The sequence below is a fragment of the Ralstonia sp. VS2407 genome (genome assembly GCF_052950655.1).
Genome location: NZ_JBRFVG010000017.1, coordinates 1 through 56,861 on the forward strand (window position 1 = coordinate 1; position 56,861 = coordinate 56,861).

50 protein-coding genes (1 of these 50 running past the window's edge) are annotated in these 56,861 nt (G+C 63.7%); 24 read left to right on the forward strand and 26 right to left on the reverse strand.

The annotated features are described in order from the left end of the window. The 6 genes from ACU8YE_RS21460 to ACU8YE_RS21485 all read right to left on the reverse strand — a co-directional run. Positions 1-160: succinate dehydrogenase, cytochrome b556 subunit (locus ACU8YE_RS21460; protein ID WP_446929600.1), on the reverse strand; the 160-nt coding region annotated here is incomplete at its 3' end. An 87-nt stretch (positions 161-247) separates the two neighbouring features. Continuing rightward, positions 248-703 (reverse strand): DUF3429 domain-containing protein, encoded by a 456-nt coding sequence (locus ACU8YE_RS21465; protein WP_446929559.1) that lies wholly within the window; start codon positions 701-703, stop codon positions 248-250. Further along, positions 700-1,452 (reverse strand): SDR family NAD(P)-dependent oxidoreductase, encoded by a 753-nt coding sequence (locus ACU8YE_RS21470; RefSeq protein ID WP_316871965.1) that lies wholly within the window; start codon positions 1,450-1,452, stop codon positions 700-702. The genes ACU8YE_RS21465 and ACU8YE_RS21470 overlap by 4 nt, the downstream gene beginning before the upstream one ends. Positions 1,453-1,565: 113 nt before the next feature. Continuing rightward, on the reverse strand, positions 1,566-2,531 hold the full coding sequence (locus ACU8YE_RS21475) for a MerR family transcriptional regulator (RefSeq protein ID WP_316871964.1): 966 nt from the start codon (positions 2,529-2,531) through the stop codon (positions 1,566-1,568). Positions 2,532-2,829: 298 nt separating this feature from the next. Continuing rightward, positions 2,830-5,280, reverse strand: a complete 2,451-nt coding sequence (locus ACU8YE_RS21480) for a YbcC family protein (protein ID WP_446929601.1) — start codon at positions 5,278-5,280, stop codon at positions 2,830-2,832. A gap of 132 nt (positions 5,281-5,412) precedes the next feature. Continuing rightward, positions 5,413-7,005 (reverse strand): NADH-quinone oxidoreductase subunit L, encoded by a 1,593-nt coding sequence (locus ACU8YE_RS21485; protein ID WP_446929560.1) that lies wholly within the window; start codon positions 7,003-7,005, stop codon positions 5,413-5,415. A 99-nt stretch (positions 7,006-7,104) separates the two neighbouring features. On the opposite strand from ACU8YE_RS21485, the gene ACU8YE_RS21490 reads away from it, so the two are divergent. Beyond that, positions 7,105-7,989, forward strand: coding sequence for a LysR family transcriptional regulator (locus ACU8YE_RS21490; protein WP_232040248.1), 885 nt, complete (start codon positions 7,105-7,107; stop codon positions 7,987-7,989). Positions 7,990-8,233: 244 nt separating this feature from the next. Further along, the gene (locus ACU8YE_RS21495) at positions 8,234-8,917 is read left to right on the forward strand and encodes a YitT family protein (protein WP_446929561.1); all 684 of its coding nucleotides are present in this window, start codon (positions 8,234-8,236) and stop codon (positions 8,915-8,917) included. Between the two features lie 589 nt (positions 8,918-9,506). On the opposite strand, the gene ACU8YE_RS21500 is transcribed toward ACU8YE_RS21495, so the two are convergent. From ACU8YE_RS21500 to ACU8YE_RS21510, 3 genes are all read right to left on the reverse strand, one after another. Continuing rightward, a complete protein-coding gene (locus ACU8YE_RS21500; protein WP_446929562.1) occupies positions 9,507-10,610 on the reverse strand; it encodes a porin in 1,104 nt (367 codons plus the stop codon). Positions 10,611-10,765: 155 nt separating this feature from the next. Further along, entirely contained in the window at positions 10,766-12,208 is a 1,443-nt protein-coding gene (locus ACU8YE_RS21505; RefSeq protein ID WP_425343164.1) for an MFS transporter, read from the reverse strand. Positions 12,209-12,403: 195 nt separating this feature from the next. Then, on the reverse strand, positions 12,404-13,360 hold the full coding sequence (locus ACU8YE_RS21510) for a dihydrodipicolinate synthase family protein (RefSeq protein WP_232039264.1): 957 nt from the start codon (positions 13,358-13,360) through the stop codon (positions 12,404-12,406). A gap of 204 nt (positions 13,361-13,564) precedes the next feature. Here ACU8YE_RS21510 and ACU8YE_RS21515 point away from each other — a divergent pair, with 204 nt between their 5' ends. The 6 genes from ACU8YE_RS21515 to ACU8YE_RS21540 all read left to right on the forward strand — a co-directional run bounded on the left by ACU8YE_RS21515 (position 13,565) and on the right by ACU8YE_RS21540 (position 19,003). Continuing rightward, entirely contained in the window at positions 13,565-14,479 is a 915-nt protein-coding gene (locus ACU8YE_RS21515; RefSeq protein ID WP_433868190.1) for a LysR substrate-binding domain-containing protein, read from the forward strand. 186 nt (positions 14,480-14,665) lie between these two features. Beyond that, the gene (locus ACU8YE_RS21520) at positions 14,666-16,258 is read left to right on the forward strand and encodes an MFS transporter (protein WP_446929563.1); all 1,593 of its coding nucleotides are present in this window, start codon (positions 14,666-14,668) and stop codon (positions 16,256-16,258) included. 58 nt (positions 16,259-16,316) lie between these two features. Further along, a complete protein-coding gene (locus ACU8YE_RS21525) occupies positions 16,317-16,814 on the forward strand; it encodes a MarR family winged helix-turn-helix transcriptional regulator (RefSeq protein ID WP_232039267.1) in 498 nt (165 codons plus the stop codon). Between the two features lie 29 nt (positions 16,815-16,843). Next, a complete protein-coding gene (locus tag ACU8YE_RS21530) occupies positions 16,844-17,815 on the forward strand; it encodes a magnesium and cobalt transport protein CorA (protein WP_232039268.1) in 972 nt (323 codons plus the stop codon). 10 nt (positions 17,816-17,825) lie between these two features. Continuing rightward, on the forward strand, positions 17,826-18,383 hold the full coding sequence (locus tag ACU8YE_RS21535) for a DNA-3-methyladenine glycosylase I (protein WP_322018949.1): 558 nt from the start codon (positions 17,826-17,828) through the stop codon (positions 18,381-18,383). Between the two features lie 74 nt (positions 18,384-18,457). Continuing rightward, positions 18,458-19,003, forward strand: coding sequence for an NADPH-dependent FMN reductase (locus ACU8YE_RS21540; protein WP_232039270.1), 546 nt, complete (start codon positions 18,458-18,460; stop codon positions 19,001-19,003). Positions 19,004-19,025: 22 nt separating this feature from the next. Here the strand turns inward: ACU8YE_RS21540 and ACU8YE_RS21545 are convergent, their stop codons facing one another. Further along, positions 19,026-20,252, reverse strand: a complete 1,227-nt coding sequence (locus tag ACU8YE_RS21545) for an MFS transporter (protein ID WP_440078027.1) — start codon at positions 20,250-20,252, stop codon at positions 19,026-19,028. Positions 20,253-20,343: 91 nt separating this feature from the next. Continuing rightward, positions 20,344-21,225 carry a DUF2520 domain-containing protein gene (locus tag ACU8YE_RS21550; protein ID WP_440078028.1) on the reverse strand — a complete coding sequence of 294 codons (882 nt, stop codon included), beginning with the start codon at positions 21,223-21,225 and terminating at the stop codon, positions 20,344-20,346. A gap of 179 nt (positions 21,226-21,404) precedes the next feature. Here ACU8YE_RS21550 and yddG point away from each other — a divergent pair, with 179 nt between their 5' ends. The 5 genes from yddG to ACU8YE_RS21575 all read left to right on the forward strand — a co-directional run bounded on the left by yddG (position 21,405) and on the right by ACU8YE_RS21575 (position 28,597). Continuing rightward, complete coding sequence (gene yddG / locus ACU8YE_RS21555) at positions 21,405-22,325, forward strand: aromatic amino acid DMT transporter YddG (protein ID WP_446929564.1); 921 nt, start codon at positions 21,405-21,407, stop codon at positions 22,323-22,325. Between the two features lie 174 nt (positions 22,326-22,499). After that, positions 22,500-22,655, forward strand: coding sequence for a DUF3309 family protein (locus ACU8YE_RS21560; RefSeq protein ID WP_004634893.1), 156 nt, complete (start codon positions 22,500-22,502; stop codon positions 22,653-22,655). Positions 22,656-22,800: 145 nt separating this feature from the next. Next, the gene (locus ACU8YE_RS21565) at positions 22,801-24,360 is read left to right on the forward strand and encodes an efflux transporter outer membrane subunit (RefSeq protein WP_322018952.1); all 1,560 of its coding nucleotides are present in this window, start codon (positions 22,801-22,803) and stop codon (positions 24,358-24,360) included. Continuing rightward, positions 24,357-25,505 carry an efflux RND transporter periplasmic adaptor subunit gene (locus tag ACU8YE_RS21570; protein ID WP_446929565.1) on the forward strand — a complete coding sequence of 383 codons (1,149 nt, stop codon included), beginning with the start codon at positions 24,357-24,359 and terminating at the stop codon, positions 25,503-25,505. The genes ACU8YE_RS21565 and ACU8YE_RS21570 overlap by 4 nt, the downstream gene beginning before the upstream one ends. Beyond that, on the forward strand, positions 25,502-28,597 hold the full coding sequence (locus ACU8YE_RS21575) for an efflux RND transporter permease subunit (RefSeq protein ID WP_446929566.1): 3,096 nt from the start codon (positions 25,502-25,504) through the stop codon (positions 28,595-28,597). The genes ACU8YE_RS21570 and ACU8YE_RS21575 overlap by 4 nt, the downstream gene beginning before the upstream one ends. 54 nt (positions 28,598-28,651) lie before the next feature. Here the strand turns inward: ACU8YE_RS21575 and ACU8YE_RS21580 are convergent, their stop codons facing one another. From ACU8YE_RS21580 to metE, 3 genes are all read right to left on the reverse strand, one after another. Next, positions 28,652-28,996, reverse strand: coding sequence for a hypothetical protein (locus ACU8YE_RS21580; RefSeq protein ID WP_446929567.1), 345 nt, complete (start codon positions 28,994-28,996; stop codon positions 28,652-28,654). Next, entirely contained in the window at positions 28,996-30,528 is a 1,533-nt protein-coding gene (locus ACU8YE_RS21585) for an ankyrin repeat domain-containing protein (RefSeq protein WP_446929568.1), read from the reverse strand. The genes ACU8YE_RS21580 and ACU8YE_RS21585 overlap by 1 nt, the downstream gene beginning before the upstream one ends. Positions 30,529-31,142: 614 nt before the next feature. Next, positions 31,143-33,464 carry a 5-methyltetrahydropteroyltriglutamate--homocysteine S-methyltransferase gene (gene metE, locus ACU8YE_RS21590; protein ID WP_446929569.1) on the reverse strand — a complete coding sequence of 774 codons (2,322 nt, stop codon included), beginning with the start codon at positions 33,462-33,464 and terminating at the stop codon, positions 31,143-31,145. Positions 33,465-33,588: 124 nt separating this feature from the next. On the opposite strand from metE, the gene ACU8YE_RS21595 reads away from it, so the two are divergent. After that, a complete protein-coding gene (locus tag ACU8YE_RS21595; RefSeq protein ID WP_232039279.1) occupies positions 33,589-34,506 on the forward strand; it encodes a LysR family transcriptional regulator in 918 nt (305 codons plus the stop codon). On the opposite strand, the gene ACU8YE_RS21600 is transcribed toward ACU8YE_RS21595, so the two are convergent. Then, positions 34,507-35,427: a LysR family transcriptional regulator gene (locus ACU8YE_RS21600; protein WP_446929570.1), complete on the reverse strand. Its 921-nt coding sequence runs from the start codon at positions 35,425-35,427 to the stop codon at positions 34,507-34,509. A 113-nt stretch (positions 35,428-35,540) separates the two neighbouring features. Between ACU8YE_RS21600 and ACU8YE_RS21605 the strand changes: the two genes are divergently transcribed. After that, positions 35,541-36,698, forward strand: a complete 1,158-nt coding sequence (locus tag ACU8YE_RS21605) for an acyl-CoA dehydrogenase family protein (RefSeq protein ID WP_446929571.1) — start codon at positions 35,541-35,543, stop codon at positions 36,696-36,698. A gap of 104 nt (positions 36,699-36,802) precedes the next feature. After that, positions 36,803-37,441 (forward strand): FMN-binding negative transcriptional regulator, encoded by a 639-nt coding sequence (locus ACU8YE_RS21610; protein WP_446929572.1) that lies wholly within the window; start codon positions 36,803-36,805, stop codon positions 37,439-37,441. Positions 37,442-37,483: 42 nt separating this feature from the next. Here the strand turns inward: ACU8YE_RS21610 and fahA are convergent, their stop codons facing one another. After that, positions 37,484-38,755, reverse strand: a complete 1,272-nt coding sequence (gene fahA / locus ACU8YE_RS21615; protein ID WP_446929573.1) for a fumarylacetoacetase — start codon at positions 38,753-38,755, stop codon at positions 37,484-37,486. 316 nt (positions 38,756-39,071) lie between these two features. Then, positions 39,072-40,418 (reverse strand): homogentisate 1,2-dioxygenase, encoded by a 1,347-nt coding sequence (hmgA, locus tag ACU8YE_RS21620; RefSeq protein WP_446929574.1) that lies wholly within the window; start codon positions 40,416-40,418, stop codon positions 39,072-39,074. A 277-nt stretch (positions 40,419-40,695) separates the two neighbouring features. Between hmgA and ACU8YE_RS21625 the strand changes: the two genes are divergently transcribed. Next, on the forward strand, positions 40,696-41,613 hold the full coding sequence (locus ACU8YE_RS21625; protein WP_260804184.1) for a LysR family transcriptional regulator: 918 nt from the start codon (positions 40,696-40,698) through the stop codon (positions 41,611-41,613). Positions 41,614-41,616: 3 nt separating this feature from the next. On the opposite strand, the gene ACU8YE_RS21630 is transcribed toward ACU8YE_RS21625, so the two are convergent. From ACU8YE_RS21630 to kdgT, 4 genes are read right to left on the reverse strand one after another with little or no spacing between them, the layout of a single operon-like run. Continuing rightward, positions 41,617-42,465 carry an ureidoglycolate lyase gene (locus tag ACU8YE_RS21630; protein ID WP_446929575.1) on the reverse strand — a complete coding sequence of 283 codons (849 nt, stop codon included), beginning with the start codon at positions 42,463-42,465 and terminating at the stop codon, positions 41,617-41,619. A 38-nt stretch (positions 42,466-42,503) separates the two neighbouring features. Further along, positions 42,504-43,262, reverse strand: a complete 759-nt coding sequence (locus ACU8YE_RS21635; RefSeq protein WP_446929576.1) for an SDR family oxidoreductase — start codon at positions 43,260-43,262, stop codon at positions 42,504-42,506. Beyond that, positions 43,259-43,717 carry a nuclear transport factor 2 family protein gene (locus ACU8YE_RS21640; RefSeq protein ID WP_446929577.1) on the reverse strand — a complete coding sequence of 153 codons (459 nt, stop codon included), beginning with the start codon at positions 43,715-43,717 and terminating at the stop codon, positions 43,259-43,261. Before ACU8YE_RS21640 ends, ACU8YE_RS21635 begins: the two co-directional genes overlap by 4 nt. A 46-nt stretch (positions 43,718-43,763) precedes the next feature. After that, a complete protein-coding gene (gene kdgT, locus ACU8YE_RS21645) occupies positions 43,764-44,780 on the reverse strand; it encodes a 2-keto-3-deoxygluconate transporter (protein WP_446929578.1) in 1,017 nt (338 codons plus the stop codon). A gap of 280 nt (positions 44,781-45,060) precedes the next feature. Here kdgT and kduI point away from each other — a divergent pair, with 280 nt between their 5' ends. The 4 genes from kduI to ACU8YE_RS21665 all read left to right on the forward strand — a co-directional run bounded on the left by kduI (position 45,061) and on the right by ACU8YE_RS21665 (position 48,765). Next, positions 45,061-45,897, forward strand: coding sequence for a 5-dehydro-4-deoxy-D-glucuronate isomerase (kduI, locus tag ACU8YE_RS21650; RefSeq protein WP_446929579.1), 837 nt, complete (start codon positions 45,061-45,063; stop codon positions 45,895-45,897). A gap of 4 nt (positions 45,898-45,901) precedes the next feature. Next, positions 45,902-46,687, forward strand: coding sequence for a 2-dehydro-3-deoxy-D-gluconate 5-dehydrogenase KduD (gene kduD, locus ACU8YE_RS21655; RefSeq protein ID WP_446929580.1), 786 nt, complete (start codon positions 45,902-45,904; stop codon positions 46,685-46,687). Positions 46,688-46,770: 83 nt separating this feature from the next. Then, positions 46,771-47,610: a DNA-binding transcriptional regulator KdgR gene (gene kdgR / locus ACU8YE_RS21660; RefSeq protein WP_446929581.1), complete on the forward strand. Its 840-nt coding sequence runs from the start codon at positions 46,771-46,773 to the stop codon at positions 47,608-47,610. Between the two features lie 102 nt (positions 47,611-47,712). Further along, positions 47,713-48,765: an aldo/keto reductase gene (locus ACU8YE_RS21665; RefSeq protein WP_414562443.1), complete on the forward strand. Its 1,053-nt coding sequence runs from the start codon at positions 47,713-47,715 to the stop codon at positions 48,763-48,765. Here ACU8YE_RS21665 and prfH read toward each other — a convergent pair. From prfH to ACU8YE_RS21690, 5 genes are all read right to left on the reverse strand, one after another. After that, positions 48,762-49,379 (reverse strand): peptide chain release factor H, encoded by a 618-nt coding sequence (gene prfH, locus ACU8YE_RS21670; RefSeq protein WP_446929582.1) that lies wholly within the window; start codon positions 49,377-49,379, stop codon positions 48,762-48,764. The two genes, ACU8YE_RS21665 and prfH, sit on opposite strands and share 4 nt — an antisense overlap. After that, positions 49,379-50,506, reverse strand: coding sequence for an RNA ligase RtcB family protein (locus ACU8YE_RS21675; protein WP_446929583.1), 1,128 nt, complete (start codon positions 50,504-50,506; stop codon positions 49,379-49,381). Before ACU8YE_RS21675 ends, prfH begins: the two co-directional genes overlap by 1 nt. Positions 50,507-50,767: 261 nt before the next feature. Further along, entirely contained in the window at positions 50,768-50,977 is a 210-nt protein-coding gene (locus tag ACU8YE_RS21680; protein ID WP_322018989.1) for a DUF2783 domain-containing protein, read from the reverse strand. 17 nt (positions 50,978-50,994) lie between these two features. Then, on the reverse strand, positions 50,995-52,674 hold the full coding sequence (locus ACU8YE_RS21685) for an FAD-dependent oxidoreductase (protein ID WP_446929584.1): 1,680 nt from the start codon (positions 52,672-52,674) through the stop codon (positions 50,995-50,997). 2 nt (positions 52,675-52,676) lie between these two features. Continuing rightward, positions 52,677-53,636: an MBL fold metallo-hydrolase gene (locus tag ACU8YE_RS21690; RefSeq protein WP_433868088.1), complete on the reverse strand. Its 960-nt coding sequence runs from the start codon at positions 53,634-53,636 to the stop codon at positions 52,677-52,679. Positions 53,637-53,912: 276 nt separating this feature from the next. Here ACU8YE_RS21690 and ACU8YE_RS21695 point away from each other — a divergent pair, with 276 nt between their 5' ends. The 3 genes from ACU8YE_RS21695 to ACU8YE_RS21705 all read left to right on the forward strand — a co-directional run. After that, positions 53,913-54,797 (forward strand): IclR family transcriptional regulator, encoded by an 885-nt coding sequence (locus tag ACU8YE_RS21695; RefSeq protein WP_322018970.1) that lies wholly within the window; start codon positions 53,913-53,915, stop codon positions 54,795-54,797. 114 nt (positions 54,798-54,911) lie between these two features. After that, positions 54,912-55,964 carry a branched-chain amino acid ABC transporter permease gene (locus tag ACU8YE_RS21700; protein WP_232039300.1) on the forward strand — a complete coding sequence of 351 codons (1,053 nt, stop codon included), beginning with the start codon at positions 54,912-54,914 and terminating at the stop codon, positions 55,962-55,964. A gap of 4 nt (positions 55,965-55,968) precedes the next feature. Then, positions 55,969-56,861: the 5' end (the start) of a branched-chain amino acid ABC transporter ATP-binding protein/permease gene (locus ACU8YE_RS21705; RefSeq protein ID WP_446929585.1), read on the forward strand. 934 nt of this gene lie beyond the right edge of the window; 893 of the gene's 1,827 nt are visible here — the first part of the coding sequence; the start codon lies at positions 55,969-55,971; its stop codon lies beyond the right edge, outside the window.

Sequence of the window (56,861 nt, forward strand, 5' to 3'; positions counted from 1 at the left end):
CGAACAAGTACAGCACGAACGGAAGAAGAAGGAACATCAACGCACCGCTGGCACGGTGCAAGATGGACACCTTACCGGCCCAGGGCAACCGGTAACGGGCGATGTCGCCCAAACCGATGTTCCTGTAGATGGCGGTGCCATTTTCTGAATTGATTGCCACGTGGCCCTCCGAACAGAACTCCAGACACAGATGAAGTTGATGAACTTGACGCAAAGCTCGTCTTTGTGGGGTAACGATCTTCGGTGCTCACCCCGGGCTTGCAAGACCGGTAAGCATGAGCGACGCCACCGCTACGAAGGTCAATAGACTGCGCAACCGGAAATACCAGGCTGGTAGTGCCCCCCAACGTAGAAAAACGGCATCCGTCAGCCAGCAGGCTGCCAGCACCATCGCCATCCTGATGAGCGCAGTACGCGGCTCGCCACCCATGGTTGCGCCCCACGCTGCGAGCGATGGCACAACGCTCCAGGCAAGCTGCAAGACATGCCTGCGCGTGGTGTTTGCCTCGTTGAGTACGCGCCCCCAGTGCACCGCACCTACAAAGGATGTAATGGACGCCGCGTACACCACCAGCGAATGCTGGTATTCGCTGCTCCCCGAGGTGTCCCGAAGGCAAAGCCACGCCAACGCGATAAATGGGATGAGACCGCCGATGCCGAGCAGGACAGCCAGGCCGCGCAAGTCTTTCGGCTGCGTACTCATGACTTGGGGGGTACGAGTAATCGCCCTTGGCCTCCATCCACGCCGATCTGCTGGCCGGTGATCCAGGAGGCTGCAGGACTGAGCAGGAATTCCGCAAGTGCCGCGGTGTCCTCTCCTTGTCCGAGCCGGCCCATGGGGTTCGTCTTTGCGAGTCGCTCCGCAACTGCTGGAGCACTTGTCAGGCGAGAAGACATTGCTGACGTGGTCAGCCCCGGATGAATGCAATTGACGCGGATATTGCGATCCGCATACGTTGCGGCCGCCGACTGTGCAAGCGCTCCGACGGCAGCTTTCGCGCTGGCAATTGCTTCATGGTTCGGGAAGCCGGCAGTGGCGGCAACCGAGCCGATCAAGACCGCGCTTGCGTGCACTCTGTGGCGAACAGCCTGCTGTACAAACAGACGCAACACATTCCACGCCGAGAAAAAATTGGCGTCGAATGCCTGCTTGAGTTCGTCCTCCGAAGTCAGGTGCAGTGGCTTGATGATGATCGAGCCGACGCAGTGCGCGAGGCCTTCCGGCGCGCCAAACTGAGCGACACCGGCCTCGACTGCAAGCTGAGCGCTATTCCGATCCGTAACATCGGCTGGACATATCAGTATCGGGCCCGACTTGAGCGAGCCAGCAAGCTCTTCGAGCTTGCTCCCGTCTCGTGCACTCAGCACAAGCGGAATGTCTGCCCTGTTCAATCGTCGAGCGAGGGCAGCGCCTACAGCGCCGCTAGCTCCAGTAATCCAAACAAATCCCATGATGACTTCCTGACGTGTGCCCAACTGAACAGCAAAGGCGCAGGGGCAGGGGTCTTCGGAAATATCGCTTGAAGCTGCTCATGGCAACCGTCGCGTGGCGCGCCAGGGGTGGTTTAGAGCTTAGCCCCGTTGAGCAAGTCTTCTTGACGGACGATTTCGGCAAGCGCGGTCTCAAGCAGTTGTACCGCCCGGTTTGCGACGTTCCCGAGCCGGCGGTGCAACAGGGCGTCTTGCGCCGAGCGGTATATGCACTCATCGCTGTAGCGTTGGAACGCGCTGAGCTGGATCACGAGTTCAGCCAAATGCCGCGGGCATTCGCACTGAATCGCTGAGGCGTGACCGGCTAGAGAGGCGAGTGCCTTGTCGTCGAAGCGGCGGGCCGAGCGCCTGCGAGTGTCGGCATTCAAGACGTCTGCCTGGCGGAGCGCCGTAGCCCAATCGACAAGCTCAGCGACGAGCGGTTCAGGTTTGGCTTCAGCGTCGGCTTGTCGGATTACGCGTATACCGCCCAGGCCCGCGCGCTCCGTCGCGTGCGCTGACGCCTCAGAGCAGATCACGCTCACCGCTTTCGCGTGTAACGCTTCGGCCAGTGCCGCAATGCGTGAGATCGTTTCTTCCTGAAGCGAAGGGACAAAGGCCAGCAGCGCATCCGCCCTCGTACCCGTGCGTGCACTTCGAATTGCTTCTTCAAGCGATCTAGGGCGTCCGCAGACACGCATGTGGGCGCAAGCGCAATGAGCGATGTCAAATGACACGGGGCCTACGATCAGAAGCGAAATGGGCTCAACATTGGCGGTCTGAACAAAGCCAGTCGATTCCACCAGCGCCTTCAGAGATTCCGCATTCAAGCTCGCCACTGCACTGATGGGGTGCCCACGGTCAACAAGGCCTCTGATCAGGCGCAGGCGTTCTATGTCGTCCTCTGTATAGAGGCGTTGGCCCGAAGCGCTCTTCGGCGGCGAGACTACAGCGTATCTGCGCTCCCAAATGCGCAGCGTGGATGCCGGCATCCGAGCCAGTTTTGCTGCTTCGCCGCTTCGGTAATGCCTGGGGGCTAATGACTTGTAGAGCCTTTTCACGAGTCCTCCTCATCACCCTTGTAGGGTAATGCCCCGTTACAACGGAGAACAGCGCATTTCTCTACGGCAAACCACAATGCCCGTTGATGAGTCGGAAATGCATCAATTATCCATGCTCCCGTCGTCGCGCTCTGAGAAGAACTACTCGAACATTCAACCTGCTGATTGCGATTGCGCTTCCTCTTTCATGAATCAGGATACTGATTCAGGCGCTCATGCGATGTGGCTGCACTGTGTAGAGACGACCTTGGCCAGACCAACCAGAAGGAAGTCCCTTTGGCGGTCTGGCTTTGTGGTGTCACGCCGCACTCAGCCCGGTCGGCAGCCACTCGCCATCGGTGTAGCGCTGAAGCTCGTTGTGTCCGAACCGCCAGAGGTGAAGCCAACCGTTTCTGACAAGTTGCCGGACGACGATCTGGTTTTCAATCACTCGGTCAATGGCCTCCTGTGGCGCATCCACCAGGACGGTCAGCCGAAGCGGCTCGTGGACCCATCGCTCTCCGTCATGAAGCGACTGCCGGGATAGGCCGATTCGCAAATCGCCTCCATTGCCTTCAAATACCCCGATTGAGCCGCCGACGACGTTATGCAGGAGTTTGTTGCCGCTCCCCAGATGTTTTGGATCACATGTTGACGCATGGTATTGCCAGTTGATCCAGTGGGTCACGAGCATGGGTGCCGTCAGCAATTGATCGAGCAGGCTACCGTCGGGATCGGTGCGGTGGTCGTAATCATGTAAGAACACGCGTCCGTCGAGCACCGCACCCTGGGTCCGATAACGCGGAGCGATCACGAATGCTGCATTGCCGGCCAGCCCCCATTCCGGTCGCGTCTGTGCGCCGTCGTTGGCGCGCCGCAGGAGCTTGGTCAAGAGTTGATCATGCGGCAAACGTGCATCGATACCGAGCTTGGGCGCACGCTCGCGTCTGACCTGATCGCAAGCGTGTTTCATTGCGTCTTCGAAGCGTGCCCAGCGCTCAAGCGCGGATTCGGGCAACAGATCAAGGTCGAAGCCTTCGATCTCGTCGGTTGTCGTGTTATGCAGCGCCGCCACAAATTGCACCCGTGCGGGAACGTCGACGCCCAAGTTGATTAGCTCGGCGCGCACCTTCGGGTCATTGAGGAGCAGGGCCAAGGTGCGGGCATTGACCTCACCGCTTTGGCCACAGCATGCGCCGCAATCCAACGATGCCGAATGCGCATTGTTGTTCGACTGGCTGCCATGACCGACGAGCACCACAAGCGGGGCCAGATTGTGAGCGAGCCCCATGGCGCGGAGCACGCGCGCCGCCAGGTCAGCTTTTTCACGTGGAGACTGCGATAGCAGTGCAGGCCTGCATACCTTCTTGTACCGGGAGGGCAATCCTGCCAAGTCTGCACGCACGCGCCGTTGCGTCGACGGACGGACCCACCGCCACAGCGCGCCGGCGTAGCCAACACCTGCAACCTCGACAAACGAGAATGCACCGCTGGGCCAGCGACTGGATTGATTCAACTGTGCGGCAACCCCGAGACGGGTGCGCCGTGCGCGTGTGACCGTACCGTCAGCAGAGGGTCCGTCTTGGCCTGTATTGAGGTGGACACTGTCTGTCACCTCCATCGAGGGCGACAGTAAGCCGGGTAGTTGCGGGCGCCGTGCCCCTGTTCCGAGCGGCGTATAGGCAACGGGTATGCCGAAGAATCCCGCAAAGCCCACCGTCTGGATGGCCGGCCAGACCGCCTCCAAGGAACGGCGCAAGGGTTCGCTGCGGACGTCAATGCAAAACGCTGCTTGTACTTCAATATCGGAGGGCTCAGGCGCCACGCAGGACGCCCCTACACGCTGCGCCAGTTGGTGCTGGTAACCGGCTTCCAGGGCGTACTGCCAGACCTCGTCGATCAGCAAAGCGTCCTCGGCCTCTGCAAACGTTGAAGATGCGCGGCGCCAGGCGTTGCGAAGGGTGGAGATGGCGGTCTTCGTGCTGTAGTCGTCGTGGCACTTCTGCAGAACGGCGCCCCAGGCAAGCCGAATGGCAAGCAACTCACGCAGGTTGGGGTCTTCCTTCCCGTCCTGACGAGCTTGCCACCCAAGGTAGGCGCACCAAGATGCCCAGCCATTCACCGTGAGCAATACGGCTTCCAGATAGTCTGGCCAGACATCGCTGGACAGATCCAGTTGCTCCAGCGCCCAGTGTTCCGCGTCCCGGAACGTGGGTGGCAACTCCGCCAGATGCTGATCAAGATTCGGAATGCCCATCAGCAAGCCAATGCCGCGATCGTGCCGTAACGTGTCGCGCCAGAAGGCATACAGCCCATCGTTTTTCTGGATCGCCCAGTCCGACTGATTCTCGTCGAAATAGGCGGCGCAGCTTTGGCTGACCTGGTGCGTGATTGCCTCGCGCCAGGAAAGCCTTGTATGGCGCAATGGATCGGTATCAAGTATGTCGATCAGCAACGGCAAACGTGGCGCTGACCAATCGGTGTTGATGGCATTCAGGCATTGGGAAACCGTCAGACCGGAGACTTTGGCGACGGGCAAGGCAGCAAGCGCATATTCGACGTCGTCTTTGGTAATGCGGCCGGATTGCCATGCCTGGCGCAGGCTTGGACGACTCGGAAACACCTGGATGCCGCCAAGCACTGCCATCCGAGCTGCCACTTGGCGAACAGGCCTGCTCACCCGGCCCCAATGAGGATTGACTGCAATTGCCCGATCTAACGGCCATGCCGGTGCGATCGCTGCGCATGCTTGGTTGCAGGCGGCTTCCATCTGCGCCAGCCGCGCAGCGTCCGTGTACTTTTCCGCCTCAAGGTTGACGCACGCTGCGTTATGTTCCGACGTCGCGCTGGGATCGGTGGAGGAGGCAATACCGTTGTTCATGTGAACCTCTTTGAGCAGCATTTACTGGTGTGCATTCGCCTTGGCGGCCCGGGCTACTGCGAGGGGGAAGACATCCGAGCGACTCGGCGTCCAGTTGGTGGGCCACGAGCGCAAAGCCAAGCGGGTATAGAACTCATCCAAGTAAAGGCCCGCATAACAGGCACGGCGCACAGAAGCCAAAGCATGGGGAGATGTCTGCAACGCCACCAGGACGCAATGCATGGCAGCCATACCGAGCAACGCTGCAATGCCGCCACCTGTGTCGGCGTGGTCCGCTATGCCGGTTGGCAAGAGGTGCAGGACGATTGCTGCGCCCATGAGGCCCGCAATACTGATCAGGCTTGCGGCAAGTCGGGCCAGCAGCATTGCAGAGGTCGAGCCTTCCTTGACGGATGGCAGCCAGAGCAGTGGTGCCCAGGCAAGCGCGAGAATGCCGCTCCACCACCAAGGCCAGGGAACCTGATTTACCAGCGCATGCAGAAGGACGGCGATGCCGATTGCGATGACGGGGGCTGCGTACAAGCTCAAGCGAGACCGCTTTTCATGGCCAAGGAGCTGTTCCACGCGAAGCCGATCGACCACCGAGGACGCGGAGAGAAATGCGTGCGCCTTGTAAAGCGAATGGCCGAGGAGGTGAAGCGCCGCCAGTGTGTACAGGCCCAATCCACACTCCATCACCATGAACCCCATCTGCGCCACCGTGGACCAGGCCAGCCGGACCTTAATGCTGATGCGGGTGAGCATGATCAACCCACCCATGACTGCCGTGGCGAGCCCGACCGTGATCAGCAGCCAGCGAGCCGGGGCGCTCTGGCTGAGCAGAGGGGCAAATCGGATCAGCACATAGCCGCCCAGGTTCACCACACCCGCATGCAGCAACGCCGATACCGGCGTCGGAGCCTCCATGACCTGGATGAGCCATCCGTGCACGGGCAGCAAAGCTGTTCTCAAGATCACACTGACGGCGACGCAGACCGCGCTGACCTGAAGGCTGGCGGATACCCCCTCGCGCGCACTGTGAAGCCATAACTGCGACAGCGAACCGCTGCCTACCTCGTGCCAGGCAAACGCGGCTGCCGTAACCAGGAAGACATCTGCCAACCGGTCTGCCAAGCGCTTTTTGTGCGCGGCAAGCATTGCGAATGGTCGGTCGGGATAAAAGCACAGCAAACGCTGCAACGCGACGCCGATCGTCGCCCAGGCCGCGATCAACACCACCCAATGGTCTGCAAGCAGGAGCACGTGCACAGATGCCAAGACCCCGGCAAGCGCGCCGAGATAGCTGCGTTGCCCAGGCTCGCCTTGCAGGTACCGCGCAGAGAACGCGCCGATGCAGGTGCCCAGCAGTTGGACAAGCACGGCCATCCAACCGCCAATCAGGGACAGGTGCAGCCAAGGCGAGAGGACGGAGGTGCCAAGAGGCTCGCCGGAACTCCACGTCGCCCAGGCCAAAGAGAATATGGCAGCACACAAGGCGATTGCCGACAGTGCGATAAAGCCGTGCCAAAGTGTCGGCGTACTTGCGCGGACTGACCGGGGAAGGAGGGCGGCCGCCCCCATCAAACCTGCCGGCAGGAGTGTCGAAACAGCCGTAAGAACGTGAACGATGTCCATGGGAAGCGCTGGCGAAAATTCATGTGCCCGCATCTTCTCCTTTGGAAATCATTCTGTAAAATTCAATGATCAGAACGATTTGATATATAAAACAGAATGATCAGGCTGGAGCAGCTGAACTTCCATCACTTGTTCTACTTTTGGCGCGTGGCCAAGTTGGGACACCTCACGCGCGCCGCCCGTGAGCTGCACACCTCCCAGTCGGCGCTTTCCGCTCAGATCCGCCAGTTGGAAGAAAGACTTGGCGACGCTCTATTCAGCCGGGAAGGACGCAGCCTGGTGCTGACCGAGACCGGCCAGGTCGTGCTGTCGTACGCCGAAGACATTTTCGGACTCGGCCAGGAGATGCTCGGAAGATTGGTTGGCCGAAGCGAGGGAATGACGCGACTTCGCGTTGGAAGCGTGGCGACCCTCTCGAGAAACTATCAGGAGAACTGGATCAAGCCGCTCTTGGCTGACCCCGAAGTGCTACTCACGCTCGAATCCGGGGTTCTCGAAGACTTGCTCGGGCGGCTAGTTGAACATCAACTTGACGTGGTGCTCGCCAATGAAAGCGTGCCCACCAATCCGGATCGCCCTCTCCACTGTCAGTATCTTGGTAGCCAATCCATTTCCTTGGTAGGGCCAGCATCAGTCTGGAAAGGCCGAACCCTGCACATCCCAGAAGATCTTGATGGGCTTGAGATTGCGTTACCTGGGCCGCGCCACGCGCTTAGAACTCAGTTCGACGCCCTGTGCGCGTCAATGGGTGTGGTCCCCCGATTGCGGGCCGAGATAGACGACATGGCTATGCTGCGTCTGATCGCTCGTGACAGCGGCTGGTTGGCCGTGTTGCCCGAAGTTGTCGTTCAAGATGAGTTGCGAACGGGAATCCTGGTGACTGTAGGGCAGTCGACGCAATTGCAGGAACGCTTCTACGCCATCACCACAATACGCAGACACAGGCTTGAAGCGCTAGAGCGATTGCTGTCTCAGCCGGTCTAGGCAGACGCCGGACATAGCCTCCAAACCGTAGTCGTATGAGGTTCCCGCACATGGATGGAGAGCTTGTCGAGCCGTGCGGCGATCCAGGCCATTGCCGGCTGCTGCGGGACGACTGCGGCGAGCACACAACGCCTGCATCTCAGGGGTAGGCTGATTCAAGCACGGTTGGCTTGGATCAAAGAACCGACGGACGCACCGGCGGCATAGTCGGCGCCATGTCCACGGTATCCGTAAGGAGCCCCCCATGAATGCTCCCGACAATGTCCCCAGCGTCACCCGGCATAGCCTGCTTGAGGACGTGCTCGCCATCGTCACCGGTACGCTCTTTGTGTCGCTCGGCATCACGCTCTTCAAGCAGGGCGGCCTGCTGTCTGGCGGCACGGCCGGCGTGGCCTTTCTGATCCACTACGCCACATCGCTGCCGTTTGGGGTGGTGTTCTTCACCATCAATCTGCCGTTCTATTACCTGGCGGTTCGGCACATGGGATGGCGCTTCACGCTCAAGACGTTCTGTGCAGTGGCGCTGGTGTCGTGGCTGAGCGAGGTGCACGCGCATTTCGTACAACTGGGGTCGCTCAATCCGCTGTATGCGGGTGTCATTGGCGGCACGTTGATGGGCGTGGGCTTCATCGTCCTGTTTCGGCACCAGGCCAGCTTGGGCGGCGTCAACATCGTCGCGCTGTATCTGCAAGACAAGTACGGCATTCGCGCTGGCAAGCTGCAGATGGCGGTGGATGTGGGCATCGTGTTGGCCTCGCTGGTCGTGGTCAGCCCGATGGCACTGGCGGCCTCGCTGGTCGGGGCGGTCGCGCTCAACCTCAGCATTGCGCTGAACCATCGGCCCGGTCGCTACCTGGCTACGCAGACTGCCAGCACAGCCCACGAGCATGTCGGCAGCAACGGCTCGCCGGGGTCCTCAATGGCTTAACAAGGCTGCGGCGCGTTGCGGCGGGCATAGCCGGCCTACGTCATTCGCACGCACCGCATGTAGACGGCGATGCAGCAGCGCAGTGTTGACTGAGCCGTCAGCATCACCGAGATGCCGAAGCGTTTGGGGATGAAAAACCTACCGTACGCGCTGGTGATGGGCCGGAAAGCCCAGCATGGCAGCGGGTTCCTTACGTGCATGCTGCGCGGACTCAGCATGAGGACGCAGTGTGTCGGTATCGGCCGCGATAGGGTGGATCGTAGCGAATCGACTCAGCACCCGCGACCCGGTCCGTTTCTCTTCATTGGGACAAGACCGGCTTTAGCGTGCTGGCGCGAGGCTAGCGGGGACCGTACCGAGCCAACGCCGACTTTGATGGCAGTTGAAGCAATCGTGCGTTGACCGTTCTCGAAGACGATCCAGGCAGCGGCAAGGTGATCGACACCCGGAGCAACTGTACCCAGTAGAAGAACGGTAAACCAAAGCGCGCAGGGGCCTTCTATTTGTAGGGCGGCACTCACAGCAGACCGGTGAAGGCCTGTCGCCCCTGCGGATTGTGGATAGCGTGATGGCGACTAAACAGCGGCTGCTAAAACGAATGCTTCATGCCGGCCATCACCCCGAGTTGATTGCCGCCGGGCGCGGGGTTACTCGTCCCTCCACTGCCGCCGGCGCTCACTGAAAGATTCGACTGCCCACCATTGTCGATGTACCCGCCGGTGAGATACACCGACGTCCGCTTTGAGAATGCGTAGGTGCCCCGGATCGCGCCCAGCCACGCCTTGTTGGCACTGTTGTTGAAGTGCAAGTAGTAGACCTGACCTGCAAGGTTGAGCGCGGGTGTGATGTCGTAGGACGCGCCTGCGTAGTACAACTGGCTGTGTGATGGCGCGCCACCTTCGTTGTTGCGGAACGAAGCGCCGATGCCCACCTTTGTTTTGTCGAATAACGCGTAAGCCCCGAGGAGCAGACGATCGTCCTTCAGTTTGCTACTGGTGAGGCCAGCCGCTGCGCCGGGGCCACCTCGCAGCGAGTCGTACGCGGTTGAGATGCCCCAGGTGCCGGTTTCGTACATCACCAAGGCGGACCACTCGCGGCACGCGCGGCTGTCCGATGCCAGTTCGCCGGCACAGTTGGTGCCGGCTGGGTTGGCACCGGCATTGACCGTATCCCGGCCGAAGCTATACGTGGCGCCCACGGTGAGGCCGCCGAACTTGCCCTTGTAAGCGATGGCATTGTCGACACGCGCATTCGGGCGGTAGCTGTCCAATGCGTTACCGCCATAGACGTTGGGTCCAAGGATGTCCGAGTCGAGAATCGCCCAGAACAACATGGTGTTCTGTCGGCCAAACGTCACCTCGCCCCACGGCCCGCTGAGCCCTACGTTTGCCTGCCGTCCGAATAGCCGTCCGCCCTGATTCGAGACGCCGGAGTCCGGCGCGAAGCCCGATTCAAGCGTGAAGACGGCATGCAGACCGCCGCCCAGGTCTTCTTTGCCGCGCACCCCCCACCGCGACGGCACGGTGCCTGTGAGGTTCGGCATGCGCACCAGCCCGCCTTTCGAGGCCCCAACGTTATTGACGTATTCAACGCCGGTATCCACCAAGCCGTAGAGCGTGACGGACTGTGCGGCGGCCATCATCGGGGTGGCTGCACCGATGCTCATGCCGATCAGCCAGGACGTGGTTTTCATGGTGAGGTCTCCTCTGTGTTGTACCCGTGCGTGGCACCGCGACGGGGTTTTGTATGGTTTTTTGGGTGCGCTCCGCCAAGAGGCGGTCGCACATGGCGACCCTCTTGGGGCAATACAGGAAGGTAGGGGGATGGCGCGCGGCGGCGCCTCGATACCTAGGGCGAGATGTCTTCGAGCGCCCGGTTGGTGGTCTCGATCATGCGCATGGCCGCCAGCAGGCCGATAACGTTCACCAGCGCAAACATGACAAACACCGACGCGATGCCGTAGCCGGCGAGAACCACTCCGACGATGGCCGGCGCAGCAGCCGATGCGGCACGCAACCATGACGTCGCCAGCCCGGTGCCGATAGCACGCATGCGGGTTGGATAGATTTCAGGCGTGTAGAGATACAGCAGTACGGTGGTCGTGCCCATCACAGCGTAGGCAGAAGACGCCAGGATCATCACGGACAGCGCACTGCCGGCACCGATCGCCGCCAATGCTGCCAGCAAGGCACCACTGATCAGGAAGCACGCCATGGCCCAGCGCCGACGGCCGACGCGATCCACCAGGAGGGCGCACACCAGCACTGCACAGGTGCTCAGGACGTTTGAGACTGACGCCATATGCAGAGATTCCTGCAGCGGCAGGTGGTACACAGTCTTGTACAGGCTCGGAAGCCAATTATTGATGCCGTTGGCAACAAAGTAGGAACTGGCCCACAGCACCCACACGACGAGGGTCCGGCCACGGTACAGTGGCGAGAACAGTTCCTTCCATGAGCCCTTGCGACGTGTGCGAATGCCCTCGAGCAGCGTGGCGACTCGCGTATCGATTTCGGTGCTGTCGCGTTGCGGGTCGAGATTGCGGTGGGGCGTACTGGCTTCAATGTCCCGGATCACGTGTTCTGCTTCGTCAAAGCGGCCCTTGCCGATCAGCCAGCGCGGCGACTCCGGCAAGCGCATGATCAGCAGCGCCACGAGAATGCCCGGGATGCCCCCGACCAGAAACATGTATTCCCAGCCAAAGCGCGGCACAAGGAACGCGCCAACCTGGGCCGCCGCCAGCAGCCCCAGCGGAAAAATCAGTTCGTACAGGATGAAGAAGCGTCCGCGCCCGTGCGCTTGCGACAGCTCGTTGATGTAAGTCGCTGCCACCGGCACTTCACCCCCAACGCCGATGCCCTGCAGGAACCGGCACAGAAACAGCATCTGAAAGTTACCGGCAAACGCGCACACCACACTCATGATCGACATCAGCCCGACCGTGATGGTGGCGCTTCGCACTCGGCCCAGACGCTCAGCTAGCCAGCCGAACACCAGCGCGCCGATCACCTGTCCAAGATAACCGGCGGCGATCAACACGCCGATCTCGCCCGGTGAGAGGTGCCACAGTCCCACAAGCACCGGCATGACGAAGGCCAGCGATAGCGCGTCAAAGGCGTCGAACAGCGTGGCGCTGCCCATGATGATGCGGGCCTTCGTGTGCCAGCGACTGAAGGGGACGTTCTCGATACGAAAGAGAAGCTGTGCGGCGCGCAAGCCGGAATCGGCCGACGCTGTGCGCGCGCTCTCCTGCACGCCGTGGTGTGCCAGGGCGGGCGTGGTGATGGTCATGTTGTCTCCAGATGTCATTGTTCTGATGCGAGGCCGCGGGTTGCGCCCTGCATCGATGATCTTGTTGTTCTGGTGGCAGCCGTTGGTCGGCTGTGGCGCCGGGCGTGGCGCTTTGATAGCGCTTGTATCACGCCCGGACAGGTACCGCTTATGGTGTGCGCACGCCCTTAAGGCGTTGCCGGCAGCCTGCTTGCCTTATGCGGCAAGAGGCTGCACCACACCGGCACCCGGGCCAGTCAGCCCGGCCGAGCGCATCGCGTTGGCAATGTCGATCTCCGCGCCGGGTTCCAGCGGCAGCAGCGGAGGGCGCACAGTGGCGTGCTCAAGGATGCCCCTTGCGACGAGCGCGTGCTTGAGCGCGACGGTGCCCTCCATGTGCGAGCCACGGTGATAGACGTTCTTCGTGATCGGCAACAGCTTGTCATGCAGGGCGCGCGCGCGAGGGTAGTCCTTGGCCTTGCCCGCTGCGATCAGTTCGATCAGCAGTTCGGGCGCGATGTTGCCGTATCCCACCAGTGCGCCGTCTACATCGAACATGGTGTGCAGCAGGTATTCATCGTGACAGGTCAGGATCTGAAGATCGGGGTTCTCACGGCGGATCACGGGAATTTCCGTATCCCAGCGGCGCATGTTGCGTACGCCGTTCTTCATGGCGAACACGCCCGGTTGCGCGGCAATCTCGAGCTGCGTTTCGAGGTTGTACGTTGCCTTGGTCACGTCCGGATACTGGAAGAGGATCAGCGGTAGGCCACTTTCCTCATAGATGGCGCGATAGCGGTCCTGCGGTGCACCTTTTTGGTAACCGAAGCGCAGCCAGCCGTGCGACGGATAGACCAGACCAGCCGAGGCTCCGGCCTTGACGGCGCGCTTGGCCTCGGCCGCGGCCACCTGCGTACCTTCGAGCGTGATGCCGGCGATGACGGGAAGCTTGCCGTCGACCGACTTCACGAAACTCTCGATCACGGCGGTTTGTTCATCCTGTGAAAGGAAGGTGCCTTCGCCGGCGTGTCCGAGCACGACCAGGCCCTTCACGCCGTCAAAGCTGCCGAGCCACTTGCCTAGCCGCTGGATGGCCGCGTGGTCGACGGCACCATCGCGGGTGAACGGGGTGACGGGGGCGGGTACGAGGCCGCGCAGATCAATGTCTTTCATGGAGTCTCCTCACGAGTGGATCGATAGGTCTTCCCGGGGGCGTCATGCCTGTGCCCGGGGAGCGCTCGTCGCCGGCGAAGCCTTGGAACGCCTGGGTGGTCAACGTGCTTGCGATGCAGTCTAGGGAGACACAAGACATGCCGGAAGGATGAATTCCGACATTTCAGATATACTGAATTGACATATCAAGAACGTGGGGACACCGTGGATTACGCGGGCTGGAAACTGTTCATCGAGGCCGCCGAGCTTGGCAGCCTCAGCAAGGTGGCATTGGCGCACGGCACGACGCAGCCCCATATCAGCCGTCAGATTGCAGAGCTGGAGCAGGCAGCCGGCGGCCGGTTGTTTCAGCGGACGGGCCGGGGCGTCGTGCTGACGGAACTGGGTCAGCGCATCGCACCGAAGGTGCGGGCATGGCTGGCGGGCACGGAGCAGTTGGCCAATGACATTCAAAGCTCAGCCGGCAAACCGATCGGGACCGTACGCCTGGGCATCATTCCCTCTACGGCGCATCCTCTGGTCAGCACGCTGTATTACCGCTTGCGCGAGCGCTATCCGCTCGTGCAACTCAGCGTGCGAGAAGGTCAAGGCGCGCAGTTGGAAACATGGCTGGAAGACGGCAGCGTTGATCTTGCCCTGTTGTTCCGGCACAGCCCGACGCCCAAGCACGGCGACATCTATCTGACCGAAGCCGCGACATACCTGGTTGGCAGACCCGGCGATCCGCTTCTGGCCGAGCCCACCGTGCCGTTTGCGGCGGTGAACGGTCTACCGCTGGTTTCGTTCTGCCGGCCCAGCAGTTGGCGCGATTGGCTCAACCACCTCGCGACCCAACGCGGCATCTCTCTGAACGTCGTGGTGGAAGCCGATTCCCTCAGCCTGCAGACGCGCATCGTCGAGGATGGCGGCATGTACGCGCTGCTAGGGCCCTATGCCATCGCCAACGCCGTGCGCGAAGGCCGGCTGCAAGCCGCCAAGGTTGTGGACCCGACGGTCTATCGATACATCGCGCTGGCGATGTCGCGTCATGGCGATCTGACGCTTGCAAGCCGCACGGTGATGCAACTCACCAAGGAGATCGCACAGACGGGAACAGCGGTCTCCGAGCATGGCCAGTAAGGAAAAGGAGAGCCGCCTTGGCGCGCCTGCGCCTATGCGAACCACAAGCGACCTCGACGGACTTAATTTACATCCGACAGGCTTTATTTTTTCCGATCAGCCATCCAGCAAGCCATCCCGGATCTCGCTACAATATCGTTGACACATCAATCGTTGATGTAGCATTTGTATTGCTGCTCCTTCGCCATGGCCGTCCACACCGCGCTCCCGCATTCCCATACTCAGGTTCTGCCGTTCAAGGAATCGCTCTTGGCGATGATCGGCATCTGCTTCGTCGTCGTTCTGGTCGCCTTCGATCAGACCGTGGTCGGCACCGCGTTGCCGACCGTGGTGGCCGAACTCAAGGGCTTTGAGCTGTACGCGTGGGTGGCGACGTCGTATCTCCTGACCTCCGTTGTGACGGTGCCGATCTTTGGGCGCCTGGGAGATTTCTACGGGCGCAAGCCGTTTGTGATTGCGTCCATCGTGGTGTTCACGCTGGCGTCGGTCATGTGCGGCATGGCGGGCAGCATGACGTTCCTGGTGTGGTCGCGGGCGCTGCAGGGCATTGGTGGCGGCATGCTTGTCGGCACGGCTTACGCGTGCATTCCCGATCTCTTTCCCGATGCGCGTGTACGTTTGCGCTGGCAGGTGATGCTGAGCGCGTCGTTTGGTATTGCCAACGCCATCGGCCCGACGCTGGGCGGGTGGATGACGCAGGCGTTCGGCTGGCGGTCGGTGTTTTACGTGAACATTCCGTTCGGCGTGCTGGGGCTGTGGTTTGCCTGGCGCTTCCTGCCGCATCTTCGCCAGAACGTGCATACCGGGCGTATCCGGCTGGACTGGCAGGGCGCGGTGCTGATCACGGTGGCGCTTGGGGCCCTGCAGTTGTTCGTGGAATGGCTGCCGCGGCATGGCCTGTCGCTGCCGCTCTTCGGTTGGCCGGTGCTGTCGGCTGCGGCGTTCGTAACGCTGTGGTGGTGGGAGCAGCGTGCCGAACAACCGCTGCTGCCGTTCGACATGCTGCGCAATCCGGCGCTGGCTGCGCTCTTCATGCTGGCGTTGCTGTCGGGCTTTTCGATGTTTGCGGTGCTGTTCTATGCGCCGTTGCTGTTCCAGGGCGGGTTTGGCATGTCGCCGCAGCAAGCCGGCCTGGTGATCACGCCGCTCGTGGTTTGCATCACGCTGGGCAGCATCATCAACGGGCGCATTGTCACGCGCATTCCCAAGCCCAACGCCATGCTGTATGCCGGCTTCGCGCTGCTGACCGTGGCGGTGGCCGGCATGTCGGTGTCGTCCAAGGGCATGCCGCATGCGGTGCTGACGCTGCTGATGCTGCTGGCCGGTCTGGGCCTCGGTTTCGTGCTGCCCAATCTGACCGTGTTTGCGCAGCAGACGGCCGGCCGTGCGCATCTGGGCATTGCCACGGCGCTGCTGCAATCGCTGCGCATGGTGGGCGGCATGGTGGGCACGGCGCTAGTTGGCACGTTGGTGAGCGAGCGCTATGCCTCGGGCGTTGCCAATGCACTGAGGGCCGACAGTGCGATGCAGTGGCTGCGCCAGCTTGCCGATCCCGAAATTCTCATCGATCATGACGCGCAAGCCGCCTTGCTCTCGCAGTTGCATGCCGCCGGCCACGATGGGGCGGCGCTGCTCGAAGCCGCGCGACATGTGCTGGTGAGTGCCATCCATATCGGCCTGATCGTGGCGACGGTGGTGGCGCTGATTGGCCTCTGGTATGTGCGCCGCGTGCCGCCCGCGGTGCTGCATCATGTCGAGCCCGTGCAACATACGGAATAGGCGAGACACGCCGGAGCGGTTAGGATGCGCGGTTCCCCAGCAATCTCAGCCCTGATCGATGACCTCTGAACGCGAACGCTTCGCCGTCATGCACCAGTTCGGCCGCACCTATCGTGCGTTCATGGCCGCCTTCGAGGCGCATGTCGGCCAGCCCATGCCGCGCTGGCGCATCCTGCTGGCGCTGCACGACAACACCGGCGGCGGCATGGCCCAGAAGCAGCTGGCCGAGCGCCTGCAGATGGACCCCGGCGCGCTCACCCGCCAGCTCAAGGTGCTGGAGCAGCTCGGCTGGATTGAACGCACAACGGATGCGCGCGACAACCGCCTGACCAACGTGTCGCTGTCAGACGCCGGCTTGGCCATCGTGCTCGAATGCATGCCGCGCCGCATCGCCTTCATCAATGCCACGCTCGACGGGCTGCCGGACGATCTCGTTCACGCGCTGTCCGAAGCGCTGGCGCAAATCGAAACCCGCCTGGCCGAAGTGCCGGCGCTGGCCGCCGCGGCCTCCACCGCATCCGATATCAAGACCGCAGATCGCCCCGCAGACCGTTAATGCGCGCCGAATGTGTTCCGGAGACAACCATGTCCATGGTGATCAACAGCGCGCTGTATCGAAACGGCAAGCGCGAGCGTGACCTGTCCGTCGAGGCTATCAGCGACGTGCTGCACACGCCGGGCTCGTTTGTCTGGCTGGGCCTGCATGAGCCCGACAACGCGATGCTCGACCTCGTGCAGGAGGAGTTCGGTCTGCACGATCTCGCCATTGAAGATGCCCGCAACGCGCACCAGCGGCCCAAGTTGGAGGTCTACGGCGACGTGCTCTTCATCGTGCTGAACACCGCGCAGATGGAAAACGGCAACGTCGTCTTTGGTGAGACACACCTCTTTGTCGGTCGGGACTTTCTTGTCTCGGTGCGGCATGGGCCGTCAGCGTCGTACTCGCCGGTGCGCGAGCGCTGCGAGCGCACGCCACAACTGCTGGCCAAAGGCGCACCGTTTGCGCTGTATGCGGTGATGGACTTTGTGGTCGACAACTATCAGCCCGTGCTGGAACGCCTGCAGGAAGAGTTCGAGCACATCGAAAGCCAGATCTTTGGCGACACGTTCGACCGCGCAGCCATCGAGCGGCTCTATACGCTCAAGCGCCAGCTTCTGCGCCTGCGCAATGCTGCGCTGCCGGTGGAAGACATCGCTGGTCAGCTCGTGCGCCTGCACGAAGACGTGGTGCCCAAAGAGCTGCGCGCGTATTTTCGCGATATAGCCGATCATGCGCACCGCGCGGTCGGCGCACTCGATGTGATTCGCGAAATGCTGACCACGGCCATCTCCGTGAACGTGGCGCTGGTGTCAGTCACGCAGAACGACATTGTGAAGCGCCTGGCGGGGTGGGGCGCTATTCTGGCAATTCCGACCGTGGTGTTCAGCAACTACGGCATGAACTTCAAGGGCATGCCGGAGCTGGAGCATCCGGCGGGGTATCCCATCGTGCTGGCGTGCACGGCCACCGCTTGCGTGTGGCTCTATCGCAAGCTGCGCAAGTCGGGCTGGATCTAGGAGACAAGAGATGGCGCGCTGCTGCTGGGCGGGCGAAGACCCGCTGATGATCGCGTATCACGACACCGAGTGGGGCGTGCCCTCGCACGATGATCGCCACCTTTACGAGATGCTCATTCTCGAAGGTGCGCAGGCCGGGCTGTCGTGGCAGACCATTCTTCGCAAGCGGGCGCGGTACCAGGAGGTGTTCGAGGGGTTTGATGCGGCACGCGTGGCGCGCTTCACGCCAGCGCGCATCGAAAAGCTGCTCGCTGATCCGGGCATCGTGCGCAATCGCGCCAAGGTCGAGGGCGCCGTCATCAATGCGCGGAAGGTGCTGGAACTTCAGGAAGAAATGGGTTCGCTCGATGCATTCCTGTGGTCGTTTGTCGATGGCAAGACCATTGTCAACCGCTGGGACAGCTACCGCGATGCACCCGCCGCGACCGACGCATCGAAGGCGATGAGCAAGGCGCTGGTCAAGCGCGGTTTCAAGTTCGTCGGCCCGACCATCTGCTACGCCTTCATGCAGGCCACCGGCATGGTCGATGACCACGAAGCCGGGTGCTTTCGCGCCGGGAAGGCATAACGCTGAAGGGCGCTTCTTGATCCGGCGAATGTCCGTTATTCTCGCCAGTCCCAACATTGACGGAGTCGTTCTTCATGTCGCTGAATTTTCTTGGCATTGCCGGCAGCCTGCGCCGCAAATCCACCAACCAAGGCCTGCTGCGTGCCGCGTCCGCCCGCCTGCCCGCCGGCGTTGAAATGGACCTGGCCGACCTGACCGATATTCCGTTCTACAACGCCGACATCACGGACAAGCCCGCTTCGGTGGTGCGCGTGCTCGAACAGATCGGGCGTGCCGATGCACTGGTGCTGGCCTGCCCTGAATACAACTACTCGCTGGCGCCGGCGCTGAAGAACATTCTGGACTGGGCCTCGCGCGAGCCCAACAATGCGCTGCTGGCAGGCAAGCCCGTCGCGATCCTGGGTGCGGGCGGCGGCATGGGCACGTCGCGCGCGCAGTACCACCTGCGTCAGGTGTGCGTGTATCTGGACCTGCATCCGCTGAACAAGCCGGAAGTGTTTGCCAACGCGTTTGCTGGCGGCTTCTCTGCTGATGGCGATCTCACAGACGAGCGCATCGCCGGCCTGATCACCGAGCAGATGCAGGCGCTGGCCAACTGGACGTTGAAGCACAAGGCTTGAAAGACGGCTTGCAGTAGATGAGTTACTCGCCGGCGTGCAGCGTGCGGTTGCGCCCGGCGAGGGAACCTGCCACAAGCGAGGCCAGCGCAATCGCGCTGAACAGCCAGCCCATCACGGCCCAGCTGCCTGTCAGATCGTGCAGCACGCCCATGAGATACGGCCCCGCAGCGGCCATGGTGTAGCCAATGCCCTGAGTCATCGCTGACAGGCTTGCCGCCACGCGCGCATCGGCCGAGCGCAGCACGATCAGCGACAGCGCCACGCTGAAGTTGCCGCCCTGGCCAAGCCCCAGCAACACCGCCCACCACCACAGCGTTGACAGCGGTGCATAGAGGCAGCCGATCAGGCCGGCCCAGCACATCAGCATCATCAGGAACACGGCGGGGCGTTGATCGCGCCCGAGCCGCGCCACGAACGGCCCGCCCAGCGCAGTGATGAGCTGCACAAGAATCGACACCGCCACCACCACGCCCGACTGCACGGCGGATAGCCCGCGGTCTTGCAGGATCACGGGCAGCCAGCCAAACACGCAATACGCCAGCGACGATTGCAGCCCCATGTAGAACGTCACCTGCCAGGCGATCGGTTTGTCCCACAGCGACACACGCTGCAGCCGAGTAGCCGCGCCCTTGCCGTGCGCATGCCGCATGTGCGGCCACCAGCCGACAAAAGCCAGCAGCGCGGGCAGGGCCCAGAACGCCAGCGCGGGCTGCCAGCCGCCCAGCCACGCCGAAAGCGGCGCGCTTGCCCCTGCCGCCACCGCGGCACCAAAGCACAGCGCCATGGTGTAGACGCCGGTCATCAGGTCAGCCTGGCGGCCGAAGTCACGCTTGACGATGCCCGGCAACAGAATGCCCGTCACACCAATGCAGGCGCCCGCCGCCAGCGTCCCGATGAACAGAGGCGCAACGCCGCCTGCGCTGCGCAAGGCAATGCCAGCCGCCAGCGCAATGAGCAGGCCGCCCACGGCGCGTTCTGCACCAAAGCGCCGAGCCAACACCGCGGCTGCTGGCGCAAACAGGCCCAGGCACAGCACGGGCAGCGTCGTCAGCAACCCTGCCGTGGCGCCCGACAGCCCCGTGCCGGCTGTCACTTGTTTCAACACCGGCGACAGGCTCGATAGCGCAGGCCGCAGGTTCACGCCCACCAGCACCAGCCCGACAACGAGCAGGATCAGCGCGCCGGGCGAACGGCGGTCTGCTGCGTCATGCGCGGCAGGAGAGGGCGAGGCGTGTGGACGTTGGGACATGGCAGAACAGGCGTGCGGGCAAGCTGACGATTGTAGGGCGCGCGCCGGATTGGTGCATGCGCGCGGTCCAATGCCAATGATGCCGACGACGCTATTCAGCAGCGCTGAGTCGCGTAGCGAGGTCGGCCAGCACGTCTGCGGAAGGTGCGCCGCGCTCGGCTGCCAATGCCAGTGCACGCCTTGTGAGTGCGGTGTACAGCGCGGCGTGATCGGCGCCCAGTGCTTCGAGCGCTTGCAGATGTTTGGCGATGACGCCGCCGTCTCCGCGCGAGACCGGGCCCGCCAATGCGCCCGCCAGGCCACGTGCGCGTGCCGCGGCCAGCGTGCCGTCCACCAGCGGCCACATGGCAGCCACGGCCGCATCTCGGTCGATGCCCGCGGCCTCCCACAACGTGGCGGCTTCCTGCAGCGCGCACAGCAGGAAGCTGGCAGCGTAATTGGCACCGGCGTGATACAGGGCACGTTGCCCGGCACGCACCTTCAACGGCGTGCAGCCGAGCCGCAGTGCAAAGCTGGCGAGCACCGCGTCGTGCGGCGCATCGGCATCAATGGCGATGGACGCCCCGCCCAGACGTTCGGCATCGTCCGGCAAACCGGCAAACAGAAACAGCGGGTGAAAGCTGGCGGTATCCGCGCCGGCTTGGCGGGCGGCATCCAACAAGTCGCGCTCGCCGGCGCCGCTGCAGTGGAGGACGAGTTGGCCGGGTCGCCAGCGCACGTTGCCCACCACGCCCGGAATGGCGTCATCCGGCACGGTCACGAACACCCAATCGGCGGCATCCGCCACGCCTTGCGGGTCGACCGCCTTGGCCCCGGTGGCTTGCGCGAGCCACGCGGCGGGTGAGCTTGAGCGGTTGGCAACCGCCACGGTGCGTACACCTGCCCTGTGCGCCCGAGTGGCCAATGCCCGCGCCAGCCGCCCTGCGCCGATCCAGCCCACGGAGACTGGCGTTTCGATTGCAAAAGACGTCATGGCAAACCTCGATTTTTCATGGTCCGCATCTTATAGCGAAGCCACTTCTGTAGGCCGCGTTGCGCCAATCAGGCGGTCGGGCGGCACGGCCGGTAAACTGCACGCCTTTGCCGGCAGCGTTGGGCCGGGCGTGAACAATCGGTTTTCTTCAGGCGGACATGTCAGTGCAGGCAGGCGTTATGCAAAGCAAAAGTCGGGCAACCCTCATCGGGCTTATTGCGGTGCTGTTGTGGAGTTCGATCGTCGGGTTGATCCGGGGCGTGAGCCAGCATCTGGGGGCCGTAGGTGGCGCTGCCATGATCTATACCGTCGCGTCGGTGCTGTTGGTATTGACCGTTGGCTTCAATAACTTGAAGACGTTTCCGCGGCGGTATCTGCTGTGGGGCAGCCTCTTGTTCGTGTCGTACGAGCTGTGCCTCTCGCTATCGATCGGCTATGCCAACAGCGGGCGGCAGGCGATCGAGGTCGGAATGGTCAATTACCTGTGGCCGACGTTCACGATGCTGTCGGCCATTGCCTTCAACAAACAGCGGGCGAATGCGCTGATCGTGCCGGGTGTCCTGATTTCCATCCTCGGGATTTGCTTCGTGCTTGGCGGTGATCAAGGCCTCGATATCGCCGGCATGGCCGAGAACGTCAAGGACAACCCGCTCAGTTACGGATTGGCGTTCACGGGCGCGGTGATCTGGGCGGCGTATTGCACGGTCACCAGCCGCATCGCCGAGGGCAAGAACGGCGCAACGCTGTTTTTCATCCTGACGGCGCTGGCCCTGTGGATCAAGTTTCTTGCCACCGGCGGCGGGCCGATGCACTTCAGCGTGTCGGCGCTGGTCTACCTTGCGTTGGCCGCGTCAGCAATGGGCTTCGGCTACGCCGCCTGGAACGTCGGCATCCTGCGCGGCAATGTCACGGTGCTGGCCGGCGCGTCGTATTTCATCCCCGTGTTTTCTGCTGCCCTGGCGGGGGCCCTGTTGCATGCCCCGCTGTCGTTTGCATTCTGGAAGGGCGCATCGATGGTGGTTGCAGGGTCGATCCTGTGCTGGCTGGCTACGCGCGGCGGTCGCGCAAAGACGTTGTCTTCGTCCAAGTCTTCCGCCTGACGTAAGAACGGGGCACACGGGGACCTCCGCTGTTTCCGCAAATTCGCAATTAACCGCCAGGAATTCGAGAAAACCGTACATAGAGCCAGCACGGGAACGGGGCGTGCTAGATGCCGGGTAAGCCGCTGCGCCAAGACGGAACAGCGGCATACCAACACAGAAACAGGAGGCATCATGTTGAGCACCATTCTCATCATCGTTCTCATCTTGCTGCTGATCGGCGCGCTGCCGTCGTGGCCGTACAGCCGAGGTTGGGGCTACGGGCCGACGGGCGGGCTCGGGCTGATCGTGGTGATCGTCGTCATTCTTGTGCTACTGGGCTATATCTGACGCCACGCGTCGATGCCGATGCGCGCATGCTTCTGAGCATCGCCTGACCGCTTGCCGAGGGTTGGCTGAGCACCATAGCGGGGCGAGTGTCTTGCAGGCGCTTGACTGGGCATAATCCCAGCTGCGTTCCCGAAGGACACTTCCCATGAAGACAGGTCGACACGCCGTTAGCCGCGCGCCCGGCGGTCGTGCCCGATTCGCTTCGCTGATGCTGGCGCTGGTGCTGGCCGGCTGCGCGGTCGGGCCCGATTACCACATGCCGCCCCTGAGCGGCACTGAAGCCCCGCAAGCCTGGCACGCCACGCTGCCGCACCACGGCAGCCGCATGGCGCTGGCGCACTGGTGGGAGCAGTTTCACGACCCCGTGCTGACACAACTGGTGGAGCAGGCAGACGCGAGCAGCCCGACGATCGCGCAGGCCGTCGGCCGCGTGCGCGAAGCGCGTGCGAGCGTTTCCACAAGCCAGGCGGCGCTGTTGCCGCAGCTGAAAGGCTCAGGCTCCGCCACCCGGCAGGGCGGGTTTGGCGGCAGCCAGTTTGCCGGCGGTGCAGGTGGGCTGTCTGCCGGGGCGCTGAGCCCCACGCTGGGCCTGGGTACGATCACCACCTTGGCGGCACAGGCCGACGCGTCGTGGGAGATCGATCTCTTTGGCGGCAAACGCCGCAGCCTGGAAGGTGCCGATGCGCGCCTGACCGCCAGCGAAGCCGATTGGCATGACGCGCGCGTGTCGCTCGCCGCCGAGGTGGCCAATGCCTACTTGCAGCAACGCGAGTGTGAGGCGCTGGTCAACATCGGTGCGGCAACCCTGTCATCCCGGCAGGAAACGCTGCAACTGACCGAACGTAAATTCCGCGCGGGCTTTGTCGCACCGGCTGATTTTGCGCAAGCGCAAGCCACGGTGGGGGATGCCGTCAATGCGCTGGAAGGCCAGCGTGCGCAATGTGCGCAGGGCATCGACAAGCTCGTCACGCTCACCGGCATTGACCACGATGCGCTGAACGGCCTGCTGTCCAAGGCCAGTGCGCAGATTCCGGCACCGCCCGATGCCGGCGTGCCCGACGTGCCGGCGCAGGTGCTGTCGCAACGGCCGGACGTGTCGTCGGCCGAGCGCGCGGTGGCGGGGGCAAGCGCCGATATCGGTGTGGCGGTCGCAAGCCGGCTGCCGTCGATCACGCTGGCGGGTTCCATCGGCATCAATTCGTACCGCCTTGGCGGGCAATCTTTGACGAGCAAGTCGTGGTCGTTCGGGCCGTCGGTGTCGCTGCCGATCTTTGACGGCGGCTCGGGTGCGGCGCGCGTGGAAACAGCGCGCGCCCGTTATGACCAGGCGCTGGCCAGCTATCGCAGCAAGGTGCGCCAAGCGGTGCAGGAAGTGGAAGACGCGCTGGTGCGCCTGGACGCGTCGGACCGCCGTGTCGACGCAGCCACGATGGCCGACGCCCAATATGCCAAGGTGCTGGAAGCGTCCAACGCCCGCTATCGTCTGGGGGCTGGCAGCCTGCTGCAGTTGGAAGACGTGCGGCGCACGGCGTTGCAGGCTTCGCAGTCCTTGGCAGCCGTCAAGCTCGAACGCGCGCAGGCCTGGGTGGCGCTGTACAAGGCCGTCGGCGGCGGCTGGCGCGACGATGCGCCCAATCCTCATCCCGATAACAAGACCACTGCGCCGACCGCACAGGGCCGCGCGCATACCGGAAGCGCTTCATGACAGGACAACGAGTTTGGATGGCCGCGCTGGCGGTGGTGCTGGCCGGCGCGCTGGCGGCGTGCGGCAAATCTGCTGAGAGCAAGAACAAGGAACAGCCGCCTGCCAAGCCGGCGCTTGCCGTCAACGTTGCGCATCTGGCACAGCACCTGTGGCCCCGCGCTGCCACGGCCAGCGGTGCCGTGCAGCCGTGGCAGGAAGCCAGCATTGGCGCCGAGGTGAACGGGTTGAAGCTGGCGGAAGTGCTCGTCAATGTGGGCGATGTGGTCAAGCAAGGCCAACTGCTTGCACGACTGTCGGATGAGACCGTGCGCGCCGATGTGGCCGCCCAACGCGCCAGCCTGGCCGAAGCCGAGGCCTCGGCCGCGCAGGCGGCCGGCGAGGCCCACCGCGCGCATGAACTCGACAAGAGCGGTGCGATCAGCCAACAGGATCTGATCCAGTACGACACGCAGGCCAAGACAGCTGCCGCCAAGCTGGCCGCAGCACGCGCGCAGTTCGAGAGCCAGGAATTGCGCTTGCGCTACACGCGCGTGGTGGCACCCGACGACGGCGTGATCAGCGCACGCACGGCCACCGTGGGCGCCGTGGTGTCGTCCGGCACCGAACTCTTCAAGCTAATCCGCAAGAACCGCCTGGAGTGGCGCGCCGAGATGCACGGCGATGTCCTGCCCCGCATCCAGCCCGGCCAGGCCGCGCGCGTGCGCCGCATGGACGGCGGCGTGGTGAACGGCCGCGTGCGCCAGGTCGCTCCCACGGTCGACGCCAACACGCGCAATGGCCTCGTCTATGTCGACCTGCCGCCGGAAGCGGCAGCCTCGGGCGTAAAAGCGGGCATGTATCTCTCGGGCGATGTGCTGCTGGGCGATGCGCCCGCCGCGACATTGCCGGAGACCGCCGTGTTCTCGCGCGATGGCTACGACTACGTGATGGTGATCGGCCAGCAAGGCCGCGTGCGTCAGACCAAGGTGACGGTTGGCCGCCGCCAGGACGGGAAAGTTGAAATCGTGCAAGGCATCGGCGCGAATGACGGCGTGGTCGCCGCAGGGGCAGCATTCCTGAGCGATGGCGATGTGGTGCGTGTGGCCGCCGCCGGTGCAGCCGCCGCGCCCGCCGCATCGTCGCCCGCAGCCGGAGCCAAGCCATGAACTTTTCTGCCTGGGCGATCCGCAAGCCGATTCCGTCGATCCTGTTGTTCATCCTGATCACGGTGGCGGGGTTGGTGTCGTTCAAGATGCTGTCGATCCAGAACTTTCCGGACATCGACTTTCCTGCGGTTTCCGTGACGGCCAGCCTGCCGGGCGCCACGCCCACGCAGATGGAAACCGAAGTCACGCGCAAGATCGAAGACAGCATTGCCAGCATCGGCGCGATCAAGCACATCACGTCCACCATCAACGACGGCAGCTCGACCACGATGGTCGAGTTCCAGCTTGAGAAGGATGTGCAGGAAGCGGTAAACGATGTGCGCGATGCGGTCAGCCGTATCCGCGCGCAATTGCCGTCCGACGTGCAGGAGCCGGTCATCTCCCGCGTGACGTTCGCGAGCATGCCGGTGCTGACGTACGCCGTGGAAGCGTCTGACATGGATGCAGAGGACCTGTCCTGGTTCGTCGACAACACGGTCAACAAGCGGCTGCTGTCGGTGCATGGCGTGGCCAAGGTGACGCGCCAGGGCGGTGTGGACCGCGAAGTGCGCGTGCAGCTTGACCCCGTGCGTCTGCAGGCATTGAACGTCTCGGCGGCGGATATCAGCGCGCAAGTGCGGGGCATGCAGCAGGAAGCGCCGGGTGGGCGCGGCAACATCGGCGGGCAGGAGCAGGCGGTGCGCACGCTCGGCACCGTGAAGAGCGCGCGCGAACTGGCGCAGATGGACATCCCGTTGTCCGACGGCCGGCGTATTCGCTTGTCAGATGTTGCTGACGTGCGCGACACGGCGGCCGAGCCGCGCCAGATGGCGCTGTTCGACGGCAAGCCGGTCGTGAGCTTCCAGGTGTTCCGCTCGCGCGGCGCAAGCGAAATCTCGGTGGCCAAGGGCGTGCGCGAGGCGCTGGGCGCATTGCAGGCCGAGCGGCCCAACGTGCATGTGACCGAGGTCTACAACATGGTCAAGCCGGTGTCGGATGCGTACACCGCCTCGATGCACGCGTTGTACGAAGGCGCCATCCTGGCGGTGATCGTGGTGTGGCTGTTCCTGCGCGATTGGCGGGCCACGTTCGTGTCGGCCGTGGCGCTGCCGCTCTCCATCATCCCGACCTTCGCGGCCATGCAGTTGCTGGACTTCACGCTCAACGGCATCACGCTGCTGGCGCTCACACTCGTGGTCGGGATCCTCGTCGACGATGCCATCGTGGAGGTGGAGAACATCGTGCGCCACCTGCGCAACGGCAAGAAACCGCTGGAGGCCGCCATGGAAGCCGCGCAGGAAATTGGCCTGGCCGTGGTAGCGACATCGCTCACGCTGGTGGCTGTGTTCTTGCCGACGGCCTTCATGGGCGGCATCTCGGGCAAGTTCTTCAAGCAGTTCGGCTGGACCGCTTCGCTTGCGGTGCTGGCCTCGCTGCTGGTGGCGCGGCTGCTTACGCCCATGATGGCGGCCTACATGCTCAAGCCGCAGGATGAGCCCAACCGCGACGGCTGGATCATGACGCGCTACCTGCAGGCGGCACGCTGGTGTCTCGTGCACCCCTGGAAAACGGGCGGTATGGCGGCGGCGTTCTTCGTTGTGTCGGTTGCCATCATCGGGCTGATTCCCGCAACGTTCCTGCCGCCCGAAGACTGGGCACAGCTCCAGATGACGGTGGAAAGCCCACCCGGCAGCACGATCGCCCAGACGCGCGACAACACCGAGCGCGTGCGCAAGATCGTGATGCAGCACAAGGAAGTCCGTCACGTCTATACGGCCATCGGCTCGGGCGTGATGGCCGGCGTGCCGGGCTCCAGCGGCGGCGAGGTGCGCACAGGCACACTCACGATTTCACTCACCGACCGGCATGATCGGCACATCAAGCAGCAGGATGTCCAACGCCAGTTGCGCGAAATGCTGGAAGGCGTGCCGGGCGTACGCATCTCGTTCGGCGCGGTGGGCTCCGGCGAGCAACTCCAGGTGGTGCTGACCGGCGACGACCCCGTCACGCTCCAGCAGGCCGCACGCGATGTGATGCGCGATCTGCGGACCGTGCCCGGGCTCGGTGCGGTGACCTCGTCCGCGAGTCTGCTGCGGCCCGAAATCGTCATTCGCCCCGACTTTGCGCGCGCGGCGCAGCAAGGTGTGACCGCCGCCGCCATCGGCCAGGCGGTGCGCGTCGCCACCGCCGGCGACTACGACGTCAACCTGCCGAAGCTGAACCTGCCCGAGCGGCAGGTGTATATCCGCGTCGAACTCGATCCGAAGGCGCGCAACCAGATCGACACGATCCGCCAGTTGCGCGTGCCGGGCCGCAACGGCGCGGTGCCGCTGGAGAACATCGCCGATATTTCCATCGGCAGCGGCCCCGCGCAGATCGACCGGTATGACCGCAGCCGCAACGTCACCATCAGCGTCGGGCTGGAAGGGCGCGCGCTGGGCGACACCAACATGGCGGTAGAGGCGCTGCCGTCCATCAAGAACCTGCCGCCGGGCGTGCGCCGCATTGCCTCGGGCGATGTGGAGGGCATGCAGGAGCTGTTCAGCAGCTTCTTCCTCGCCATGTTTGCGGGTGTGCTGTGCGTGTATGCGGTGCTGGTGCTGCTCTTCCACGACTTCACCCAGCCGGTGACGATCCTGGCGGCGCTGCCGCTGTCGGTGGGCGGTGCGTTCGGGCTGTTGGCGCTGTTCGGCTTCAGCTTGTCGCTGCCGGCGTTGATCGGCTTGCTGATGCTGATGGGCATCGTGACCAAGAACTCGATCCTGCTGGTCGAATACGCCATCGTTGCGCGGCGTGATCTCGGCATGTCGCGCACCGAAGCGATCATCGACGCCTGCCACAAGCGCGCCCGCCCCATCGTCATGACCACGGTGGCCATGACGGCCGGCATGGTGCCGATGGCGCTCGGCCTGGAGGGCGATGCCGGCTTCCGCGCGCCGATGGCGGTGGCGGTAATCGGCGGTCTGCTGACTTCTACGCTGCTGAGCCTGCTGGTGGTGCCGGTGGTGTTCGAGAAGGTGGATGACTTCAGGGAGTGGGCGCTGCGCAAGTTCCGTGGCGTGCGCCATCACGGGCGCAGCGCTGAGCCTGTACCGCAGCAGGAGCAGCGGTAACGGCAGCGCCGTCCATGCCTCACGGAAGCCGCCGAAGCGACGGCCACTGGGGCGCTACAGGGAAGCGTCTCCGTCTTCGGCAATCGATTCCATGGGGTGGCGGCCCCGACGCGCGACGGCGGGCAGCGTCGAGGAAGTCAGCACTGGGCCTTGTTGTCGCGCCCAACGCGGCGCGCGCACTGCGTCAAATGCGGGGTTGTCCATGACCGCATCCTCGTGGTCAACCGAAAAGCGTGAGAGTGCGGCCGCAAACTGATGTGCGTCGGCGTGATAGCCGAGTCCGGGCGGGCCACTGGTTTGCGGGCGTTTGCCGTTGTACCCGTCGGTGTCGGTCAAGCCGAGCTTGAGCTGTACAAGCCCCGGGTACCGGTAACCGCCCGGGCCCTTCATGATCCCCATCAGCCCGCGGTGTGGCGCGCGGGCATAGTCGAGGGTGAGCGCAACGCCGCGGGGCTTGCCGTATCGACATCGAGCGGGCCGCCCCTGGTGGCGCGGCGGCCCTGATTATTGTTCAGGAGTTGCGGGTCCAGCAAGATCATCGACGGCTGCCTTGGCAGCAGAATACGGCTCTCAACCGTCGCGCGAAAGCTCTGCGCCATGGCTCCGCCCATAGAAGCGCCAGAAATGAAATCCAGTTCGACATGGTTGGGCCGGGACAGAATCTTCGCGAACAATTCACCGGCCCGCTTGGTCGCGCGGTCGACATCGCCAATCCGGCCGAAGGCGCTGCTGATGTCCTGGCGCACATCCCGGAAGTTCTGTGTGCCGCCGAAGAACATGCGCACACGCTGCGGCCCGTCGGCTCCATCGGCACGCGCAGGTTCCAGTGCGAGGCTGATGTGAGCGACTCGCATGGCGCTGACTAGTTCAGCGTGTTCAGCCTCCGTCAGGGCGCCGGATAAGGCGGGATGTTCTATCGCTGAAAGACTGTAGTTGCGGAAGTCGCTGCCGATTTCCTTGGCAAATTTCGAAAACGTTTCGCGTATGGCGTCCCGCTGCTGTCCGCGCACGTTCGCGTCTTCCGACGACAGGGCACCGAATCCCAATGCCTCGGAAAGCGCACTGGCGTCCCGGTCTGGCAATTCGTCGAACGTGCGCAGCGCGTCGTGGACGAGGTTGATCTTGTGCCCCGATTTCAGATTGTTGATTGCAGGCTTGGCCGCGCGTGCTGTCGCTGGCGGCACCCGGACGTCGGGCGCCACCCGCAACTCGGCCAACGGATTCGTGGGCAGCCCTGAGCGTCGCGTATTGGCCGTTGCTGCGTCGGAGGGCAGTGACTTTCGGTCACGAAGGTTGCCGATCCACGTCTCGCGTTTGGCAAGTTCCAGAAACGCCTTTGCCGCCACGCCCGTCTTGGGGATGGTGTCCGGCGATCCGCCAAATCGCATCGTCAACACGCGCGCGAACGTGCGGCCTGCTCCGTTTGGCGTGCGCAGATCAGGGTTATGCGCCAGCATGGCGAGCACCGTGTCTTTGTTCGCAGCCTGGGCGAGCCGCATGACCGCCGTATTGCCGCGCGCGTCTCGGGCATCGATTGGCGCGCCCGCACGGACGAGCATATCGACGGCTTGCGCAGAGCGCGCGTTAAACAGCGGCGTTGCGCCTTGATTGTTGGTCGCGTGCACATCGGCACCGGCTTCGAGCAATTGCTCCAAAAGCGCGGTGTCGCGTCCTGCCACGGTATGCAGCGGCGTATTGCCAACGCTGTCCTGCGCGTTGACATTCGCGCCGTGCGCGACCAGCGCCTTGGCCAGCCTGAAGTTGTCGCAGCCCAGCGCGCTCACGAGCAGCGGGTCGCCATGGTGGTCAACGGCATTCACGAAGTCGGGATGCTTGGCGAGAATCTCGTCAAGGCGCTCAGATGAAAAGTCGTGCTGCCAGACCATGTCGAGCACCTCTGCGCGATGCTCGGCCTGATGCAGGAACGTCATGCCCCAGCCATCGCCGGGTGGAATCGACGGTGCGGCGCCCTGATTATTGGGCGACGTTGCCGACGCTGTTTCCCGGCGGCTTGTGCTTGGTGACCATTGCGCACCTGCACGAATCGCCTTGATGGCGTCGTGTAGCTCCGGGTCGGCGGACGTGCGCCCCGAAACCTTTGGGCTGCTTGTAGAGGCGGCGCTGATGGCTGGCGGTGTTCCTGTGTGCCTGCGTGCGGGCAGCCGGCTAAGTTGAGGCGAAGCTTTGCGAGCGCTGCGCCCCGTGCTGCTCGTCTGCTCCGGTGCTTGCCGGACATCGGCCACGCGGTTTGTGGGCGCAGACGAAGCGAGCCAAGTGCGAACAAGGGAGACCGGGCTTTTCATGGGATCGTCCCATCAATATTAGAAAACACGAATCACTGGATTCAATAGTGTTTTCTGCACGTGTCAGCCGCGTACCGTGTTGCGAAATGGTGAGTGCGTGCGCGAAGCGGCGCTGCCTTGTTGGTTGACAATGGTCCCGCTGCAACAGCCCGGTGGCACTTGGCGCATGTTGTTGCAAGGGAATCAAAAAAAGCACCGGCTAGATGTCTCCAGCCGGCGTTTTTGTGGGGGAGGCGCGACGATCAGGCTGATGCGGTTTCTGTTTGCGCACGCTTGCTGCCAGCGTGCTGCGCATTCGCATGCTTGGCGCGCAAGCGGCGCGTGGCTTCCACCATACCTTGCAGCGCCGCTTCCACTTCCGGCCAGCCGCGGGTCTTGAGACCGCAGTCGGGGTTCACCCACAGGCGTTGCACCGGCACGACCTGCGCGGCCTTATCGAGCAGCGCTTCCATCTCTTCCACACGCGGCACGCGCGGCGAGTGGATGTCGTACACGCCCGGGCCGATCTCGTTCGGGTACGCAAACTTACCAAACGCGTCGAGCAGTTCCATGTTCGAGCGCGACGTCTCGATGGTGATCACGTCGGCATCCATCGACGCGATGGCCGGCAGGATGTCGTTGAACTCCGAATAGCACATGTGCGTGTGGATCTGCGTGTCGTTGCGCACGCCGGAGGCCGACACGCGGAATGCACGTGCCGCCCATTCCAGGTAGCCCGGCACGTCAGACGCGCGCAGCGGCAGGCCTTCGCGGAAAGCCGGCTCGTCGATCTGGATGGCGGCAATGCCAGCGGCTTCCAGATCGCACACTTCATCGCGCAGGGCCAGGGCGATCTGCAGTGCGGTCTGCTCGCGCGGCTGGTCGTCGCGCACGAAGGACCACTGCAGCATCGTCACGGGGCCGGTCAGCATGCCCTTCATCGGTTTGGCGGTCAGGCTCTGTGCGTACTTGGACCATTCAACCGTCATTGCTTCGGGGCGGTACACGTCGCCGTAGATGACCGGCGGCTTCACGCAGCGGGAGCCATAGCTCTGCACCCAGCCGTTGGCGGTGAAGGCGTAGCCCCACAGCAGCTCGCCGAAGTACTCGACCATGTCGTTGCGCTCGGGTTCTCCGTGCACGAGCATGTCGAGCCCCAGCGCTTCCTGGCGGCGTACGACGTCGGCAATTTCGGCGCGCATGCGTTGCAGGTAGTCCAGTGCAGGGAGTTCGCCGCGCTTGTGTTGCGCGCGCGCCTGGCGAATCTCGGCCGTCTGCGGGAACGAGCCGATGGTGGTGGTCGGCAGCAACGGCAGGTTCAGGCGGGCTTGCTGCGCTTCAGCGCGCGTTGCGTAGGGCGCGGCGCGGTCGGCATCTTCTGCGCGGATCGCGGCCACGCGTTTTTTCACGCTTGCGTTGTGCACGCGGCGCGATTCGGTACGTGAGGCGATGGCGGCGCGGTTGTCATCGAGCGCCTTCTGCACGGCAGCTTGGCCCTCGACCAGCGCGAGCTTGATGATCGCCAGTTCGTCCAGCTTCTGGCGCGCGAAGGCCAGCCAGCCCTTGAGTTCGTCGTCGAGCTTGGTTTCGGCAGACAGGTCCACCGGCACGTGCAGCAGCGAGCAGCTCGGTGCCACCCACAGGCGGTCGCCAAAGGCTTCGGCCAGCGGCGCCACGCGTTCGAGCACGCGCGCGAGGTCGGAGCGCCAGATGTTGCGGCCATCGATCACGCCAACGGAGAGCACCTTGTCAGCAGGCCACGGTGCGAAGGCACCAAGCTGCTCCGGTGCACGCACGAGGTCCAGGTGCACGCCATCGACCGGCAGGGATTTGATCAGTGCAGCGTGGTGGGAGGCGGCTTCAAAGTACGTCGCCAGCAGCAGCTTCGGGCCCCTGGCAGCGGCCAGCGCCTGGTAAGCGGGGGCGAATGCATCCGCCCAGGCTTGCGGGAGGTCCAGCACCAGCGCCGGTTCGTCGATCTGCACCCATTCCACATTCAGTGCGGCCAGGCGCTGCAGCACAGCCGCGTAAGCCTGAAGCACTTGCGGCAGCAGGGCGAGCTTGTCAGTCAGGCCGTTGCGCGCCTTGGCCAGATGCAGGAACGTCACCGGCCCGATGAGCACAACCTTCACGCGGTGCCCGGCGGTCTGAGCCTCGCGCACTTCGTCGAACAGCCATTCGGCGCCGGGCCCAACGTGGAGGTCCGGCGTGAGTTCCGGCACGAGGTAGTGGTAATTCGTGTCGAACCACTTCGTCATCTCCATGGCCGCATGGTCGGCATTGCCGCGCGCCAGCACGAACGATTGCGCCAGCGTCAGTTGTGCGGCGTCAAAGCCATAGCGCGTGGGAAGGGCGCCGAGCAGGGCAGCCGTCTGCAGCACCTGGTCGTACCAGGCGAAATCACCCACGGTCACAAAGTCGAGGCCCGCGTCGCGCTGGGCAGCCCAGTGGCGCTCGCGCAGGGCACGGCCAGTAGCACGCAGGTCGTCTTCTGACGAGGCGCCCTTCCAGAACGATTCGAGGGCGAACTTCAGCTCGCGTTGTGCGCCGATGCGCGGGTAGCCGAGGGTATGGATGGTCGTCATGGTGGTCGCAGGAGAGGCGATTCGTTTTTCAGTCCTGCGATGATCGGCGACCCTCGTCCATGAATCAAATGATATTATTTTCGATAACGTTGAATCGTATTCATATATTGGAAGCCGCACCAACATGCTCGAAATCCGCCATCTGCGCACGCTGATCGCCCTGGCCGACGGTGGCTCCGTTTCGCGCGCCGCCGAGCGGCTGCACCTCACGCAATCGGCGCTGTCGCATCAGTTGCGCGCGCTGGAGTCGCATTACGGGCTGGCCGTCGTGCGCCGCAAGGGGCAGACGGTGGAATTGACCGAGGCCGGCGAGCGCATGCTCGAACTCGCGCAAAAGGTCGTCGCCGATATCCAGACCGCAGAGCGCGATCTTGAGCGCATCAAGGGCCGCGCGGCCGGCACGCTGCGCATCGCGCTCGAATGCCACACCTGCTTTGACTGGCTGATGCCTGTAATGGACGCCTTCCGCCAGCGCTGGCCGGAAGTGGAAATGGACCTTGTGTCGGGTTTCCACACCGATCCGCTGGCGCTGCTCAAGGACGGCCGCGCCGACGTCATCATCGGCTCCGACGCCAAGATGCGGCGTGGCGTGGTGTTTGCGCCGCTGTTCCGCTTCGAGATCCTCGCCGTGTTGCCGGTTGACCACACGCTGCGCAACAAGAAGTGTCTGGACGCGAAAGACTTTACGGACCAGACACTCATCACGTACCCCGTGCCCGAAGAGCGCATCGATCTCATCCGCCAGGTGCTGACACCTGCCGGCATCGCCTTCAACCGCCGCACGGCCGAGCTGACCATCGCTGTGCTGCAGCTCGTTGCCAGCCGACGCGGGCTGGCCGCGCTGCCGAGCTGGGGCATCAAGAACTACGTCGATTACGAATACGTGGTGGCCAAGCGTGTCGGCAAGGAAGGCCTGTGGAGCGATCTCTACGCCGCCATGACGCGCGACTATGCGCAAGCACCGTTTGCGCAGGACTTTATCGAGACGGCCAAGTCTATCTGCTTTGCGCAGTTGCCGGGGCTGATGCCGCTAGACGCGTAATCAGGCGCGTTCCTTCAGGGGTAGGCGCGGCAGCTTGCCTTGCAGCCCCTCTTTGAGAAAGTCCAACAAATGCCGCGTGGCCAGCGTCCGATACCGGCTTGGCATCGCCAGCATGTAAAGGCGACTACCAAACACGCTGAACCGATACCCTGGCAGCACGCGTTTGACGTGCCCGTCGCGCAAGTCTTCGGCAGCGGCGTAATAGGGCAGGATTCCCAGGCCGTTGCCCGCACGCACGGCGGCCTGCAGGAACAGGTAGTTGTCGGATGAGACGCCGGGGTCGAGCGTCACGAGCGTCCGCTCATCGCCCAGTTGCGCGGATAGCCGCAGCGGCTGCCCAACCGCAGGCGCGCTGACGATGGTGTGCTTACCCAGCGCGTCGAGGGTTTTTGGCATGCCATGCGTGGCCAGGTAGTCCGGCGCCGCGCACAGCACCCAGTCAACTTCATCAAGCAGCGTGGCGACGAGCGATTCCGGCGGGTTCGAGACGATGCGCAGCGCCACGTCCACATCTTCGCCAATCAGGTCGGACACGCGGTTGTCGAACCGCACATCAAGACGGATGTCCGGATACGCACGCTTGAATGCCACCAGCAGTGGTGACACCAGCAGGTGCCCCAGCCCCGTCGGCACCGACAGGCGCACGCTGCCTTGCAGCGACTTACCCAGCGACGAGACCAGCGCATCGGCGGCGGCCATTTCGCGCAGGATGCTGCGGCCGTGTTCGTAAATGCCGGCGCCCACCTCCGTCGGCTCCACGCGGCGGGTGGTCCGACGCAGCAGTTGCACACCCAGTGCGCGCTCAAACGCCTTCAGCCGGTGGCTCACGTTGGAGCGCGTGGTCTGCAGCCGGCGCGCCGCCGCCGACAGGTTGCCCGCGTCGACGATTTCCACGAATAGCTTGAGCGCATTCAGGTCCATGACGGCACGCCAGATTGGTGAATGAGACTCGACATTCTGTTGATGCCGGCACGGATTGTCAAAACCTCCCAACCCGGTAACATCGGCCGGAATATCCCACAGGAACCAGCGACATGGCGCTCGACGACGAATCCTTCGGCCTGCTGCAGCAATCGGTGCAGCGCTTCATCCAGGAACGGCTCGTGCCGGCGGAAAACATCCTCGAGGAAGAGGATGACGTGCCCGCCGACATCGTTGCCGACATGAAAGAGATGGGACTCTTCGGCCTGTCGATTCCGGAGGAGTACGGCGGCATTGGCCTGGCGATGGCCCAGGAGTGCGAGGTGGCGTACGACCTCGGGCACACCGCGCTGGCCTTCCGCTCGGTGTTCGGCACCAACGTCGGCATCGGCTCGCAGGGCATCCTGATGGACGGCACCGATGCGCAGAAGGCCGATTACCTGCCGCGCATTGCCAGCGGCGAGCTGATCATCTCGTTTGCCCTGACGGAGCCGAATGCGGGGTCGGATGCCGCATCGCTGCAAACGCGCGCCACGCTGGACGGCGATCACTACGTCATCAACGGCACCAAGCGTTTCATCACCAACGCGCCGCGCGCTGGGGCATTCACGCTGATGGCGCGCACGGGCGGCGAAGGCGCGGGCGGTATCTCGGCCTTTATCGTGCCAGCCGATACGCCGGGCATCACGCTCGGCAAGCCCGACAGGAAGATGGGGCAGCGCGGCACCAAGACATGCGATGTGATGCTCGACAACGTGCGCGTGCCGGCGGCCAACATCATTGGCGGCGTGGCGGGCCAGGGCTTCAAGACGGCGATGAAGGTGCTGGACCGCGGCCGCCTGCACATCTCGGCGCTGGCGTGCGGCATGGCGCACCGGCTGATTGCTGATGCAGTGGCGTATGCCAGGGAACGCAAGCAGTTCGGCCAGCCCATCGCAGACTTTCAGTTGATCCAGGCCATGCTGGCCGACAGCCAGGCGGAGCTGTACGCCGGCATGTCGATGGTGCGCGACTGCGCGCGCCGCTACGACGCCAAGCCCGTCGGTAAACAGGACCACGAAGTCAGCATGCTGGCGTCGTGCACCAAGATGTTCTGTACGGAGATGGTCGGCCGCGTGGCCGATCGCGCGGTGCAGATTCACGGTGGCGCGGGCTACATTGCCGAGTACAAGGCCGAGCGCTTCTATCGCGATGTGCGCCTGCTGCGCTTGTACGAAGGCACCACGCAGATCCAGCAGCTCATCATCGCCAAGAACCTGCTGCGCGACTAGGCTGGCTCCAATAATTCGCCTGAATTTGGCTCTGTTTTGGAGCCACGTTCTGGCTCAGAATGGGCGTTTTCCTGTTCGATTGCACGGTCGCTGCCGGAGTCGCCATGTACATTCCCGCCCATTTTGAAGAATCGCGCCCCAACGCGTTGCACGACCTGATCGCGCAGAACCCGTTTGGGACGCTCGTCACGCATGGCGAGCATGGGTTGGACGCGAATCACATTCCGTTCCTGCTGCTGCCGGAAGAGGGCGAGCTTGGCATGCTGCATGCTCACGTGGCACGCGCCAACCCGGTCTGGAAAGACGTCGCCAACGGCGATGAGGTGCTCGTCATCTTCCGCGCGGGCGATGCGTACATTTCGCCGACGTGGTATCCGAGCAAGCACGAAGCCCACAGGCAGGTGCCGACGTGGAACTACCGTGTGGTGCATGCGCATGGCCGCATCACCGTGCGGGACGATGAGCGTTTTGTACGCGGTGTGGTGGCTCGCCTGACGCGCACGCATGAGGCATCGCAACCCACGCCGTGGAAGATGTCCGATGCCCCGGCCGACTACACCGACACGCTGCTCAAGATGATTGTCGGCATCGAGATCGAGATCACGCGCATCGAAGGCAAACTCAAGCTGAGCCAGAACAAGGAAACACGGGACATCGTGGGCGCCGGCGAGGCGCTCAAGGCGAACGGCGAGCGCGTGATCTGCGATGCGATGCTCGCTTGCGCCGCTGCCAAGACGGAATAAAAGAGGGAGCGACGGACTGCTCATCCGCCGCCCCGCACTGCGTTACTTCACGCCGCGCGCCGGCAGGATTTCGCCGCGCACTTCCCCAAAGCCCACCCGATAGCCATCGCCCTGGCACCAGCCGGTCATGATGACTTCGTCGCCGTCTTCCAGGAACGCGCGCGTGGTGCCGTTGCCGAGGTCCAGCGGCTGCTTGCCGTTGACGGTCAGCTCCAGCAGGCTGCCGTACGAATCCGGCGTCGTGCCGCTGATGGTGCCGGAGCCCATCAGGTCGCCCACGCGCACGTTGCAGCCGGATACGGTGTGGTGCGCAAGCTGTTGCGCCATCGTCCAGTACATCGCGCGGAAGTTGGTGCGGGCGATGGTGGTGCGTTCGCCGCCGTGGGGGCGCAGTGCAGTTTCGAGGGCGATGTCGTAGGCGTTCGGCCGGCTCTGCCGCAGGTATTCCAGCGGCTCAGGCGATTGCGCCGGGTTGGCCACGCGGAACGGCTCCAGCGCGTCCATCGTCACGATCCATGGCGAGATCGATGTACCGAACCCCTTCGAGTTGAACGGGCCGAGCGGCACGTATTCCCATTGCTGAATGTCGCGCGCGCTCCAGTCGTTGAGGAGCACGACGCCGAACATATGATCCGGTGCCGCGTCGACGGAAACCGGCTCACCCAGCGCGCTCGGCTTGCCGACCACAAAGGCCATCTCCAGTTCGTAGTCCAGCTTGCGGCATGCCGTGAAGATCGGGCGCGGCTGATCGGGCAGCTTGATCTGGCCCATCGGGCGGTGCAGCGGGGTGCCGCTCACCACCACGGAGCTGGCGCGGCCGTTGTAGCCGATTGGGATTTCCAGCCAGTTGGGCAGCAGCGCGTTCTCGGGATCACGGAACATGCGGCCGACGTTGGTGGCGTGTTCCTTCGATGAATAGAAATCGGTATAGCCCGGGATGTCGATGGGCAGATGCATCACCGCATGCGCCTGCGGCACCAGCGCGCGCGCGTGCAGCGTGGCGTTGTCGCGTACGTGCGTGTCGGCCACGCTGAACAGCGCTTGCAGCTTCTTGCGCGTTTCCGCCCAGACGGGCTTGCCGAGGGCGATGAAACTGTTGAGCTTGCCGGTGCGGAACGTGCCGCGTGTGGATGCGGGCAGCAGGCCGGCGTCATCCAGCACGCCGAGATCGATGACTTGATCGCCCAGCGCGACGCCCGCACGTGGCGACGGGTTTTCCTTGGTGGAGAAGATGCCGAAGGGCAGGTTTTCCAGGGGGAAGTGCGTGTCGGGGGTGTTGGCGGATTCTAGCCAGCTTAGTTGTCGGGTGGTCATGATGGGGGCGGTGATTTGTTTGTTGAGTCGGTAGTTGCTTGACGTTGCTGGTGCATCCTGCGTTTCGTCCCCTGCCGGGGCCGACTCACTTTCTTTGTCTTGCCAAAGAAAGTAAGCAAAGAAAGGCGCGCCCGAGATGGCGAAAGATTCCTTGAATTTCCGTAACCGGGCGGAGAAGGACCGAAACTCGCTGCGCTCAGACAGCGGTCCTTCTTTTTCCGCCCGCTTACGAAAATTCAAGGCGCCATCTAGGGCAGGGTACGGCCACACCTTCTGGATGCTCGCCTTGGCGTCAATGTGAATTCGTCGATTGTGCTTAACGCTTGGTCGGGTCGAAATGTTTCTTCAGGCCTTGCCAGCATTCGAAGTACTTGGCCTGCAGTTGCGCCGATTCCGCCGCGAAGCGCGTGGGGCGGATCACGGCTGGCGTTTCGAACATGAAGGCCATCGTTGCGTCGACCTTGTGCGGCTTGGTGGTGTCGCCGTTGCTGGCTTTCTCGAACGTGTCGGCGTCGGGGCCGTGGCCGCTCATGCAGTTGTGCAGGCTGGCGCCGCCGGGCACGAAGCCTTCGGCCTTGGCGTCGTACACGCCCTGGATCAGGCCCATGAATTCGCTTGCGACGTTGCGGTGGAACCAGGGCGGGCGGAACGTGTTTTCGGCGGCCAGCCAGCGCGGCGGGAAGATCACGAAGTCGATCGTGTCCACGCCCGGCGTGGCGGACGGGCTTTGCAGCACCAGGAAGATCGAGGGGTCCGGATGGTCGAAGCTGATCGAGCCGATGGTGTTGAACAGGCGCAGGTCGTACTTGTACGGCGCGAGATTGCCGTGCCAGGCTACGACGTCCAGCGGCGAGTGGCCGATCTTCGCCGTCCACAGGCTGCCCTGGAATTTCGCGACGAGTTCGAAGTTGCCCTCGCGGTCTTCGTACCACGCGTGCGGTGTGAGGAAGTCGCGCGGGTTGGCCAGGCCGTTCGAGCCGATCACACCCAGGTCCGGCAGGCGGAAGAGCGCGCCGAAGTTCTCGCAGATGTAGCCGCGTGCGTCGCCGTCGGGCAATTCGACACGGAAGCGCACGCCGCGCGGGACGACGACAATCTCCAGCGGCTCGACATCAACCACGCCCATCTCCGTCAGCAGGCGCAGTCGGCCTTGCTGCGGGACGATCAGCAGCTCGCCGTCAGCGTTGTAGAAGAAGCGGTCGGTCATCGACGCGTTGGCTGCGTATAGGTGGATGCCGCAGCCGGTTTGCGCGTCGGGCCCGCCATTGCCGGCGAAGGTGACGATGCCGTCGATGAAATCGGTGCCGGCAGCCGGTGCGGGCAGCGGGTCCCAGCGCAACTGGTTGGGCGAGGGCGGCACCTCGTTGAAGCTGCTGTGGAAGCGGCCCTGCGCCATGGCCTCGAACGGCAGATGCACGGCGCCCGGGCGAATGCGATATAGCCACGAGCGGCGGTTGTGCGCGCGTGGGGCGGTGAACGCCGTGCCGGAAATCTGTTCCGCATACAGGCCATACGGCGCCTTCTGCGGGGAGTTCTGGCCGTGCGGCAGCGCACCGGGCAGGGCTTCGGTGGCGAACTCGTTGCCGAAGCCGCTCTGGTAAGCGGGCCGGTCCAGCGACGCGGGGGTGAATGCGTTCTTGGCCGTCGGGGCGAGCATGTTCATGGTGAAGTCCTTGGAGAAAAAGTCAGGAGCGTCTTCAGGGAAAGCGTAGTCGTTACTGGGCCATCAAGCGGGCTTGCCGGTTGTCCAGTGGGCGAGGTCGATGGGCGTGGATGGCGCTTCATGAGCAGCGGGGGCAGGGCGCATGGTGGTCTCCGGTGGCGGCGGTGCCGCTCTGTTCTGGATTCTTGGTATGCGCGTATTGTCCGGATTGGGTGAAAATTTGAAATATCAATGCGAGAATGCATGCTATTGATATTGTGAATGTTGAGGCGCCGCCATGCTGAATCTGCGGGACGTGGACCTGAACCTGCTGGTGCTGTTTCAGGAAATCCTGCGCGAAAAGCGCATTTCCATCGTGGCCGAGCGGCTGGGCCTGTCGCAACCGGCGGTGAGCAACGCGCTGTCGCGCCTGCGCCAGACCTTTGACGACGAACTCTTTGTCCGCACCCCGCGCGGCATGATGCCGACCGCACTTGCCGAGCAATTGGCTGAACCGGTGGCCACCGCGCTCGACACGCTGCAACGCGCCTTCGGCCAGCGCACGCACTTTGAAGCGGCCACTTCCACGCGTACCTTCACCGTTGCCATGAGCGACGTCGGCGAGGTGTATTTCATGCCGGTGCTGGCGCAGTTGTGTGCCGAGCAGGCACCAGGTGTGCGGCTCGACACGCTGCGTGCGGGCGGGTTCGACATGAAGGCCGAGATGGAGGCGGGCGCCATCGACCTTGCCATTGGCGCGTTCGATGATCTTTCCGGCGAGAGCCTCTTCCAGCGCCGCCTGTTCCGGCAGGATTACGTGACCATGTTCCGGCGCGGCCATGCGCTGTCGGAGGGCAAGCTGACGCTGGAGCGCTTTCGCGCAGCGTCACACCTGGTGGTGGCAAGTTCGGCCAGCCCCTACAACGCCATCGGGCCGCTGCTCGACAAGGCGGGCATCACGCAGTCGGCGCGCTTTTCGGTGCCGCACTTCGTGGCGGTGCCGTACATCGTCAGCACGACCGATCTGGTGGTGACGGTGCCGCGCAAGCTGGCCGAGCGCGCGGCGCCGCCGTTTGGGTTGGAGTTCGTGGCACCGCCGCTCAAGCTGCCCGCGCTGCAAACGAATGTGTTCTGGCACCGGCGTTTCCATCAGGACGCCGGCAACCAGTGGCTGCGCAACCTCGTCGCGCAGCGCTTTGCAGAGTTGGAACGCTAGCCGTCAGCCGGCTGAGACGGTGCGCTGCAATTGCTCGCCCAAGCCGGCGATGCCCAGGCGCATGGTCTGCCCAGGCTTGAGGTAGACCGGATTCGGCTTGATGCCCAGGCCCACGCCAGGCGGCGTGCCCGTCGAGATGACATCGCCGGGCTGCAGGCTCATGCAGCGGCTCAGATATGCCACGAGTTGGGCCACGCCAAACACCATCGTCCGCGTATTGCCGTTCTGATAGCGGTGGCCGTCCACCTCCAGCCAGAGGTCCAGCGCCTGCGGGTCGGGCACCTCGTCGCGCGTGACCAGCCACGGGCCCAGCGGGCCGAACGTATCAAAGCCCTTGCCCTTGTCCCACTGGCCGCCGCGCTCGATCTGCCATTCCCGCTCGGAAACGTCGTTGACGATGCAGTAGCCGGCCACGTAGTCCAGCGCGTTGGCTTCGTCGATGTACTTGGCGGGCTTGCCGATGACCACGCCCAGCTCGACCTCCCAATCGGTCTTGACGGAGCTGCGCGGGATTTCGATGTCATCGTTCGGGCCGCAGATGGCGCTGGTCCACTTGTTGAAGACGACCGGCTCGGCCGGCACCGGCAAGCCGGATTCCGCAGCGTGGTCGGCGTAGTTCAACCCGATGCAGATGAACTTGCCGACACGCCCGACGCACGGGCCAATGCGGGGTTGGCCGCTGACGGCCGGCAGCGTGGCAGGGTCCTCCTCGCGCAGCTTGGCGAGCGATACGTCCGACAGCACATCGCCTGCAATGTCGTCGACGATGCCCGACAGATCGCGAAGGGTGCCGGTTGCATCGAGCAGGCCCGGTTTTTCTTGGCCCTGGGGGCCGAAGCGCAGCAGTTTCATGAAAGGCTCAAATCGGTTGGGGGAAAGGCATCAAGGTATCAATTTGACCAGCCGCCGTCGATCAGGTGGACTTGCCCCGTCGTAAAGGCGGCTTCGTCGGAAGCCAGATAGGCGGCCAGCGCGGCAATCTCTTCCGGCTGGCCGAGGCGCCCCATCGGCTGGCGTGCGACAAACGCCGCTTCGACTTCCGCGCGCGATTTTCCCTGCGTGCGGGCTTGTTCATCGATGCGCTGGACGAGGGAGGGTGACACCACCGTGCCCGGGCAGATCGCATTGCAGCGGATGCCGCGCGCCACAAAGTCTGCCGCCACGGATTTGGTCAGCCCGATCACCGCGGCCTTCGATGCGCCATACACAAAGCGGTTCGGAACGCCCTTGATGCTCGACGCGGCGGACGACATGTTGATGACACTGCCGCCACCGCGTTCCAGCATGCCCGGCAGAAACGCGCGGATGGTGCGGTACATCGACTTGACGTTCAGGTCGAACGAGAAATCCCACGCATCCTCATCGCACTCCAGCACCGAACCGGCGTGCACGAAGCCCGCGCAGTTGAAGAGGATGTCGATGCCGCCAAGCTCGGCAGCGAGCGCATTGACCTGCTGGGTATCGCGCACGTCGAGCCGGCGGACGTCGAACGGCACATCGTTCAACGCATCGATGCGCAGGTCGGTGGCGATGATGCGGGCGCCTTCGCGCGCGAAGCGCTCGGCGCAGGCGCGGCCGATGCCTTGCGCGGCGGCTGTCACGAGCGCAGTCTTGCCCGCCAGGCGCCCGGGGGAAGCGGCGCCCCTCATTGCTTCGGAAGCAGATAGGCCTGGCGCGCAAACAGGCGCCAGCCGTCCGGATGCTTCTTCCACACCTGCAGCACGCCGATATGCGCGGTGCTGGTCTTGCCGTCGGGCAGGTTGTTGACGGAGTCGAACACGTGGCGCACCCACGCGTTGTCGCCGTTGATCTGCACGGTCTGGTTGGTCAGCGCAATCGACTTGAATGAATTCGTGCCGTCCAGCGTCTTGAGGAAGGCTGCGCGGTCTTCCAGCTTGCCCGACGAGTGGCCGTAGGTCAGGTCGTTTTCGATGAGCCCGGTGAGCGTGGCGCCGTCGCTGGCCACCATGGCAACGCGCATGCGCTCGACGGCTTGCGCAACCGTGTCGGCATCGGTGGCGGCATGGGCGAGGGTGCTGCCGGCAGCGAGCGCGGCGGTCATCGCAACGCCCGCAATGCGGCGGACAAACGTGTGCAACAGCATGGGCAATCTCTTCTCTGAAGGTGTGTGCGGTGCATCGCAGGCGTGGTCAGAAATGGGCTTCGCGGTGCGCGGCCTGTGGTGGCAGGCTGGCGGTTTCCAGCTCGGGCAATGGCGCAGCGCGACCCACACGCCGCACCCATATCGCGGTCAGGATCGGCACGAGAATCGCCGTCACAAGGCAGGCCGTGGCCACCAGCGCCGTGGCGGCCGGCACCAAGGGTTTGAACCGGGGAATCATCTCGCCGATGATGGCCGGGTTGGCAACCGCCGCTCCGGCCGTGGATGATGCCGCCAGCCCTGCAGCGCCATTGCCGCCCGCAATGAACTTGTCCGCCAGTATGAGCGGCACGCCGGTAATGACGATCACCGTAAGGCCGAGCAAGAGGCCAGGGAGGCCGCTCTTGGCAATCACGTGCAGGTCGATGCCGTTGCCCAGCGCAAAGCCGAAGAACGGAATAAGCGGATGCACGCAGCGGCCGAACAGTTCGCGCAGTTCACTGTCGAGATTGCCCAGCGTAAAACCGATCAGGAACGGCAGCACCGCGCCCACGAACAGCCTGGGCTCAAACACCGCGATGCCCGTTGCGCCGAGGATCAACATGCTGACCAGCGGGCCCGATTCGACCGACATCAGCACGAATGCGCTGGCTTCTTCCTTGGTGCCGTACTGCTGCATGACGGCGGCGTAGAGCCCGCCGTTGGTCATGTCCATCGACGTGGTGATCGCCAATACCGACAGTCCGGCAAGGATGCCGGTCTTGATGCCTTCGTCCGGAATGAACTGTGCAGCCACCAGCGTTGCCAGCCACGCCACGGCAATCTTGGTGACGAGCAGCGTGCCGGACTTGCGCAGCACCACGCCGGTGGCATGTAGGTCGATGGTCGCGCCCATGCAGAAGAACCACACCGCCAGGATCGGTACCGTGCCGGTGATCAGGCCGTTGGTGAACGAGCCGAAGTACTTCCCCGCGTCCGGCGCGAACGTATGCACGCATGCACCGAGCAGCAGCGGCACGAGCATCAGGCCGCCCGGAATGCGGTCAATCGCCTTCTTGATCTTCACGTCTCCTCCATGAGCCTCTATGGGCTCGGTTGGTCAGGGTCCAACATCGTGGAGTGACTATAGCGGATGAGATGGAACGATGTTCCATGTTTTTTGATTTCAGGGATTTATCGTTTACCCTGCGGCGCAAATGTGTGCGGTACAGCGTGATCCCCATCGATCTGAGTCTCATCCAAAAAATATGGATCGACGTTCCGTATTTGCGTTTTTTGTGCTTCAATCCAACCCAGAACAGCCGGCAGCGCGATGAATGCCGGTGCATTCCCTACGGAGAAACGGCATGGAAGTGCGGCAAGGAATCCACAGCGAACACGCAAAAACTCTCGACACGGCCGGGCTGCGCCGCCAGTTCCTGGTGGAACAGGTGTTCGAGCGCGATGCGCTTCAGCTCACGTACAGCCACATCGACCGGATCATCGTGGGCGGTGCGTGGCCGGCAACGCGGCCGGTGGAGGTGCCGGCATCGCTCGCCAAGTCGATGGGCGTAAGCCATCTGCTGGAGCGCCGCGAGCTGGGCGCGATCAACATTGGCGGCCCGGGCTGGGTGGAGGTGGATGGCACACGGCACGCCGTCGGCAATGAAGAGGCGATCTACATCGGCCAGGGCGGCCAGAACGTCGTCTTCGGCAGCGACGATGCGGCGCGGCCCGCCAAGTTCTACATCAACTGCGCGCCGGCCCATACGGCGTATCCCACGCGCACGATCACGCTGGCGCAGGCGTCGCCCGAAACGCTGGGCGATCCGGCTACCAGTAACCGGCGCACGATCTACAAGTTCATCGTGCCGGACGTGCTGCCCACCTGCCAGCTTTCGATGGGCATGACCATGCTCGAGCCCGGCAGCCTGTGGAACACGATGCCGTGCCACACGCACGAGCGCCGCATGGAGGTGTACTTCTATTTCAACCTGCCGGACAACGCCGCCGTGTTCCACATGCTCGGCGAGCCGCAGGAGACGCGTCACATCCTCGTCCACAACCAGCAGGCTGTGATCTCGCCTAGCTGGTCGATCCACTCGGGCGTGGGCACGCAGGCCTACACCTTCATCTGGGGCATGGTCGGCGAGAACCAGGTGTTCCACGACATGGACCACATCGCCATTGCCGACCTGCGCTGACACCATGCGGCTCGAGAATCCCTATCTGCAGAGCGCAAGCCTGTTCGACCTGAGCGGCAAGGTGGCCATCGTCACCGGCAGCAACACGGGCTTGGGCGCGGGCATGGCGACGGCGCTGGCGGCGGCCGGTTGCGACATCGTCGGCGCCAACCGCTCGGACCCGGCGGAGACAGCCGCGCGCGTGGAAGCGGCTGGGCGGCGGTTTGTCGACGTGCGTGCCGATCTGTCTTCGCTCCAGCCGATCGGCAGCATTGTCGAAGCCGCGATGGACACCTTCGGCCGCGTCGACATCCTCGTCAACAACGCCGGCATCATCCGCCGCTGCGATGCGCTCGAATTTTCCGAAGCCGATTGGGATGCAGTCATCGACGTCAACCTCAAGGGCGTGTTCTTTCTCTCGCAGGCGGTGGCGCGGCAGTTCGTGCAACAAGGCGGGCGCGGCAAGATCATCAACGTGGCGTCGATGCTGTCGTTCCAGGGCGGCATTCGCGTGCCGTCTTACACGGCGTCGAAGAGCGGTGTGCTGGGGCTCACGCGACTGCTGGCCAACGAGTGGGCGGGGCGCGGCATCAACGTCAACGCCATCGCGCCCGGCTACATGGAAACCGCCAACACCGCGCAACTGCGCGAAGACCGGCAGCGCAGCGAGGAGATCCTTGCGCGTATTCCGGCCGGGCGCTGGGGCGTGCCGGACGACCTTGCGGGCGCCGTGGTGTTTCTGGCTTCGGCCGCATCGGACTACGTGCACGGCCACACGCTCGCGGTGGATGGCGGGTGGCTGGCGCGATAGCCAAATCGGCAAGTGGATAGGTGGAACGCGGTATGAGACCGGTTATGCTCTCTCCAGATTTTGAAATCACGGAACCACGAGAGATGAAAGCCACGCGCCGGCAACGCAAGCCGGAAGACCCGTCCGCCAATGAACCCGTTGATGCCGGTGCCGATAAGGCCGAGTCGGTCTCGGCGGTCGACAAGGTGTTCACCATCCTGGCCGCGATGGGCGAGCTTGGCGCCGTTGGCCCGAGCGAGCTGTCGCAGCGGCTCGGCATGTCCAAGACGACCGTGCACCGCTTCCTACAGACGCTCAAAGGCCTCGGCTATGTCGCGCAGGAAGGCGACACCGATCGATACCGGCTGACCATCCGCCTGTTCGAGCTTGGCGCCAAGGCGCTGGAAAACGTCGACCTCGTCCGTGAGGCTGACACCGAGATGCGGCGCATCGGTCAGCTCACGCGCGAGGCCGTCCACCTGGGCGCGTTTGACGAAGACGCTATCATCTACATCCACAAGATCGATGCCGATTACGGCTTGCGCATGCAGTCGCGCATCGGCCGGCGTAATCCGCTGCACAGCACGGCCATCGGCAAGGTGCTGCTGGCGTACATGCCGCCGGAAGAGGCGCGCGAAGTGCTGTCGAAGGTGGAGTTCAAGAAGTCCACGCAGAAGACGCTCGCCTCCGCCGAGGCCGTGCTGAGCATCCTGCCGCGCGTGCGCCAGCAAGGTTTTGGCGAAGACAACGAAGAGCAGGAAGACGGTCTGCTGTGCATTGCCGTGCCGGTGTTCGATCGTTTTGACCGCGTGATTGCGGGGCTGTCGATCTCGTTCCCGACCATGCGTTGCGGCGCCGACACCAAAGCGCACTACGTCGCGCTGCTGCAGCAGGCTGGTGCGGCCATCTCTTCGCGCCTGGGCCACCATCCTGCTTCCCACTAAGGGCGCTGCAGGATTAGCCAGTCCGTCCTATCCTCTGCGTTGTTTCCCGCATCTGAGCCTGTGCGCTCAGCATTCCATTCCCACCGTATTGGAGTCGATCACATGCGTTACAACCAACTGGGCCGGACTGGCCTGTTTGTATCGGAGCTGTGCCTGGGCACGATGACCTTCGGCGGCAACGACGGCATATGGCAGCACATCGGTGATTTGCAGCAAGCCGACGCTGAGCGCCTGATCGGGCGCGCGCTCGACGCCGGCATCAATTTCATCGATACGGCCGATGTATACGCCAACGGCGTCGCTGAACAGATGACGGGGCAGGCGCTCAAGAACCTGAAAGTGCCGCGCGACAGCGTGGTCGTCGCCACCAAGGTATTCGGCCAGACCGGCGACAGCGTGAACGCACGCGGCGCCTCACGCCTGCACATCATGGACGGCATCAAAGCGAGCCTGAAACGGATGCAGCTCGACCATATCGATCTCTATCAGATCCATGGTTTCGACCCCGCTACGCCCATCGAAGAAACCGTGCGAGCGCTCGACACGCTTGTCCAGCATGGCCACGTGCGCTATGTGGGCGTATCGAATTGGGCGGCGTGGCAGATCGTCAAGGCGTTGGGGATTGCCGAGCGGCTGGGCTGCGCACGTTTCGAAAGCCTGCAGGCGTATTACACGGTCGCGGGCCGCGACCTCGAGCGCGAACTGGTGCCGATGCTCAAAAGCGAAGGCCTTGGCCTGATGGTATGGAGCCCGCTGGCTGGCGGCCTGCTCAGCGGCAAATACACGCGCGAACAGCACGGCGAGCAAGACAGCCGCCGCAACAAGTTCGACTTCCCACCGGTGGACCGTGCGCGTGCCTACACCTGTGTCGACGCCATGCGCGTCATGGCCACTGCGCGCAGTGTGTCGGTCGCGCAGATTGCGCTCGCATGGCTGCTGCATCAGCGTGCAGTGACCACCGTGATCGTCGGCGCCAAGAAGATCGAGCAGCTCGACGACAACATCGCGGCCACCAAGGTTGAGCTGACGGCGGACGAACTGGCGCAGCTCGATGAGCTGAGCAAGCTGCCGCCCGAATACCCGGGTTGGATGCTGGAGCGGCAAGGTGAGTACCGGCGTGGCCAGCTTGCCGGAATGCGGCAGGCCGGTCGCTAGTCTGCCGGCTCAAAACGTTCGCCTTTGAACACGCGGTGCGGGTTGCCGCGCTCCACCTGATGATGGAGCGCGCGCCGTTGCGCACGCTGCGCCGCATCGGCAGCTGCGTCGTGGTCCGCCAGCTTGTGAGCGAGCAGCAGCACGGCCAGCCGTTTGTTGGCGTACTGGCTGCGCTCCGTCTGCACCTTCACGCTGATGCCCGTGGCGATGTGGGTGGCCCGTACGGCCGACTCCGTCTTGTTGACATGTTGGCCGCCGGGGCCCGACGAACGCGTGGTCTCGAAGCGGATCTCGCTCGGCAGCGTTGCCGATGGCGCCGCACAGCGCGCCACCCCAATGAACCAGTTCTTGCGCGCGTGCCGTGGCCGATACGGGCTCGGGCATGTCCACTGGATCGTGCCTTCCCATGCTCGCGCCACGGCGTCTTCAGTGTCACCTTCCAGGCTGATCAAGGCTGAACGCAGCGTGCCAGCGCGCTCTCCATCCTCCTGTTCCAGCAGCTCGAGTTTGACGCCAGCGTCTGCGGCTTCGCGTTGCAGTTGCGCGAGCGCTTTCACCACAGCCAGTTCGCATTCGGCCGGACCTTGCGCGGAAGAGAGTTGCAATAGCACCATCAGCAACACTCCCCGCGCGTCTTGTACGTCAACACCGGGCGCAGGCGCGCGAGCACCTTGACGAGGCCGGCATCCACCAGCGGCGCGATGACGCTGTCGATGGCCTTGTAGGCCTCGGGCGCCTCTTCGTAGATCAACTGCTTGTCTGCGCAGATGACGTGGCCGCCGAGCTTGGTGCGGTTGAGCTGCGCCGGCGTGAAGCGGCGGACGAGCCGGTCTTTGCACTCGCTGCGCATCCATTTGCGGCCCGCGCCGTGAGCGAGCGAAAACAAGCCGTGCTCGCTCGGGCGTGGCGCGACGAGGTAGCTGTAATCGCCACGCGAACCGGGAATGACGACCACGCCGGCATCCGACGGCGTGGCGCCCTTGCGATGCAACCAGCCGCGTTCGCCAAACACCGTGGCCGGTGCGACAAAGTTGTGATGCACGTCGAGCAGCGCCTTGCCCTGCGCGTGCAGGCGGTCGAGCATGCGGCGCGCGATCAGTTCGCGGTTGGCCCTCGCAAAGCGCAGCGTCGTCTCGTGGCGTGTCAGATAGGCGCCGCACGCCGCATCGTCCTGTGCGCGCCCGGCATGCCCATATGCGCGCACGTGCTCATCGAGGATGGCCTGGCCAAGCCCACGCGAGCCGCTATGCACAAGCAGCAGAAGCTGGCGCGGGTCGAGCGGCAGTTCCTCTGCGTCGTAGATCTCGTCAATGCGCTGTAGCTCGGCAAAGTGGTTGCCTCCGCCGATGGTGCCAAGCGCGGCATCGAAACCCGTACCAGCCGGCGCCGACGCTGCGACAAGTTCGCGCCAGCTCTCGTCGAGCGGCGTGTCGATGTTGCCCAGACGCTCTTCAAGCTTGTCGAGGCTGACTTTGCTGGCATCGAGGTCGGTCGACCACAGCGTCATGCCGCAGCCGATGTCGTTGCCGATCAGCGCCGGATACAGGCGGCCAACGGAGAAGAACGCAGCGCCAACGGGATAGCCGCGACCGGGATGCAGGTCGGGCATGCCGGCCACATGGCGCATGCCGTCGAGCGCTTTGGTGGTTTGAAGTTGTCGGATCGCGTCGCCTTCGATCCAGGTGTCGTCCGAGGCGATCAGGGAGACGCCGTCGAACAAATGCAAGATGCAATTGCCCATGAATGGTCCATATCAGGTCTGAAAAAAATCTGATGTGGCAGGCCGTAGGCCGGGGCAATGCGAAGACGCTGCGAACTACAGCGCGAGAGGTTCGATCAACCCAGGCAAGGGCCTGCAAAGGGGAAAGCAAGGTGACGCATGATGTTTTTTCCTCCTATGCAAAATGGTTGATCGGTAAGCGGGGCGGATACTAGCACCGCGCTTTGCGCACTCGCAAGTACGATCAAACGTAAGTGATGGATTGTTGAAACGCGACGGCGCTCAGGTTGCTGTTGCTGCTGGCAATGCAAGTCGCGCCGCCGTCAGCGCTTCGCGCAATACCGCCATGTCGCCGATATGGTTTGCGAGCAGCAGGATGAGCTGCGCGTTGAGCATCGCGCTGTGCTCATCGTTCAGGTTGCGATGCGCGTCGATCAGCGCCTCGTAGAAGTCATCGGGGCGCGGTAGGTTGGGTTGCGTGTTCAGCGGCATGGCGGTCGGCATTCAGCTCAGGCAGAGACAGTGGCGTGCGGCGTTGCCGCAGGCGCAGTTTGCCCGGTGGCACGAAGCAACGCAGCGGCCAGCTTGGCAGGCTCAAGCGCGCGCCAGCGTGCACAGACGTGCTGGTCGGGGCGGATCAAGTAAATCGTGCCGGGGCGTGCGTCATAGCGTTGCGCGACCAGCCCGTCGATGTCTTCCAGCGCGGCCACGTTGGCAGAGGCCGTGCCCATGCCGCCAACCGGGAAGACGGCCAGCGTAGGCAGCGGCAGCGCATCGACGTGTTCTCCCGCCTCGCAGAAACGTAGCGCCATGAAGCCGCCGTGCAGATGACTGAGCAGCCAATCGGCACCGCCATCGGCATTGCGCACTGGCGCGTCAAGTGCGACCGCACCGGGCACGAGTGCGCAGGCGAAGGGCGCGTCATCCTTTGTCTGCAATGGAGAACCTTCAAGCACCGTCGGCATCGAGAGCCGCCCGCTGTTGACCAGCGTTCGCGCAAACGGATAGTGCTTCGCTAGGCGCAGCGTGGCATCGCGAAAGAGCCGGCTGACCGCGCTCTTGGGCGTGATGAAGTCGGTTGAGCGGGTGGAGTGGCGGATATTGTCGTCGGCGGCGAACTCGCGCTCGCTCGCGTACGTGTCGAGCAGTGTGTCCGGCGCATCGCCGGCCAGCACCATGCGCAATTTCCACGCGAGGTTCTCGGCATCCTGCAAGCCGCTGTTGGCACCGCGCGCGCCGAATGGCGACACACGATGCGCCGCATCGCCGACAAAGAGCACGCGGCCGTGGCGGAACCGATCCATGCGTTCGCACGAAAACGTATAGACGCTGACCCATTCCAGCTCAAAGTCGACGCCTTCCCCCAGCAATGCGCGCACGCGTGGGATGACGCGCTCGGGTTGCTTCTCGGCTACGGGGTCGGCGTCCCAGCCGAGCTGGAAGTCGATGCGCCAGACGTTGTCGGGCTGATGGTGCAGCAGCACCGATTGATTTGGGTGGAACGGCGGATCAAACCAGAACCAGCGCTCGCTGGGGAAGGGCGCATCCATGCGCACGTCGGCGATCAGGAAGCGGTCTTTGAACGTCTGGCCGCGGGCTTCGAGGCCCATCATGTGGCGTACCGGGCTGCGCGAGCCATCGGCGGCGACCACGTATTGCGCCCGCTGCTCGTACGTGCCGTCGGGTGTCTCGATGGTGAGCGTTACGCCGTCGGCATCCTGCGTGAGGCCCGTCACCTTGTTCTTCCAGCGCAGCTCGATGTTCGGCAAGGCTTGCGCGCGTTGAACAAGAAAGCCTTCCACGTAGTACTGCTGCAGATTGATGAACGCTGGCCGGCGGTGGCCGGTTTCTGGCAGCAGGTCAAAGCTGTAGAGCAGTTCGTTCTTCAGGTAGACCTTGCCGACGTTCCAGCTCACGCCCTTGTCGACCATGCAGTCGCCGCAGCCGAGCCGATCGAAAATCTCCAATGACCGCTTGGAGAAGCAGATCGCGCGCGAGCCGGTGGACAGCGTGCAATCGTCGTCGACGACGACCACGGCCACACCTTGCTGCGCCAGATCGATGGCCGTGGCCAACCCCACCGGCCCGGCGCCTACGATGACGACGGGGCGGGCCGCCGGTGCCGCGCCGGGCTCCTGCTCGGCGCACGGCGCATACGGGAAGACGCGGTTCTGGAAGTCGGGATTCATGTTCAGCCTTGCAGGGCAGCCCACATTTCCTTGTCGCGCTCGGCTGTCCAGATGCGCGGGTGCTTGATGCCGCAGGCCTCATCAAAGGCACGCGTCACGTCAAACGGCAGGCAGTGCTCATAGATGAAGACGTTGCCGAACTTCGGGTCCATGGCTGCGCGGGTGTGCGCCATGGCGGCCTTCAGGTCCATCTTTTGCGCGACGGCTTCCTTGCCACGTTGCAGCAGCGTGGACACGAAATCACGCGTATAGGCGAGACCCTTGTCGACTTCGGCTGGATTGAGCAACGCGGGGCCGCGGCCGGGCACGAGCTTGTCGGCGCCGAGCGCGCGCAGTGCATCCAGCGTGGCGGGCCATTCTTCGAGTTGGGCGTCACCGCAGTAGCAGGCAGCGTCGTATTCGACGAGGTCGCCGGAGAACAACACCTTCTGCGACGGAATCCACACCACGGTGTCGCCCTTCGTGTGGCCGGGCCCGAGGTGCAGGATCTTCACTTCCAACTTGCCCAGGAACAGTGTCAGCTCGCGCTCGAACACCAGCGTCGGCCACGTCAGCCCGGGCACGGTTTCAACGCCCGCGAACAGGCGCGGAAAGCGTTCGATTTCGGATTTCATATCCGCTTCACCGCGCTCGACGATCATTTCGTACGTGCCGCGGCTGGCAATGATGTTCTGCGCGCCTTCGGCAAAGTAGGCTGACGCGCCGAGCACGCGCACGGCGTGATAGTGCGACAGCACCACGTGCTTGATCGGTTTGTCGGTGATGGCGCGGATGCGAGCGATCAGGTCTTGCGCCATCGCGGGCGTGGCGGTGGTGTCGACGATCAACACCGAGTCGTCGCCGATGATGACGCCAGAGTTGGGGTCGCCCTCGGCGGTGTAGGCGTAAGCGTTGGGGGAGAGCTGGGTGAAGGTGACTTGTTTGGCCTCGAGGTCGGCTTGCGAGGCGAAGGCTTTGGCCATTCTGTCACTCCTGGTGTAGTTGATTACGGTTGGGGGAATTGGTTTTCAACGTGCAGGGCCCGGAAAATCTGGGTTGGGGTGTACTGATACCAAGCCATGCCGAACGCTGGCAATCATAGACCGCAGGGTCGGGAGACGCGCCTAGGGTATACGTGAATTATGATTAGAAGCATGATTTCTACAATGCATAAAAATCAAAACTGGCCGTGAAAGCAAAGCTGCGTGCTACGCTCGCAGCACTTTGTCGGCCCAGCCGCAGCCAACGCGCCCCGAGACATGGAGACCACGGAAGTCGAAGACGACCTGCCACCCGATGGCGATGCAGAAGACGCGCGCGCAAGCCGTGACCGCTCGGGCATCCAATCCATCGAGGTCGGCTCTCAATTACTGGTGGCGCTGACGCGTGCCATGCGGGCGATGGCGCTCGGCGATTTGGCACGCGCGGCGGGTATGCATCCGTCCAAGGCGCATCGTTATCTGGTGAGCCTGCAGCGCGTGGGGGCCGTGTCGCAGGATCCGCTGACCGGCCGCTACGAACTCGGGCCCTTTGCACTTCGCCTGGGCCTGGCCAGCCTCAATCGCTCCGATGCCATCGTCCGCACGCGGCCGTTGCTGGCCGGCTTGCGAGACCAGACCGGCCACACCATCGGCATTGCCGTGTGGAGCGATCGTGGCCCGACCGTCGTGCATTGGGAGAAGGCTGGCGGCGCGCCTGGCGTGAACCTGCGTATTGGCGACGTGTTGCCGATGCTCAATTCCGCTACCGGCCGCCTGTTCGGCGCGTATCAGCCGATGGAACAGACGCTGCCGCTTGTAGAGCGGGAGCTGCACGAGCGTGCTGGCGACGACTTGCCCGGGCTGCCGCGTTCGCTTACCGAGTACTACCGTCTGTGCGAAGACGTCCGGACTGAAGGCGCATCATGGGTCACGGGTAGCCTGCTGCCGGGCGTGAACGCGCTGTCGCTGCCGGTGTTCGGTGCGCGCGGGCAGCTTGTGCTGGTGTTGATTGCGCTGAATCTGCAACCCCTGTTTCACGCGCAGCGCGGTGGTGAGCTGGAGCACACGCTGCGCACGTTCGTGATGCGCCTGTCTGCCATGCTGCAGGCGCCCGCGGTCAGCCCCGCCAAGGCCAGCAACCGGCGGAGCAGGGCGACGCGTTAGGGTTGTCGCCAATTTCATCCTGTCGTAAGAAATTTACTATCTCGTAACTCGTGGCGCCCCCTTGCCCGGTCCACATCCGGCGCGAACTCCACGACTACAAGAACGAGGAGCTTCATGGACTTGTCGATTGCCGCCATCCTGGCGCAAGACGGCGTGACATCGGGCGCGATCTACGCGCTGCTGGCGCTGGCGCTCGTGCTGGTGTTTTCCGTCACGCGCGTGATCTTCATCCCGCAGGGCGAATTCGTGGCGTATGGCGCGCTCACGCTGGCGGCCATCCAGGCCAACAAGGCGCCGCTGTCGGCCAGCATGCTGGTTGCGCTGGGTGTGCTGACGTTCCTCGTCGAGATGGGCCGCACGCTGCTGCAACCCGAACTGCGTCTGCATGCGTTGCGCACAGGCGCCATCTATGCGGTCAAATACCTGGTCTTTCCGATTGCGGTGTACATCGCCGCCAGCATGCTTGCACCGATGACGTTGCCCATGCCTGTGCAGGTTGCGTTGACACTGCTGATCGTCATTCCAATGGGCCCCATGATCTACCGCCTGGCCTACGAGCCATTGGCCGAAGCCAGCACGCTGGTGCTGCTGATCGTTTCGGTGGGCGTGCACTTTGCGATGGTGGGCCTCGGCCTTGTGATGTTCGGCGCGGAAGGTTCGCGCACGGATCCGTTCTCCGATGCGCGCTTTGATCTGGGTGCGCTCACCGTGTCGGGCCAGAGCCTCTGGGTGGTGGCTGTATCGGTGCTGATGATTGTGGCGCTGTACTTCTACTTTGGCCGCACGGTGTCGGGCAAGGCGCTGCGGGCGACGGCGGTAAACCGGCTGGGTGCGCGGCTCGTCGGCATTGGCACCACACAGGCGGGGCGCTTGGCTTTCACGCTTGCGGCGGCGCTTGGCGCGCTGTGCGGCATCCTGATTGCACCGCTGACCACGGTCTACTACGAGTCCGGTTTCCTGATCGGCCTGAAGGGCTTCGTGGGCGCCATCGTGGGTGGGCTCGTGAGCTATCCGGTGGCGGCGCTGGGCGCGCTGCTGGTGGGGCTGCTGGAGTCGTATTCGTCGTTCTGGGCGTCGGCGTTCAAGGAGGTGATCGTGTTCACGCTGATCATTCCGGTGCTGCTGTGGCGGTCGCTCACCACCAAGCATGTCGAGGAAGAGGAATAAGCCGATGAACACGCTGACCAAATCTTCGGAAGGCACGGCGCAGCGCGGCTGGCTTTCGCGCAATCGCGTGCTGACCGCCTTCTTTGTGGTTGTGCTTGCGTTGATTCCGATCGTGCCCACGCCCGAATTCTGGATCACGCTGCTGAATTACATCGGGCTCTACAGCCTTGTCGCGCTGGGGCTGGTGCTGCTGACAGGGGTGGGCGGCCTGACATCGTTCGGGCAGGCGGCGTTCGTTGGTCTGGGTGCGTACAGCACCGCGTATCTGACGACGCAGTATGGTGTGTCGCCGTGGATCGGCTTGCTGGCCGGGATCGTCATCACCGTGGTCAGCGCCTATGTGATCGGCCTGATCACGATGCGCATGTCGGGCCACTACCTGCCTCTGGCGACAATTGCGTGGGGCCTCTCGTTGTTCTTCCTGTTCGGCAACCTGGAATTCCTGGGCAAGTACGACGGGCTGAACGGCATTCCGGTGCTGAACGTGCTCGGCAAATCGTTGCAGACCGGGCGCGAGATGTTCTATCTGATCTGGGCCGTCGTCGTGGTGGCAGTGCTGGCGGTGCAGAACCTGCTGAATTCGCGCCCGGGCCGGGCTATCCGCGCGCTCAAGGGTGGCGGCACGATGGCCGAAGCCATGGGCGTGAACACGGCGTGGATGAAGGTGGTGATCTTCGTGTTTGCGGCGGTGCTGGCGTGCATTTCGGGCTTCCTCTATGCGCATCTGCAACGCGCGGTGAACCCGACGCCGTTCGGTCTGAACTACGGTATCGAATACCTGTTCATGGCGGTGGTCGGTGGCGTGGGCCACGTGTGGGGCGCGGTGCTTGGCGCGGGTTTGCTGACCATCCTGAAAGACAGCCTGCAAAGCATTCTGCCGAAGCTGCTGGGCTCCAA

Excerpts from the sequence above, each read along its gene's own strand:
- ACU8YE_RS21465 (WP_446929559.1), bottom strand. The coding sequence starts at position 703 with ATGAGTACGCAGCCGAAAGACTTGCGCGGCCTGGCTGTCCTGCTCGGC.
- ACU8YE_RS21470 (WP_316871965.1), bottom strand. The coding sequence starts at position 1,452 with ATGGGATTTGTTTGGATTACTGGAGCTAGCGGCGCTGTAGGCGCTGCC.
- ACU8YE_RS21480 (WP_446929601.1), bottom strand. The coding sequence starts at position 5,280 with ATGGAAGCCGCCTGCAACCAAGCATGCGCAGCGATCGCACCGGCATGG.
- ACU8YE_RS21485 (WP_446929560.1), bottom strand. The coding sequence starts at position 7,005 with ATGGACATCGTTCACGTTCTTACGGCTGTTTCGACACTCCTGCCGGCA.
- ACU8YE_RS21495 (WP_446929561.1), top strand. The coding sequence starts at position 8,234 with ATGAATGCTCCCGACAATGTCCCCAGCGTCACCCGGCATAGCCTGCTT.
- ACU8YE_RS21500 (WP_446929562.1), bottom strand. The coding sequence starts at position 10,610 with ATGAAAACCACGTCCTGGCTGATCGGCATGAGCATCGGTGCAGCCACC.
- ACU8YE_RS21505 (WP_425343164.1), bottom strand. The coding sequence starts at position 12,208 with ATGACCATCACCACGCCCGCCCTGGCACACCACGGCGTGCAGGAGAGC.
- ACU8YE_RS21510 (WP_232039264.1), bottom strand. The coding sequence starts at position 13,360 with ATGAAAGACATTGATCTGCGCGGCCTCGTACCCGCCCCCGTCACCCCG.
- ACU8YE_RS21520 (WP_446929563.1), top strand. The coding sequence starts at position 14,666 with ATGGCCGTCCACACCGCGCTCCCGCATTCCCATACTCAGGTTCTGCCG.
- ACU8YE_RS21525 (WP_232039267.1), top strand. The coding sequence starts at position 16,317 with ATGACCTCTGAACGCGAACGCTTCGCCGTCATGCACCAGTTCGGCCGC.
- ACU8YE_RS21530 (WP_232039268.1), top strand. The coding sequence starts at position 16,844 with ATGTCCATGGTGATCAACAGCGCGCTGTATCGAAACGGCAAGCGCGAG.
- ACU8YE_RS21535 (WP_322018949.1), top strand. The coding sequence starts at position 17,826 with ATGGCGCGCTGCTGCTGGGCGGGCGAAGACCCGCTGATGATCGCGTAT.
- ACU8YE_RS21540 (WP_232039270.1), top strand. The coding sequence starts at position 18,458 with ATGTCGCTGAATTTTCTTGGCATTGCCGGCAGCCTGCGCCGCAAATCC.
- ACU8YE_RS21545 (WP_440078027.1), bottom strand. The coding sequence starts at position 20,252 with ATGTCCCAACGTCCACACGCCTCGCCCTCTCCTGCCGCGCATGACGCA.
- ACU8YE_RS21550 (WP_440078028.1), bottom strand. The coding sequence starts at position 21,225 with ATGACGTCTTTTGCAATCGAAACGCCAGTCTCCGTGGGCTGGATCGGC.
- yddG (WP_446929564.1), top strand. The coding sequence starts at position 21,405 with ATGCAAAGCAAAAGTCGGGCAACCCTCATCGGGCTTATTGCGGTGCTG.
- ACU8YE_RS21560 (WP_004634893.1), top strand. The coding sequence starts at position 22,500 with ATGTTGAGCACCATTCTCATCATCGTTCTCATCTTGCTGCTGATCGGC.
- ACU8YE_RS21565 (WP_322018952.1), top strand. The coding sequence starts at position 22,801 with ATGAAGACAGGTCGACACGCCGTTAGCCGCGCGCCCGGCGGTCGTGCC.
- ACU8YE_RS21570 (WP_446929565.1), top strand. The coding sequence starts at position 24,357 with ATGACAGGACAACGAGTTTGGATGGCCGCGCTGGCGGTGGTGCTGGCC.
- ACU8YE_RS21575 (WP_446929566.1), top strand. The coding sequence starts at position 25,502 with ATGAACTTTTCTGCCTGGGCGATCCGCAAGCCGATTCCGTCGATCCTG.
- ACU8YE_RS21580 (WP_446929567.1), bottom strand. The coding sequence starts at position 28,996 with ATGGGGATCATGAAGGGCCCGGGCGGTTACCGGTACCCGGGGCTTGTA.
- ACU8YE_RS21585 (WP_446929568.1), bottom strand. The coding sequence starts at position 30,528 with ATGACGTTCCTGCATCAGGCCGAGCATCGCGCAGAGGTGCTCGACATG.
- metE (WP_446929569.1), bottom strand. The coding sequence starts at position 33,464 with ATGACGACCATCCATACCCTCGGCTACCCGCGCATCGGCGCACAACGC.
- ACU8YE_RS21595 (WP_232039279.1), top strand. The coding sequence starts at position 33,589 with ATGCTCGAAATCCGCCATCTGCGCACGCTGATCGCCCTGGCCGACGGT.
- ACU8YE_RS21600 (WP_446929570.1), bottom strand. The coding sequence starts at position 35,427 with ATGGACCTGAATGCGCTCAAGCTATTCGTGGAAATCGTCGACGCGGGC.
- ACU8YE_RS21605 (WP_446929571.1), top strand. The coding sequence starts at position 35,541 with ATGGCGCTCGACGACGAATCCTTCGGCCTGCTGCAGCAATCGGTGCAG.
- ACU8YE_RS21610 (WP_446929572.1), top strand. The coding sequence starts at position 36,803 with ATGTACATTCCCGCCCATTTTGAAGAATCGCGCCCCAACGCGTTGCAC.
- fahA (WP_446929573.1), bottom strand. The coding sequence starts at position 38,755 with ATGACCACCCGACAACTAAGCTGGCTAGAATCCGCCAACACCCCCGAC.
- hmgA (WP_446929574.1), bottom strand. The coding sequence starts at position 40,418 with ATGAACATGCTCGCCCCGACGGCCAAGAACGCATTCACCCCCGCGTCG.
- ACU8YE_RS21625 (WP_260804184.1), top strand. The coding sequence starts at position 40,696 with ATGCTGAATCTGCGGGACGTGGACCTGAACCTGCTGGTGCTGTTTCAG.
- ACU8YE_RS21630 (WP_446929575.1), bottom strand. The coding sequence starts at position 42,465 with ATGAAACTGCTGCGCTTCGGCCCCCAGGGCCAAGAAAAACCGGGCCTG.
- ACU8YE_RS21635 (WP_446929576.1), bottom strand. The coding sequence starts at position 43,262 with ATGAGGGGCGCCGCTTCCCCCGGGCGCCTGGCGGGCAAGACTGCGCTC.
- ACU8YE_RS21640 (WP_446929577.1), bottom strand. The coding sequence starts at position 43,717 with ATGCTGTTGCACACGTTTGTCCGCCGCATTGCGGGCGTTGCGATGACC.
- kduI (WP_446929579.1), top strand. The coding sequence starts at position 45,061 with ATGGAAGTGCGGCAAGGAATCCACAGCGAACACGCAAAAACTCTCGAC.
- kduD (WP_446929580.1), top strand. The coding sequence starts at position 45,902 with ATGCGGCTCGAGAATCCCTATCTGCAGAGCGCAAGCCTGTTCGACCTG.
- kdgR (WP_446929581.1), top strand. The coding sequence starts at position 46,771 with ATGAAAGCCACGCGCCGGCAACGCAAGCCGGAAGACCCGTCCGCCAAT.
- ACU8YE_RS21665 (WP_414562443.1), top strand. The coding sequence starts at position 47,713 with ATGCGTTACAACCAACTGGGCCGGACTGGCCTGTTTGTATCGGAGCTG.
- prfH (WP_446929582.1), bottom strand. The coding sequence starts at position 49,379 with ATGGTGCTATTGCAACTCTCTTCCGCGCAAGGTCCGGCCGAATGCGAA.
- ACU8YE_RS21675 (WP_446929583.1), bottom strand. The coding sequence starts at position 50,506 with ATGGGCAATTGCATCTTGCATTTGTTCGACGGCGTCTCCCTGATCGCC.
- ACU8YE_RS21680 (WP_322018989.1), bottom strand. The coding sequence starts at position 50,977 with ATGCCGCTGAACACGCAACCCAACCTACCGCGCCCCGATGACTTCTAC.
- ACU8YE_RS21685 (WP_446929584.1), bottom strand. The coding sequence starts at position 52,674 with ATGAATCCCGACTTCCAGAACCGCGTCTTCCCGTATGCGCCGTGCGCC.
- ACU8YE_RS21690 (WP_433868088.1), bottom strand. The coding sequence starts at position 53,636 with ATGGCCAAAGCCTTCGCCTCGCAAGCCGACCTCGAGGCCAAACAAGTC.
- ACU8YE_RS21695 (WP_322018970.1), top strand. The coding sequence starts at position 53,913 with ATGGAGACCACGGAAGTCGAAGACGACCTGCCACCCGATGGCGATGCA.
- ACU8YE_RS21700 (WP_232039300.1), top strand. The coding sequence starts at position 54,912 with ATGGACTTGTCGATTGCCGCCATCCTGGCGCAAGACGGCGTGACATCG.